This is a genomic window from Sphingomonas sp. 2R-10, from assembly GCF_030062225.1.
In the GTDB taxonomy this organism is placed as follows: Bacteria; Pseudomonadota; Alphaproteobacteria; order Sphingomonadales; family Sphingomonadaceae; genus Sphingomonas.
In genome coordinates this window covers 1-55,230 of record NZ_JASCXF010000009.1, presented here as the reverse complement: position 1 = coordinate 55,230, position 55,230 = coordinate 1, and the positions used below count along the sequence as shown (strand labels likewise).

Sequence of the window (55,230 nt, the reverse complement as noted above, 5' to 3'; positions counted from 1 at the left end):
AACCGGGCTTGCCGTCGAGGCGCGGGCGGCTCCAGCGGATGGTATTGCCGGCGATCACCGGATCGACCGCGACCTCCTTCGGAAAGCGGCCGACCGACTGATAGTCGCGCAGGAAGCGGATGCTGGACAGCACCGCCTGCCTGATGCGCAGTTCGGGCGCGTCGATGCTGGCGATGGTGACGATCGACGGCTGCGGTCCGGCGATACCGGGCGCGGTGGTCGGACGCGGCGGCTGTTCCAGCCGCCACGTGGCGGCGCGCGTCAGGGGTGCGAACCACAGCCCGACGCCGCTATTGCCCGCCGGGAACGCGACGAGGATGCGCGGATCGGTGCCGTTGCGCAGCAGCAGGTGCGCGGCGACCGGCCCTTCGCGGACGAAGGCGTTGAGGTTCTGTCCCTCGGTCAGCTGATAGGCCAGTTCGGGGGCCTTTGCCGGGCGCTGCGCCACCGCCAGTCCCGTTCCCGCCAGCATCGCGCCCGCCAGCATCCACCGCACCACGGTCTTCATGCGCCACCTCGTCACGAAAAAGCCAGGGTGTCGCGGGTTCGCCGCGACACCCCGATGGTCAGAAGCGGAACGTCAGCGTCCCGCCATAGGTCGGGCCGACGATCCCGCGGGCATAGAAGAAGCCGTCGGTGATCGCCTGCGTCTGACCCTGTCGCGGGTTGCCCTCGGTCAGGCCGACGACGTCGAACACGTTGTCGGCGTTCAGGTTCAGCTGGACCCGCTGGCTGAGGTTCAGGTTAACGCCGATCCCGGTCACGCCGTAGCTGGGCAGCGCGATGCCGTTGCCGTTGTCGGCGAAGATCTTGCCGACGAACTTGTAGCGGGCATAGATGTCGCCGACCCCATTGGGCAGCGTCAGCGTGGGCAGGATGGTGAACAGCTGCGCCGGGGTGCGCTCGGGGCGATTGCCCTCGAACCCCGCGCCCTGATCGACGCCGTCGAGTTCGAGGTTGAGCAGCTGCGGATCCTGGAACACGCCCTGGAAATCGACCGAGAACCACGTCGTCGGCCGCACCACGAAGTCGATCTCGACGCCCTTGGTCCGCAGGTCGGCGTTCAGATTCTGCTGCTGCGATGGGTTGGTCGGGTTGGCGAAGTTGTAGTTCTGGTTGTCGAAATTGGTGCGGAAGACGGTCGCCGAGCCCGAGAACCACCGGCCATATTGATAGCGCACGCCCGCTTCGTAGAGCTCGATCGTGGTGATCGGATCGACATTGTTGGTCTGGAACCCGTTGGCATAGCGGGCATAGACCGAGAAGTTGGGGGTCAGCAGATAGTTCGCGCCGACCGTCCACGACGCCTTGCGCTGGGTCCGCTGGCGCACCGCATAGGTCCCGTCGAAGCTGGACCCGACATTGCGCACCACGCCGCCGACGCCCGCTGGCACCGGCTGGTTCACGGCCAGCGTATTGCCGTCGCGCGCGGTCGCATCGTCGCTTTCCCAGCGCACGCCGCCGTCGATGCGCAGGTCGCCGATCGCGACCTCGTCGTTGACGTAGAGCGACACCGCCGAATCCTTGCGGTCGCGGATGCCCGCGCCCCAGTCGCCATAGGAGACGAGGCCGTTGTCCGACAGCGTGCCGATCACGTTGTTGCCGGCATCGAGCGCGACGATGTCGTAGATGTCGCTGTTGGTCTGCACGCCGTTGACGACGCTGGCGGTCGCCGACTGGTCCTGCGACCGCTTGACGTTGTAGTACATCACGCCCGCGGTCAGCGAGTTCTTGAAGCTGCCGGTATCGACTTCCCAGCGCCCGCCGACATTCGCGCCGAAGTCGCGCCCGTCGATATAGTCGTGGTTGAGCACGGTGCGCTGGAGGAAGCCGTTGCCGTTCAGCGCGCCCAGCTCCGCGGTCTGGTTCTGGCCGAGGACCACGCCGGTGCGCAGGTTCTTGATCCCGAAGCGCACCGTGTTGGGGAAGGCCCGCGCGCCCAGCGTCAGCAGGTCGTTGATCGGCGAACTGGCACCGGGCGTCAGATAGTTCTGCGCGGTGGTCAGCCCGGCGTTACCCGTGCCCGAACCGGGGAACAGGCCGTTGAAGTCGTAGGAATATTTCAGGTAGCGGGCATGCGCGAACAGGTCGATCGAGTCGCTGAGCGGCTTTTCGATGTCGAAACGGACCTGCGCGATCTTCGCCTTGATCCCGTCGCGATAGCGGAATTCGCGGAAGCCGCCGGGATGGGCGAAGGTCGATACCGGCACCGCGATGTTGGCGAAGGCGTCGCCGCCGACATTGCCGTCCTGCGTGTCGAGGCCGGGAATGCCGCGCACCTTTCCACCGTCGAAGCGGTACGGCATCGTCGCGTAATACGCGTTCTCGACATCGCCGCCCTTGGCCGACAGCCGCGCATAGCCGCCGTCGTCGAAGCGATATTCCAGCATCCCCTTCAACCGCCAGCCGGCATAGTCGAACGGGTTTTCACGCACGCCCGGGCTCGACTGGATATAACCGCCGACGTTGAAGGCGAGGTTTTCGCTCAGCGGCTGCGAATAATAGAATTCGCCGCGCTTCATGCCGTAATTGTAGGCGCTGACGCGCGCGGCCCCTTCGGCTTCCTTGAAGTTCGGGCGGCGGGAGATGAAGTTGATCGTCGCGCCTGCGCCGTTGACGGTCAGCACGCCCGACGAACCGCCCTTGACCGCTTCGAGGCGATCGATGGTCAGGTCCTGGTCGAAGAAGAAGTCGGCGCCGCCGCCGCCGTACAGGATCGGCATGCCGTCCTCTTCCAGCTGGACGAAGCGCTGGCCGCCGCCCTGAAGCCCACGGACCGAATAGTTGTTCGACACCTGTCCTGCGGTCGCCTCGACGAAGATGCCGGGCACCAGTTCGAGCATGTCGGCGGTCGAACGCGGCGCGCGGCGATCGATGTCGGCGCGGTCGGCCAGCGTGATGTCGGCCGATGCGGTGATGAGCGGGCGATCGCGCGTCGTCGTGCCGGTGACGACGATCACGTCCTGCGCATCGTCGTCGGCCGTCGCGGGCGCGGCGTCGGCCGCCGGCGGGGGCGCAGCCGGTGCAGTCTGTGCCGAAGCGGCGACCGGCAGCAACGCGGCGCCGGCCAGCAACGCCGCACGCGCGCCGCGGCGGTTGAATGTCAGCATGATCCTCTCCACTCCATGATCGTCGCCCCGGTATGCCGGGAACAGGTTACAGCTAGACCCCGGGCTATGTTGCTGCAATCATGGTATACAGGTCGATGACGTATCGTGCCGGCATGTGGCGATCGGGCAACATGCGGCGTTCGGGAGCGTCCGCGAGGAGAGGCTTGTGTGCGATGACCGGCAGGCCGATCCGCGGCACCTTAGCGAGATCGATCGACCCGCGACGCGTCGTCACGCCGGCCCCGTTCCGGGATCGGCCGTGCAGCGCAGTCCGTCGCCCAGGGCTTCGTCCGCATCGCTTGCCGCGCCGTGGATTCGGGAACGGGTCCGGGATGACGAAAGGCGCGCCCGGGACCGGCGGAACTGCGGCGCGGGCGTCAGCCGTCGGGAGATGCTGGTCGGCGCCCTGCTGGCCGGCACCGCCACGCTGCTGCCGCCAGTGGCGCGCGCGGCATCGGCACGGGTCGAGTCGCTGATCGCGCGCATGACGCTGGCGGAGAAGGCGGGGCAGCTCAGCTGCTTCAACGACGAGATCCGCCCGGTCGGCGCGGTGTTCAATCCGGTGGTCGATCCGCGCGGGGCCGAGGCGATGCTGGCCGATATCCGCGCCGGCCGGATCGGCATGCTCTTCAACGGGTACGGCGTGGCGGGTGCCCGGCGGGCGCAGGCGGCGGCGCTGGAAAGCCGGCTGCGCATCCCGCTGGCCTTCGCCGCCGACGTGCTGCACGGCTGTCGCACGATCTTTCCGATCCCGCTGGCCGAGGCGGCGGCGTTCGACCCCGACCTGAGCACCCGCGCGGCGCGCGCGGTGGCGCGCGAGACGAGCGCGGGCGGCATCCACTGGACGTTCGCGCCGATGGTCGACGTCGCGCGCGACCAGCGCTGGGGCCGGGTGGCGGAGGGCGCCGGCGAGGACGTGCTGCTCAACCGCCTGCTGGCCGCAGCGCGGGTAAGGGGGTTTCAGGGGGCGGACCTGACGCGGCCCGACGCGTTGCTTGCGACGCCGAAGCATTTCGTCGGCTACGGTGCGGTGCGCGGCGGCATGGAATATGCCGCGGTCGACATGAGCGCGGCCGAACTGCGCGAGACGTTCCTGCCGCCGTTCGTCGATGCCTTCGCCGCCGGGGCCGGCGCGACCATGGCGTCGTTCACCGATTTCGGCGGCGTGCCGGTCAGCGCCAACCGGCCGCTGCTGACCGACCTGCTGCGCGGTGAACTGGGGTTCGACGGGGTGTGCGTGTCGGATTACGATGCGGACCGCGAACTGATCGCGCACGGTATCGCCGCCGACGAGGCCGATGCCGCGCGCCTCGCCCTCCTTGCCGGGATCGACATGTCGATGCAGAGCGGGCTGTTCGTCCGGCACCTCCCCGCGCTGGTCGAAAGCGGCCGGGTGCCGATCGCGGCGGTGGATCAGGCGGTGCGGCGGGTGCTGACGCTCAAGGAGCGGCTGGGGCTGTTCGACGATCCGTACCGCTCGCTCGACCCGCGGGCCGAGCGGCGCGAGACGGGCAGCGCGGACATCCGGCGGATGGCGCGCGAGGTCGCGACCCGGTCGATCGTGCTGTTGCGCAACGACGGCGACCTGCTGCCCCTGCCCCGTGCCGGCAGGCGCATCGCGCTGATCGGACCGTTCGGGGCGGACAAGGCCCATCTGAACGGGCCGTGGTCGTTCGCGGGCGATGCGAAGGACGGGATCGACGTGGCGAGCGGACTGCGCACGGCGATGGCCGACCCGGCGCTGCTGGTCGTCGAACCCGGCAGCGGCGTGACCGACGCGCTGCCCGGCGGGATCGACCGCGCCGTCGCCGCAGCCCGCGCGGCCGATGTGGTGCTGCTGGCGATCGGCGAGGGCGGCGACATGTCGGGCGAGGGCAACAGCCGGACCGAGATCGTCGTGCCCGCCGTGCAGCAGGCGCTGGCCAATGCGGTGGCGACGACGGGCAAGCCGGTCGTCGTGCTGCTGCGCCATGGCCGGGCGCTGGCGCTGCGCGGCGCGGTGCGCGACGCCCCGGCGTTGCTGGCGACGTGGTTCCTCGGGCAGCAGACCGGGCCGGCGGTCGCCGACATCCTGTTCGGGATGGTCGAGCCGACCGGGCGGCTGCCGGTCAGCTTTCCCCTGGCGAGCGGGCAGCAGCCCTGGTCGTACGACCGGCGCAGTACCGGACGACCCGCGCCCGACGCCGAGCCGATGGCGCCGGGGCGCAGCCGATGGCGCGACGTCCCCGACCGCGCGCTGTACCCGTTCGGGTCGGGCATGGGCTATACCCGCTTCGCGCTGTCCGACCTGTCGACGCCGGCGGTGGTGGCGATCGGGGCGGACGTGCCGGTGTCGGTGCTGGTCCGCAACACCGGCAGGCGGGCGGGGACGGCGCTGGTGCGGATCGACCTGCACGACCGCGTCGCCAGCCGCACGCGGCCGATACGCCAGATGAAGGCGTTCGCGCGGGTGACGCTGGCGGCAGGCGAGGAACGCCGGATCGAGCTGCGGATCGCGGCCCGGGAGCTGGCGCTGATTGCGGGCGACGGACGCTGGCGGGTCGAGCCGGGCGCGTTCGACCTGTGGGCGGTGGCGGGCGACGGCGTGGAGGTGCGGGGCGGTTTCGAGGTACGGTGACCCCCGGCAGCTTCCGGCCATCCGATGTCGCCGCGGCGTATCACGCCGGCTCATCGAAAAATGGCGCACCCGAAGGGATTCGAACCCCTGGCCTCTGCCTTCGGAGGGCAGCGCTCTATCCAGCTGAGCTACGGGTGCTTGGCCGTGAAGGCACGCGCCTAGCAAAGGTCGCGCGGCATTGCCAGCCGTTTCAGTCTGCGGACACGGCCTTTTGCTTAGGGGGCGGCGTTTTGGGGCGAAAGGCGCACAGGTCGGCGACCGGGCAGCGCCAGCATTCGGGGCGGCGCGCCTTGCAGGTGTAGCGGCCGTGCAGGATCAGCCAGTGGTGCGCGTGCAGGCGGAACGGGCGGGGGACGACGCGTTCCAGCACCGCCTCGACCGCGTTCGGGGTCTTGCCGCGCGCAAGGCCGGTGCGGTTCCCGACGCGAAAGATATGGGTGTCGACCGCGAAGGTCTCCGCGCCGAATGCGACGTTCATCACCACGTTGGCGGTCTTGCGTCCGACGCCCGGCAGCTTCTCCAGCGCGGCGCGGTCGGCCGGCACCTGTCCGCCGTGATCGGCGATCAGCGCCTCGCTGAGGGCGATGACGTTCTTCGCCTTGGTGTTGAACAGGCCGATGGTGCGGATATGGTGTTTCAGGCCGTCGAGGCCGAGCGCGACCATCCTTTCGGGCGTGTCGACGGTGGCGAACAGCGCGCGTGTCGCCTTGTTCACGCCGGCGTCGGTCGCCTGCGCCGACAGCACGACCGCGACGAGCAGGGTATAGTCGTTGACCGATTCGAGTTCGGTTTCGGGGTGCGGATTGTCCTCCGCCAGCCGCCGGAAGAATTCGAAGACGTCCGCCTTCTTCAAACGCCGAGCACCGCGTCCATCGTGTAGCGGCCCGCCGGCGCGCTCGCCAGCCACAGCGCGGCACGCACCGCGCCGCGGGCGAACAGCGCACGGCCGTCGGCGCGGTGGCCCAGTTCGATCCGCTCGCCCTCGCCCGCGAACACGACCTGATGGTCGCCGACGACGGTGCCGCCGCGCAGCGAGGCGAACCCGATCGTGCCGGCGGCGCGCGCACCGACCAGCCCGGCGCGCCCGATCACGCCGCTGTCGGACAAGGTCGTCCCCAGCCCTTGGGCCGCGGCATCGCCCAGCATCAGCGCGGTGCCCGACGGCGCGTCGACCTTCAGCCGATGGTGGCTCTCGACGATCTCGATATCCCAGTCGGGGCCGAGCCGACGCGCGGCATCGCGTACCAGCCGCGACAGCAGCGCGATGCCGAGCGAGGTATTGCCGGTCTGCAGCACCGCGACGTCGGCGGCCGCCGCATCGATCATCGCATGGTGACGGTCGCTCAATCCGGTCGTGCCGATGACGATCGGCGTCGTGGCGGCGCGCGCGGCGGCGAGATTGCCCTCCAGCGCGGCAGGCGACGAAAAGTCGACGAGAACGTCGGCGCGCGCGGCCAGATCGGCCAGATCGCCGCCCTGGTCGACGCCGCCGGCCAGCGTTTCCCCGATCCGTTCGATCTCGAGCTCGATCGCGCGTCCCATGCGGCCCTGCCAGCCGACGATACCGATGCTGGTCACTGATCCTCGCCCGATTTTCCGGACCGCCCGACGCGCCCCCGGCTCGTCCCGGTCCATGGCCCCGGCGACGGGGATGTGCAAGCGATTGTGGGGTACGATCCGCCCGGGATCAGCGCTCCACCGACGCGACCGGCGCCTCGGCATATTTCGGGTCGACCGGATCGAATTCGACCTGCGGGACGAAGGTACGCGAAGTCAATGCGACGTTGCCGAGGCCGGCAAGCTTGAACGTGCCGATCTTGAACAGCTTGGGCGCGCTGCCCGCGCGTTCGACCGTCACCGCATCGACATGCAGGTCGCCATGCCTGGTCCACAGCATGTGCGGGGCGAGGATCATGTCCATGTTGTTGTAGCGCACCGACAGGCAGATGCGCTGCATCAGTGCGAAGCGGATGATATCGCTCAGCGACGCGCGCTGCTGTTCCGCTTCGGCATCGGTCGCAGGTTCGGGCGGGGGGGCGGCGTCGTTGTGCATCGCAACATAGTAACGATCGCAACCCTCCGCAGCAAGGGGTCCGGCATCATCCGAAAGCCCATATCGCCATCAGCCGCCCCGGCGCGAAGGCGAACAGTCCCGGCACCACCATCGCCCCCAGGAACATGCCCACCAGCCGCCGCCGGTGCTGCGCGATCCGGCCGGAACGGGCCGAGGCGATCGCCGCCCATGCGGACACCAGCGTCAGCGGCACAAAGATGTGGATCCACGAAAAGCCGCCATGGTTGATATGGCGGATGAACAGCGCGCTGAGCGCCGTCGACACCATCAACCCCATCCAGATGCGACCGAGCAGCCGGTGGCGCGCCCCGCCCTTGCGGGTCAGCAGGATATACAGGCCGAGCGGCACGGCGGGCAGCACGCTGGCGAGATGGACGACGACCGCAACGTCGCGCGCGACCGGTGCCGCCGGCGCGAACCCGGTCGCGGCGCGCAACAGGGCGAGCAGGCTGAGCAGTCCCAGCGTCCCGCCGCCCGCGATCATCAGGCCGCGCAGGGCTGGCGAGACGTCGTGGGCCAGGCGGGCGGCGGGCATGGCGGCGGGTGCGGACATCATGGGCTTCCTGTAGCTGTGCAGCTGGTATCGCCGCCACCGCTGGACGACGCCCGCCCGCCGGCAAGCGATACTGCGCGGAACGGGCGCGGCGCATCGCCAATCGCGCAGCCGGCCCGTTCACGATGCGTGAATCGGCAGCGGGGTCTTTGGCAACCGGCCGTGTTCGCGCTATCCGGGACACTCCTGTCGTTCCCCGAGCCGCCAATGCCCGATGCCCGCCGATTGCTGATCGACCTGACGATCATGACCCTGGTCGGATCGCTGCTGGCGGTGCTCGGCCCGTTCGGCACCTTCGCGGTGCCGTTCGCGCTGCGGCTGGCCTATTGGGTGGGGATCGTGCTGGCCGGCTATGCGCTGTACCTGCCGGCGGCGGTGGTCGCGACCCGGCTGGCCCGGCGCATGGCGTTGCCCGAAGCGGCGCTGTGGGTGGCGGCGTGCATCGCGGCGACCGTACCGATGACGATCGTGACATGGGCGGTCGGCGGACTGTGGCATCCGCTGCACCCGCCGTCGGCGGAAGGGTGGCTCGGCAGCTATGCCCATGTCCTGGTCCTCGGATCGGCGATCACCTCGATCTTCTGGTTCCGGTGCCGGCGGGAGGGTGAGGCAACCGCCGTCCCGCCCGCCGGAACTGCCGCCGTCGCGCCGGCGATAGCCGCCCCGCCGACCCTGCCCGCGTTCCTCGACCGGTTGCCACCGCATCTGGGCCGCGACCTGATCGCGCTGGAGATGGAGGACCATTATGTCCGGGCGCATACCGCGGCAGGATCGACGCTGATCCTGATGCGGATGCGCGACGCGGTGGCCGAACTGGCCGCGGTCGACGGACGGCTGGTGCATCGCAGCTGGTGGGTGGCGCGCGCCCATGTCGCCGGCACCGCGCGCGACGGGCGCAACGTCCGCCTGATCCTGACCGGTGGGATCGAGGCGCCGGTGGCGCGCGGTCAGGCCGAGGCGTTGCAGGCTGCCGGGTGGCTGCAACGAACGGCGACGGTTTCATCGCGCGCCGCAATCGGCTAGGCGACAGGCGATCATGGGAAATCTATTCATCGTCATGGCTGGCGGCGCTGTCGGCGCTGGCCTGCGCCATCTGTTCGGGCGCTGGACGCTCGCGGTCTTCGGCCCCGGCTATCCGTGGGGGACGCTGGGCGTCAACCTGCTCGGCGGGCTGGCGATGGGGGTGCTGGTCGGCGTGCTGGCGCGCAGCGGCGGCGGCGAAGCGCTGCGCCTCTCGCTAGGCGTCGGCGTGCTGGGCGGGTTCACGACCTTTTCGGCGTTCTCGCTCGACATGGTGACGATGGTCGAACGCGGCGCAGTGGCGGGCGCGATCGGCTATGCACTGGTATCGGTGATCGGCGCGGCCGCGGCGCTGTTCGTCGGGCTGCAACTGACGCGGGGGGCGGCATGAGCGACAACGACGTTCGGCAATTCACGGTCGGGGCCGACGACGACGGCATCCGGCTGGACCGCTGGTTCAAGCGGCATCTGCCCGACACCAGCTTCAACATCGTCTCGCGCTGGGCCCGCACCGGGCAGCTGCGCATCGACGGCGGCCGGGCGCAGCCGGGCGCGCGCCTGTCGGCCGGACAGGTGCTGCGCGTGCCGCCGCCCGAATCGGCGGTCGTCGCACAGCCAAAGCCCAAGGCGGAGCGGGCGCCGCTGTCGGCCGAACAGACCGAGTTCGCGCAGAGCCTGGTCATCCACCGCGACAGGCAGGCGATCGTGCTGAACAAGCCGCCGGGCCTGGCGACGCAGGGCGGGACCAAGACCCACGACCATGTCGACGGGCTGCTCGACGCGTTGCAGTTCGACGGCGAAAGCCGGCCGAAGCTGGTCCACCGGCTGGACAAGGACACGTCGGGCGCGCTGCTGATCGCGCGGACGGCGCGCGCCGCGGCGTTCTTCGCCAAGTCGTTCTCGGGCCGCACCGCCAAGAAGGTCTATTGGGCGCTGGTCGTGGGCATCCCCGACATTTCGGACGGGATCGTCGACCTGCCGATCGCCAAGCAGCCGGGCACCGGCGGCGAGAAGATGCATGTCGACGAGGCGGAGGGCCAGCCGGCCCGGTCGCGCTACCGCGTGATCGAGCGCGTCGGCAACCGCGCGGCGTGGGTCGAATTGCAACCCTTTACCGGACGCACCCACCAGTTGCGCGTGCACATGTCGGCGATCGGCCATCCGATCGTCGGCGACGGCAAATATGGCGGACAGGCGGCGTTCCTGACCGGCGGGGTCAGCCGCAAGATGCACCTGCACGCGCGCCGCATCCGCATCGACCATCCCGATGGCGGACAGGTCGACGTGATCGCCGAGCTGCCGCCGCATTTCGCCGAGAGCATCGACCTGCTGGGTTTCGACCTGACGCTGGGCAACGCTATGATCGACGACGCGCCGCCGCCGGTGACGCGCGCCGACCTGAAGGCCAAGGCCAAGGCGCATGCCAAGACCTATCGCAAGGAGCGCCGCGGCGAACGGCGGTCGCGGGGCAGCCGCGACTGATGCACCCCGATGCAGCGTTTCGGATGACGGAGGATGCGGCGCGGGCGTTGGCGGCGATGCTGGACCCGATCGCCGGGTTCGAACTGATCCCGACCGCGTGGCGGGGCACCGCCAAGCTGAACCGGAACAAGCCCGCCGCGGTACGCGCGCGGGTGGCCGGGCGACTGGGCGATCATCCGCTGGCTGCATGGATGCGGATGTCATGACCCGGCTGGCGGTGTTCGATTGCGACGGGACGCTGGCCGACGGGCAGGCGAATATCTGCCTCGCCATGGCGCTGGCCTTTGCCGATGCCGGCCTGAGCGAACCCGATCCGCGCGACGTGCGGCGGATCGTGGGATTGAGCCTGCCGCAGGCGGTGGCGGCGCTGGTGCCCGGTAGCACGACGGCGCTGCACGAGACGGTGGCCGAGGGGTATAAGCGCCATTTCCGCGCGATGCGCAGCGACGGGCGGCTGGCCGAGGAACCGCTGTTCCCCGGCATCGTCGATGCGTTGACCGCGTTGTTGGACGGCGGATGGCGGCTGGGGGTCGCGACCGGCAAGTCCGATCGCGGGCTGTCATTGTTGCTGATCCATCACCGGCTGACGCAGCATTTCGTGACGTTGCAGACCGCGGACCGGCATCCGTCCAAGCCGCATCCGGCGATGCTGTTCGCGGCGATGGCCGAGGCGGGGGCACGGGCCGAGGAAACGGTGATGATCGGCGATACCGGGTTCGACATGGCGATGGCGGTCGCCGCGGACGCGCGGGCGATCGGCGTCACCTGGGGCTATCACGGGCCCGACGAACTGGTCGCCGCCGGTGCCGCGCGGCTCTGCGACGATGCCGCCACCCTCCCCGCCCTGCTGGAGCAGCCATGACCGAAGACGCGCTTGCCCGGAACCGCTGGCTGATCCTGGTCGCGATCCGCATCGCCACCGCCTGTGGCGCGGTGTTCGGCGTGGTGATGCTGGCACGTGCGCCCGATACCGGGATGCGGGTGCTGGGCGTCGCGATCGTGCTGTCGGCGCTGTACGCCATGGCGGTCGTGCCGCGCGGCCTGCTGACGAAGTGGCGCAGCCGGTGAAGCGGTTCTGGCGCGAGGTCGCGGTGACGGCCGGGGGTGGTATCGCGCTCGACGGGCGGCCGGTGCGCACCCCAGGGCGACTGCCGCTGGTGGTGCCGTTCGCGGCGCTGGCCGACGCCATCGCCGACGAATGGCGGGCGGTGGAGGAGAATGTCGACCCGCGCGCGATGCCGCTGACCGGCCTTGCCAATGCCGCGATCGAGCGGATCGCGCCCGATGTGGACGCCTTTGCCGCGGGGCTGGCCGTATATGGCGGCAGCGACCTGCTGTGCTACCGCGACGGAGCGGGGCCGCTCGCCGACCGGCAGGTGGCGGCGTGGGACCCGGTGCTGGACTGGGCGCGCGCGCGCCATGCCGTCGATTTCGTCGTGACCGACGGGGTGATGCCGGTCGAACAGCCGCCGCGCACGCTGGCACGATTGCGCGAGGCGGCAGTCGCGCTGTCGCCTTGGGAACTGGCGCCGCTGTCGCCGGTCGTCGGGATTACGGGATCGCTGCTGCTGGGGCTGGCGGTGGTCGAGCGCGCGATCGATGCCGATGCGGCGTGGGCGGCGGCGCATGTCGACGAGGACTGGCAGATCGAGCAATGGGGCGAGGATGCGCTGGCCGCCGCGACGCGCGCGGTCCGCGCGGCGGACTATGGCGCGGCGGTGCGGTTCCTGGCGCTTATCCGCGGCTAGGCGGGGCGCAGGACTCGCCGATCGACAGCGTCAGCGTCGCGGCGAGCGGGGCGTCGTTCGCCACGCGCTCGATCCGGTCGATCAGCCGGGTGGTGATCGTCGCGGCCATCGCGGCGATCGGGCGGTGGACGGTGGTGAGCGCCGGGGTCAGCATCCGCGCGAGGATACTGCCGTCGAACCCGATGACCGACAGGTCGCGCGGCACGTCGAGCGCATGGGCGACCGCGACCTTCAGCACCGCCGCCGCCATCACGTCGTTGGCGGCGAAGATCGCGGTCGGGCGTGGGGCGATCGACAACAGCGCGCGCGCCGCCGCGACGCCGCTGTCGAAGCCGTAATCGCCCTCGGCCTCGCCGGTCAGCGTCAGCCCGTGGCTGGCGAGGCCGGCGACGAACCCCGCGCGCCGCTCGCACGCCGAATGCGCCGATGCGGGGCCGGAGAGCAGCGCGATCCGGTCATGGCCGAGGACCACGAGATGCCCGGCAACGGCGCGTGCGGCGCCGCGTTCGTCGGACACCAGCACCGCCTCATAGCCCGACAGCGCGACCGGGGAGAGCGCGACCGCCGGCACGCCCGCCGCCGACAGCGCGTCGGCGACGCCCGGTGCGCCCGACACCGGCGGCACTACGACGATGCCGTCGACCCGCGACCGGCCGGCGAAGTCGAGCACGTCCGCCACCGGATCGCCCTGCCCCGCCGCGACCGGATGCACCACCAGTTCGTAGCCCCGCGCCGCCGCCGCGCCGACGATCCCGCGTTGCAGGGGGTCGAGCACCAGCGCGTTGCGATCGTTATGCACCAGCCCGAGCAGGAACGACCGACCGGTCGCGAGGCCGCGGGCGCGGGCGCTGGGACGGAAGGCGAGCGCGGCGATCGCCCCCTCGACCTGTTCGCGGGTCGCGGCGTTGACCAGCGGCGAGCGGTTGAGCACGCGCGACACGGTGCGGATCGACACCCCGGCGCGCGCGGCCACGTCGGCGATGGTGGTCGTCACGCCGTCCCCTGCGCCGCATGGGCGAGCCCACGCTCCAGCCCGCGCAGTTCGGCCAGCCCGCGCATCCGCCCCAGCAGCGAATAGCCCGGGTTGGTCCGGCGATCGAGGTCGTCGAGCATCTGGTGACCATGGTCGGGCCGCATCGGGATGCTGCGCCGCTCGGCCCGCGAGAGGGCATGGACCGCGGCGACCACCGCCGCCATGCCGGCATCGCCGTCCAGATGCGCCGCTTCGTGGAACGCCGCCGTCCCGCCTTCGCGGTCGACCGAGCGCAAATGGAGGAAGCCGATCCGCGATCCCAGCCGCCGGACCATGCCGGGCAGGTCGTTGTCGGCGCGCGCGCCGAACGATCCGGTGCACAGGCACAGCCCGTTCGACGGGTTGGGTACCGCGTCGAACAGCGCCGCGACATCGGCTTCGGTACTGACGACGCGCGGCAGGCCGAAGATCGGGAAGGGCGGGTCGTCGGGATGCACCACCAGCCGGATGCCGAGATCATCGGCATGGGGACATACGGCGGCGAGGAACGCGATCAGGTTCGCACGCAGCGTCGCCGCGTCGATCCCCGCATAGCCGGCGATGGCATCCCGGAACGCATCCGACGTGAAGCTCTCTTCCGCGCCGGGCAGGCCGGCGAGGATCGTCGCCTCCAGCGTTCGGCGGGCGTCGTCGTCCATCGCGGCGAAGCGGCGGGCGGCCGCTTCGACCAGCGCCGGCGGATAGTCGCGCGCGGCATCGGGGCGGCGCAACAGATGGATGTCGTAGGCGGCGACCGCTTCCCATTCGAACCGCAGCGCCAGCGCGCCATCGGGCAGGGCATAAGCCAGGTCGGTCCGCGTCCAGTCGAGCAGCGGCATGAAGTTATAGGTGACGACGCCGATACCCTCCGCCGCCAGATTCGTCAGGCTCTGGCGATACGCATCGAGCAGCGCGTCGCGGTGCGGGCCGCCGCGCTTGATCTCGTCATGGACCGGGAGGCTTTCGACCACATGCCAGCCGAGGCCAGCGGCGGCGATCGTCGCCTTGCGGTCGGCGATCGCCGCGCGCGGCCAGACCGCGCCATTGGGCAGTTCGTGCAAGGCGGTGACCACCTCGGTCGCCCCCGCCTGTCGAATCGCGGTCAGGGATACGGGGTCGGCCGGACCGAACCACCGCATCGTCTGGGTCATCAGCACCGGCATCTCCTTCCTCGCTTCGCGCAAGGCATAGGCGATGCCGGCCGCCAATGTCGAACGGTCACGCGAGCGTCAGCCCGACATCGACATTGCCGCGCGTCGCGTTCGAATAGGGGCAGATGCCATGCGCGGTATCAACCAGCGCCTGCGCATCGGCCGGCGCGACGCCGGGGAGCGAGACCTGCAGATCGGCGGTGATGCCGAATCCGCCCAGCGCGCGCGGGCCGATGCCGACCGTCGCAGTCACCGCGACATCGGCGGGAACCCTGGTCCCCAGCTGCTGGCCGGCGACCTTCAGCGCGCCGATGAAGCAGGCGGCATAGCCCGCCGCGAACAGCTGTTCGGGGTTGCTGCCGTCACCGCCTGCGCCGCCCAGTTCGCGCGGGGTCGACAGCTTGACGTCGAACCGGCCGTCCTCGCTGCGCGCATGGCCTTCGCGACCGCCGGTGGCGGTGGCAGTGGTGCTGTACTTGACGTCGACCGACATGGGATGCTCCATTTGTTTATCGCGATAACTATTTAGGACGGCGGCTCGGTACTGTCCAGCATTATTTATCGCGAAAATATTTCATGCTATGCGCGCACCATGACCCAGCCCCTGCCCCTCGACGACCAGCTCTGCTTCTCGCTTTATGCGGCGACGATCGCGATCAACCGGACGTACAAGCCGATGCTCGACCGGATGGGAATCACCTATCCGCAGTTTCTCGTGCTGATGACGTTGAGCGAGACCGAGGACGGCATGGGCGTAGGGGCGATCGCCGAGCGGCTGGCGCTGGAACCGAGCACCATCACTCCGCTTGCCAAGCGGATGGAGGCGGCGGGGCTGGTGACGCGGGTGCGCAGTCCGGAGGACGAGCGGCAGGTACGGGTGCGCCTTACCGATGCGGGCCGTGCGCGGTGGGCGGAGAGCGGGTGCCTCGCCCCGACCGTCGTCGCACGCAGCGGCATGGCGCCCGAACGGCTGGTCGCGCTGAATGCCGAGGTGACTGCACTGCGCAAGGCATTGGCAGCGGCGCTCGACTGATTACCCCTTGGCCGGCAACCCCTTAGAACATATATCGAACGTATGGCGCAACTCGACACCCGGCAGAAACTGGCGATCCTGGCCGATGCCGCCAAATACGACGCGTCGTGCGCCTCGTCGGGGACCGCCAAGCGCAATTCGCGCGACGGCAAGGGGATCGGATCGACCGAAGGCATGGGCATCTGCCACGCCTATGCGCCCGATGGCCGCTGCATCTCGCTGTTGAAGATCCTGCTGACCAACAGCTGCATCTTCGACTGTCATTACTGCATCAACCGCAAGTCGTCGAACGTCCGGCGTGCGCGCTTCACCGCGCAGGAGGTCGTGAACCTGACGCTCAGCTTTTACCGGCGCAACTATATCGAGGGGCTGTTCCTGTCGTCGGGGATCATCGGGTCGTCCAACTATACGATGGAGCAGATCGTCGAGGTCGCGCGCAGCCTGCGCGAGGATCATGATTTCCGCGGCTATATCCACCTAAAGACCATTCCCGACGCCGATCCCGAGCTGGTGCATCAGGCCGGGGTTCATGCCGATCGCGTGTCGATCAACGTCGAGCTGCCGACGGTCGGCGGGCTGAAGCGGCTGGCGCCCGAAAAGTCCGCGCCGCAGATCGAGGGGGCGATGAAGGATGTCGCCCACGCGATCGCGGACGGTCGCGATGCGCGCAAACGGTACAAGTCCGCGCCGAAGTTCGCGCCTGCCGGACAGTCGACGCAGATGATCGTTGGCGCCGATGCCGCGACCGACAGCGATATCGTCGGCAAGGCGGCGACGCTGTACGACCGGTTCGGCCTGCGCCGGGTCTATTATTCGGCGTTCAGCCCGATCCCGGAGGCGTCGGCGGTGCTGCCGCTGCAACGCCCGCCGCTGATGCGCGAGCACCGGCTGTACCAGTCGGACTGGCTGATGCGCTTCTACGACTATCGTCCCGACGAGGTGCGGGCGGCCGCGGACGACGCGACGGGGATGCTGCCGCTCGATATCGACCCCAAGCTCGCGTGGGCGCTGAAGTTCCGCGGTCGCTTTCCGGTCGACGTGAACCGGGCGCCGCGCGAGATGCTGCTGCGCGTGCCGGGGCTGGGCGTGAAGGCGGTCAATTCGATCCTGACCGCGCGGCGGTGGCGGCGGCTGACGCTGGCCGATATCGGGCGGCTGACGGTATCGATCGCAAAGATGCGGCCATTCATCGTTGCCGACGACTGGCGGCCGGTGGTGCTGGCGGACCGTGCCGAGCTGCGACCGATCGTGGCGCCCAAGAAGGCGGACCAGATGGAGCTGTTCGGGTGAATGCATCCGTCATTCCGGCGGAAGCCGGGATGACGTTCCGGTGAAAATCCCTCGCAAGAGAAACCTCCGTCGTCCGCCGCCGTTGCTGGATGGAACCCGTTGCAAAGGAACACCGCCATGGCCGACGCCCGCATCTATGCCGACCTGAAGGCCGATCACGACCGGCACCGCGACCTGCTCCAGCGGATCGACGCCGCCAGTGGCGACGAGCGCGCCGAACTGTTCGAGGCGTTCCGGGTCGAGGTATCGGCCCATGCCGCGGCCGAGGAAGAAGCGCTGTACGCGACGATGCTCGCCAATCCCGACCTGCGCGACGAGGCGCGGCATTCGGTGTCCGAGCACAAGGAGATCGACGACTATCTGGGTGAGATCGCCAAGCTGGACGCCGGCAGCAACGAGTGGAACGAACGCTTCGCCGAGATGCGCCACCGCTACGAGCATCATATCGACGAGGAGGAGGAAGAGATGTTCCCCGCCGCCGCCGAGGAACTGAGCGATGCCGAGGAATCGCGCATCGCCAAGGTGTTCGAGGAGCGCAAGCCCAGGGAACTTGCAATCGCCGAATCGTCGGAAGCAGGCGACGACCGCGACTGATGCGGGTCGCGGCGCTGGCGGCGGCGGATGATTTCGACGGGTGGCGCGATGCCGCCCGCAGCCTCGCCGCGCAGCGTGTCGCTCCGTCCGACGTGGTGTGGCAGGTCGGCGACCTGCCCACCGATCTGTTCGGCGACGAGGCCATCGTCGATGCGGGCGCCCCCGCCCCGCGCGTGCCGCGACCGTTCATCGATCTGGCGCGGACCGTGGCGATGCATGCCGATCCGCAGCGGTTCGCGCTGCTCTACGCCATGCTCACCCGCCTGATCGCCGAGCCGCGGCTGATCGACGACAAGGCCGACCCGGCGCTTCGGCGGCTGGAGGAGATGGCCAAGGGGGTCCGGCGCGACATCCACAAGATGCGGGCGTTCCTGCGCTTCCGCGAGGTCGAGGAGGATGGCGACGCCCGTTTCGTCGCGTGGTTCGAGCCGGAACATCACATCGTGCGACACAATGCGCGGTTCTTCGTCGACCGGTTCGCGGCGATGCGCTGGTCGATCCTGACGCCCGAACTGTCGGTCCATTGGGACGGCGAGACGCTGACCGAGGGGCCGGGCGCGAGCAAGGCCGATGCGCCCGACGGCGATCCGGTCGAGGAAGTCTGGAAGACCTATTACGCGTCGATCTTCAATCCCGCGCGGCTGAAGAAGGGTGCGATGTTGAAGGAGATGCCGCGCAAATACTGGAAGAACATGCCCGAAACCGCGCTGGTCCCGGCGCTGATCGCGGGCGCACAGGCACGGGAAGCGGCGATGATCGAGACGGCACGTGCGGCACCCGGCGGCAACAGCGAAACGGCGTGGACCGCCCTGCGCGACGAGGCGGCGGGGTGCCAGCGCTGCCCGCTGTGGAAACCGGCGACGCAGACGGTGTTCGGCGAGGGGCCGGTCGATGCGGCGATGATGGTCGTCGGCGAACAGCCGGGCGATCAGGAGGACTTGGCGGGGCGGCCGTTCGTCGGGCCGGCGGGGCAGGTGTTCGACCGGGCGATGGCCGAGGCGGGGATCGACCGATCACGGGTCTATGTCACCAACGCGGTCAAGCATTTCAAGTTCGAGCCGCGCGGCAAGCGGCGCATCCATGCGAAGCCCGGCGCGGGCGAGATCGATGCGTGCCGCTGGTGGATCGAGCAGGAACGCGGCATCCTGCGCCCGCGGATGACGGTGGCGCTGGGCGCGACGGCGGCGCGGTCGCTGACGGGCAAGACCGTGACGATCTCCCGCGAGCGCGGGCGGGTGCTGACGCTGACCGACGGCAGCGCGGCTTGGATCACGGTGCATCCGAGCTATCTGTTGCGGTTGCCGGATAAAAGCCAAGCGGATGAAGAGTTTGCGCGATTCGTCGAGGACTTGAAGGGCGCGCACGCGGCGATGGCCTGAGGCCAAAGGTCACGAAAGTCACACTTGCCACGTTTTCGCGGTGATCCTCCTTCCGGTTCGAACCGGACGTCATGCCAGCGGAGGCTGACATCTCCCGTTATAGCACGGGACAAGAGCCGATTGAGGCCCCGGCCTTCGCTGGGGCGACGTTTGGGGCTGACCGTAGAAAGATCGGTTTCACGCGGAGGCGCGGAGACGCGGAGAAGAAGATTATTTTCGCGCAGAGGCGCAGAGGACGCTGAGCGGTCGTGGATCAGGCGATCATAGCCTGTCTGGCAAAGCCCCTCTCCTTTTTTCGGCCTTTGCAAAGGAGAGCCGCTGTCGCGGCGGGCGCGTCATCTCTGCGCCCCCTGCGCCTCTGCGCGATCAAATCCTTTCTTCTTCTCCGCGCCTCCGCGTGAACCAGGTTCTGTGACGCTAACCCGACCCGCCCCTTGTAGGAAAATCATTCCTGCGGGGGGTGCCACCACGGTTCGGGACGCGGGAGAGTGATCGCGTCATGCTGTTCGGGGGCCTCGGCGATGGCACGGAGACGGTCGAGGTCTTCGGGGGTGTCGATGTCGATCAGTTCGGCCGGGGTGGTCACGACATGGCGACCGGCGCGGACGAGATCGCGGGCGCCGGCATCGCCTTCCAGCGACTCGAGAAAGTCGAAGCGGCCCGCGCCGAACACGGCGGGCGGGCAGGGCTTGGTCCCGTCGCTCGACGCTACGACCGCATCCGCGTCGTCGCGCGCGGTGTCGAGCAGGCGATAGACATGGGCGGCGGTGATGCGCGGCATGTCGGCCAGCGCGATCACCACGCCCCCTGCCCCGGCCGCGCGCGCGGCGCTCAGCCCGAGCTGGACCGAGCGCGACATGCCCGCCGCCGGATCCTCGTTGACGATCACGTCATAGCCGCGCGAGGCGAAATCCAGCTCGGTCCCGTCGATCACCGCGATGCGCGCGCGGAACGGCATCGCCTCCAGCGCAGTGACGACGTGATAGGCCACCGGCTTGTGCAGGAACAGCTGCGCCAGCTTGTCGGCGTCGCCGAACCGGCGCGAACGGCCGGCGGCGAGCAGGATCAGGACGGCATCCTCAGCGCGCATGGAAGCTCCGCGTCATCGCCGCCGCGATCGACAGCGCGATTTCGGACGGGCCGATCGCCCCGATGTCGAGCCCGACCGGCCCGTCGATCCGCTCCAGCCCGGTCGCGCCGGCGGCGGCCAGCCGTTCGAGCCGCGCGGCATGGCTGCGCCGCGATCCCAGCGCACCGATATAGGCGGCGGGGGTCTTCAGCGCCTCGATCAGCGCGGGGTCGTCGATCTTGATGTCGTGGCTGAGCGTCACGACGGCGGTGGCGGCATCGGGCTTCAACGCCTGCAACGCCTCGTCCGGCCAGCGATCGTCGAGGGTCACGCCGGGAAAGCGTTCCTCGGTCAGGAAGCGGGCGCGCGGGTCGATCAGCGTCGTGGCGATGCCCAGTTCGCGCGCCATGCCCGCCAGCCCCTGCGCGATCTGTACCGCGCCGACGATCAGCAGCCGGCGCGGCGGGTCGTAGCGATTGGCGAAGCCGTCCCCCTCCCCGACCCGGGTCCGGCCGGTGGCGAGATCGGTGGTAAGGGTGAGCGCCTGTCCGTCCGCGCGTGCCGTGTCGATCGCGTCGAACAGCGCGGGGTCGAACTGGTCGCCATCGACTCGCTGGACCATCACCTCGATCTCGCCGCCGCAGGGCAGGCCGACCTCCCATGCCGCCGCGTCGGCCACGCCGTAGCGTTTCACCGCGAAGGGGGCGCCGGCGATGACGTCGGCGGCGGTGGCGAGGATGTCGCTTTCGACGCAGCCGCCCGATACCGATCCTTCGAACCGGCCATCGGCATGGACCAGCATGTGGCTGCCGCGCGGGCGCGGCGCGGAGCCCCAGGTCGAGGTGACGGTGGCGAGCGCCAGCGGGGCACCTGCCCAGTCGCGCGCCGCGGTCAGAACGAAGTCGTTATCGGCCATGATGCTTTCGATGATGGGGATTTTCGCAGCGGTTGCCAGAGGTGTAGCAAGCCAACTCCGTTGATTGCTTACCAATCGTTCGTCCTGAGTAGCCATTGAGCCTGTCGAAATGGCGTATCGAAGGACCGCTTGTGGCGAGGTGCTTCGATACGGGCCTTCGACTTCGCTCAGTCCCTACTCAGCACGAACGGGTTTGGGCCAAGCCGGATATTTCAGATCACGTCCAGCACCAGCCCGCGCGCCTTGGCCTCGTCGGCGCCGATGTACCAGTTGGCCGGGGCCTTCTCGACCAGTTCCTCGAACGGAACCTGCGACCCGGTAACGATGTCGCGGAAACCCTCTTCCTCGATCTCGACCGACACTTCGATCTCGTGCAGCTTGGCCTTGAGCGTCGCGACCAGCATCTTGAGCGGGCCCGACAGTTCGAGCGTGCTCTTCATCTGGCGTTCGTGGAGCATCAGGCGGGTGCCCTTGGTCAGGAAACGCTTGTTCACCGGAAAGGCCGACATGAACGTCGAGCCGGCGGAATAGACGGCGACCTTGCCGAGGAACAGCGCCTCGCGGCCGGTATAGTCGCGCAGCAGGCGGATATCGTCGCCCATCGCCCGCGCCACTTCCGGATCGCCGCCCAGCGTCGAGATCGACACGACGAGCGGGCCGTCGGTGGGAGCGGCGAGGACCTGACTGCGGAAGCTGTCGTACATCGCATGGTCGACCGGGCCGGCGAGATGGACGTGCGGGCGGGCGAGCAGCGGATAGTCGTTGATGCTGGTGTCGGACATGGCGGGCGTTCCCTCTGACGTGGTCGGCGGCGGTAACCGGGGGCGGGCAGGTTCGGTTCCGGGTTTTTTCGGCAATTGATTCACGCGAAGGCGCGATGGCTGCGAAGAAAGGAAGTTCAGGGGTTCGCGCGGAGGCGCGGAGACGCGGAGGGGTTGCGATCTGGTCCCAGGGTGCGCGCCATCATGGGGGAAGCCGCGTGCGGGAGGCTGCGCAGGTCTTCCGGTCATAGACGTCACCCCGGCGAAGGCCGGGGTCTTTGTCGATCTGGCGGGGCAGGAGCCGCGGGAGACCCCAGCCTTCGCTGAGGTGACGTTTGTACGGATGGCCTGGAGCGGAGCGGTGCCGCTGGCGCTTCCCCTCCGCGTCTCCGCGTCTCCGCGTCTACGCGCGAACCACTCTTCTTCGTGCCTTCGCGCCTTCGCGTGAAAACAAAAAGGGCGACCGGCCTACCAAGCCGATCGCCCTTTCCGAACCAGAGATGGCGACCTCAGTACACCCGCTTCTTCGGCTTGATATACTCGATCTCGTCGGTGAGCGTGTAGTCGTGCACCGGGCGGTAATCGATCGCGGTCAGGCCGCCATTGCCGCCCCAGCCGTCGAAGGTCGCGATGGTGTGCTTCATCCAGTTGGCGTCGTCGCGATCGGGGAAATCCTCGTTCACGTGCGCGCCGCGGCTTTCCTTGCGGTTCTGTGCCGAGCGGATGGTGACCATCGCCTGCGCCAGCAGGTTGTCGAGTTCGAGCGTCTCGACGAGGTCGGTGTTCCAGATCAGCGACCGGTCGGTGACGTTCACGTCGGCGAACGACCGGTAGATGTCGTCCATCATCGTCACGCCTTCGTTCAGCAGCGCGTCGTCGCGGAACACGGCGCAGTGCTTCTGCATCGTCTTCTGCATGGCGAGGCGGATCTGCGCGGTCGGCGTGGCGCCCTTCGCATTGCGGAACTTGTCGAGCCGGGCGAGCGCCAGGTCCGCCGACCCTTCGGGCAGCGGCTTGTGCGGGGTGTTCGGCTTCAGCGTTTCCTTGAGGCGCAGGCCGGTGGCGCGGCCGAACACGACAAGGTCGATCAGCGAGTTGGAGCCGAGGCGATTGGCGCCGTGGACCGACACGCAGGCCGCTTCGCCGACCGCGAACAGGCCGGGGACGACCGTGTCGGGGTTGCCGTCGCGGTTGACGACGACTTCGCCGTGATAGTTACACGGGATGCCGCCCATGTTGTAGTGGACCGTCGGGGTGACCGGCAGCGGCTGGCGGGTCAGGTCGACGCCGGCGAAGATCTTGCCGGTTTCGGTGATGCCCGGCAGGCGTTCGGCCAGCACCTTCGGATCGATATGGTCGAGGTGCAGGAAGATATGGTCGCCGTCCTTGCCGACGCCGCGCCCTTCGCGCATCTCCATCGCCATCGACCGGCTGACGACGTCGCGCGAGGCGAGGTCCTTGGCCGAGGGGGCGTAGCGTTCCATGAACCGCTCGCCGTCCTTGTTGGTCAGATACCCGCCCTCGCCGCGCGCCCCCTCGGTAATCAGCACGCCCGCGCCGTAGATGCCGGTCGGGTGGAACTGCACGAACTCCATGTCCTGAAGCGGCAGGCCGGCGCGCAGCACCATGCCGCCGCCGTCGCCGGTGCAGCTGTGCGCCGAGGTGGCGGAGAAATAGCAGCGGCCATAGCCGCCGGTCGCCAGCACCACCGAATGGGCGCGGAAGCGGTGGATCGAGCCGTCTTCCATGCACAAGGCGATGACGCCGCGGCACACCTTCTCGCCATCGGGCCCGTCCTCCATGATGAGGTCGAGCGCGAAATATTCGACGAAGAAGTCGGCATCGTATTTCAGCGACTGCTGGTACAGCGCGTGAAGCATGGCGTGGCCGGTCCGGTCGGCGGCGGCGCAGGTGCGCTGGACCGGGGGGCCTTCGCCCATGTTCTGCATGTGGCCGCCGAACGGCCGCTGGTAGATCGTCCCGTCCTCGTTCCGGCTGAACGGCACGCCGGCATGTTCCAGCTCGATCACCGCCGCAGGGGCTTCGCGGACCATATATTCGATCGCGTCCTGGTCGCCGAGCCAGTCGGAGCCCTTGACGGTGTCGTACATGTGCCACGACCAGTGGTCGGGTGAATTGTTGCCCAGCGACGCGGCGATGCCGCCCTGTGCCGCGACGGTGTGCGACCGGGTCGGGAACACCTTGGTGATGCAGGCGGTCTTCAGGCCCGCCTCGGCGATGCCCATCGTCGCGCGCAGGCCCGAGCCGCCCGCGCCGACGACGACCGCGTCATAGGTGTGATCGATGATCTTGTAGGCGTCGGTGGCCATTATGCGGGCGTCCCGGTGAAAGCGATACGGAGGATCGAGAAGGCGGCGAACAGCCAGCCCGCGCCATAGACGAGGTTCAGCGCGATCAGCGCAACGACGCGCGTCTCGTCATGCTGGTAATCCTCGATCACGGTCTGCAGCCCCATCTTGGCATGGTAGAAGACCGAGGTGGCGAGCAGGATCAGCGGCACCGCGCCCCATGCCGACGACACCCATGCGAACATGGTATCGTAGTCGTAGCCGGGCAGCAGCGCGAGCGAGAACACCAGCCACAGCATCAGCACGAGGTTCGAGACCGCCGTCAGCCGTTGATGCCAGAAATGATGCGCGCCGGCCTTGGCCGATCCCAGGCCGCGGACGCGGCCGATGCTGGTTCCGTTACCCATCAGTGCTTCCCCACCAGCAGCCAGGCCCACAGCGCGGCAGTCGCGCAGGCGGCGAACACGATCGTCGCGATCGCGCTCTGCCGGTTGCCCTTCAGTTCGAAATTGGCGCCGATATCCATGAAGAAATGGCGGATGCCGTTGCCGATATGCTGGAACAGCGCGAAGCTGAGCCCGATGCCGACGACGTAGCCGACAACCGCGAACGGCCCGGTGAACCACGACAGGAACCGCGCATAGCTGTCCTCGCCGCCGGCCAGCGCCGCCAGCCACCACACGAACAGCGCGAGGCCGACGGTGCCCATGGCGACGCCGGTGGCGCGGTGCAGGATCGACACCAGCATGTTCGGCCCCCAGCGCCAGACCTGAAGGTGGGGCGATACGGGACGGGATTTGGGGCGGACCATGGCCAAGTCGGACATTCCTCAAGCAGCGCATGCACCATGCCGGGCGGGTGCGGATTTCCAGCGATTGTGGCCTATCTACGCACCCGCCCCGCCGATGCAAGTGCGCTTGCGCGAAAGGGCGGCGCGGCACGCTGCGTGGTCAACCGACTATTAACACCTTCCCCCCTACCTTGCGACACGGACGAGACGACGAACGGACCAGCGCGGTCCGGCCGCCGAATCGACATTGGGGGATACCGGTGAACACGAAACAGCTTCCTGCGGCCGAAAGCGTCAGCCCGACCATCGATCTGGCGATGCGGTTGCGGATGTTCGATTTCTCCGAACGCGAGATTGCCGAGGTGCGCGAGTGCTGGACGGTGATCGAACCGCATGCGCGCGAGATCGCGGCGACGATCCTGCCCCGGTCCGAACGGGCCGGCGGGCGCGGCGCCGTGGCGAGCGACGCCGAACGCATCATCGAGCTGGGCGCCGCCTATCTGCGCAACCAGTTCACCAACCTGACCGGCATCGCGTGGGTCCAGTCGGTGGAACGGACGGTCGCGCGGGCGTTCTCGACCGGGTCGTCGCTGACCGCGGTGCTGGCGATCGTCGATGCCTATGGCCGCAAGACGATGGAAGTGTTGCAACGCGAGCTGGCGGGCGACGAATCCGGCCTGCGCAAGTACACGATGCTGCTGCTGCGGACCCGTGCGCTGGAGAACGACGTCTATGTCGCGCTCTACAGTGCGTATCTGGCCTACGACATGCAGACGGCACGCGACGCGCTGGCGCACGAGTTCCGCGACAATATCGGCGCGACGGTCGAGCGGGCGAGCCGCGAGAGCGATACGCTGCGCGTTCATGCGAACCGCAGCTCGGCCAATGTCCGCGGCATGCTGGGCAAGGCATCCGAGGTCGCCGCCGCCGCCGAACAATCGGCGGTCGCGATGCGCGAGGCCGCCGCGACGTCGGCCGGACTGATCCGCGCGATCGAGGACGCCCGCATGGAGGTCGAGGCCGCCGCCGAGATCGCGACCCGCGCGTCGGAACAGGCCGGGACCGCCGTCGGCATGTCGGAGGCGCTGTCGGACCATGCCAAGTCGATCGAATCGATCCTGGGGCTGATCCGCGACATCGCCGGGCAGACCAACCTGCTGGCGCTGAACGCCACGATCGAGGCGGCGCGCGCGGGCGATGCCGGCCGCGGCTTCGCGGTGGTGGCGCAGGAGGTCAAGAGCCTCGCCAGCCAGACCGCACGCGCGACCGACGACATCGCCGCCAAGATCGCCGCGATCCAGGCCGCGACGCGATCGACCGTCGATACCAACGCATCGATCCGCTCGACCGTCACCGAGGTGCAGGAGAGCGCGAACCGCATCCGCAGCGCGATGGAGGTGCAGGCCCAGACCGTCACCGCGATCACCGCCGCGGTCGACGAAACCGCGCTGGCCGCCGATTCGATGTCGTCGACCATCGCCGCGATCCGCGAGGACACCGAAATGGTGGCGTCGGAGATCGACCGGGTCGGCAACGGCTTCACCCAGCTCGACGGCGAGCTGGGCGCGCTGAAGAACAGTGCGGTGGATTTCGTGGGGAAGGTCGCGGCGTAGATTCGCGGCGGGCGAAGGCCGGCCCGATGCGTCACCCCGGCGCAGGCTGGGGTCTTTCGCAATGGCGTGGTGCGTAAGCCCCGGGAGATCCCAGCCTTCGCTGGGATGACGTGGGTGGCTGGGGTGTTCGGTCGCCCCGTTGCCCGCACCCGCGCCGCCGCCTACACGCGGCCATGGCCCATATTCTCCTGACCGGGGGATCGCGCGGGATCGGGGCGGCGATTGCCGACCGGTTGCGTGGACCCCATGCCGTTGCCGTACAGGCGACGCGCGGCGACCTTGCCGCCGACTTCGCCGATCCCGGTGCGCCGACGGACCTCTGGGCGCGGGCGCTCGACCGGCTGGACGGGCGGATCGACGTGCTCATCAACAATGCCGGCGTGTTCGAGGCGCACGACCTGTCGCTGCCCCATGACCAGTGGGTCGCGGGGTGGGAGCGGACGATGCGGATCAACCTGACCGCCGCGGCCGAACTCAGCCGGCTGGCGGTGCTGCACTGGCAGGCGACCGGGCGGCCGGGGCGAATCGTCAACATCGCCAGCCGCGCGGCGCATCGCGGCGACAGTCCGGCACACTGGCATTATGCCGCGTCGAAGGCGGGGATGGTCGCGATGACCAAGACCATCGCCCGCGCCCATGCCGCCGAGGGCATATTGGCGTTCGCAATCTGTCCGGGGTTCGTCGCGACGGCGATGGCCGACACCGCCGGTCCGGCGACCGCGCAGGCCGATATTCCGCTGGGCCGGGTGGCGGCGGTCGACGAGGTGGCGACGGTGGCCGCCTTCTGTGCCACGGAGGCGCCCGAATCGATGACCGGCGCGGTGCTGGACATCAATGGCGCGAGTTACGTGCGATGAGCTGGAAACTGACCCTCCCCTGCACCCGGGCCGAGGCCGAGGCGATCGATGCCGCCGAGGATTTCGGGATCGATCCCGCGCCGGTGCTGATGACGACCGAAACGGTCGAGGACGATACCGAGACGTGGCGGCTCGACGCCTATTTCGAGGCCGAGCCCGATGCGCACGCCGTGGCCGCGATCGCCGCGCTGGTGCCGAGCGCCGCGGGTAAGGCCGCTGGAATCGAGGCGCTGGGCGACGAGGACTGGGTGACGATGAGCCAGGCGGGGCTGGCGCCGCTGCATGTCGGGCGCTTCTATGTCCATGTCGGCGCGCTGGACACCGCCCCGGCGGGGACGCGGGCGTTCCGCATCGATGCGGGGCGCGCGTTCGGGACCGGGCATCACGAGACGACCAGCGGGTGCCTGGCCATGCTCGACCGGTTGGCGGACGCGGGCTTCGCCAATGTCATCGACCTCGGCACCGGGACCGGGTTGCTGGCGTTCGCGGCGCGCGAATTGTGGCCGGCGGCGCGGGTGATCGCGACCGATATCGATCCGGTGGCGATCGACGTGACGGCGCAGAATGCGACGACGAACGCGGTCGGCCGGGTCGAACTGGTGGTGGCCGATGGCGCGCTGTCGGACGCGATCACGACGGCGGCGCCCTATGACCTGCTGATCGCCAACATCCTTGCCGGGCCACTGATGTCGATGGCGCCCGAGGTGGCGGCGATCGCTGCGCCGGCGGCGACGATCGTGCTGGCGGGGTTGCTGGAGACGCAGCGGGCGGACGTGGTCGCGGCCTATGCGGCGTGCGGGTGTTCGCTGGAGGAGGTCGACCGGCGGGGCGACTGGAGCGTGTTGCGGCTGGTGGCGGGGGCGGACCGCTTCGTGCCGACCGCGCCGATCGATCCGAAGGGAAGGGACGGCTGGGCGCTGGACCTCTGAAATCCTCCCCGGCACGGGGAGGATTTCAGCGCTTCGACTTCGCGTATTCCTGCGTGCCTTCGGTCAGCACCACATCCTCGGGCAACACCGCATCCACCGCGATCTCGCGCTGTCCCCGGATCGCGTCGTAGACCGGCGCGAAGTCGGTCTCGACGGTCAGGCGCAGCAGGTCGTCGAAGCCGGGGATGACGAAATAGGTCTGCTGGAAATCGTCGATCCGGTAATCGGTACGCATGACCCGGGCGAGGTCGAGCATGATCCGGTTCGGGCTGGGATCGTCGAGCGAGAAGCGGGTTTCCGAGGCACTCGACACGATGCCCGCGCCATAGATGCGCAGGCCGTCGGCTTCCTGCACCAGCCCGAATTCGACGGTGTACCAGTAGAGCCGGGCAAGCTGCTTGAGCGAACCCAGTTCGAGCGCGCGCAGGCCGCCGCGGCCATAGGCGGCGAGATAGTCGGCGAATACCGGGTCGGCGAGCATCGGCACATGGCCGAACACGTCGTGGAAGACGTCGGGTTCCTGCAGGTAATCGAGCTGGTCGGGGCGGCGGATGAAGTTGCCGGCGACGAAGCGGCGATTGGCCATGTGGGTGAAGAACACGTCGTCGGGCACCAGCCCCGGCACCGCCACGACACGCCAGCCGGTCAGCGCCTCCAGCCGGTCCGACAGTTCCTCGAAATCGGGGATGCCCGATTCGGACAGCTTCAGCGCATCGAGCCCGCGCAGGAACGCGTCCGACGCGCGGCCGGGCAGCAGCTTCATCTGCCGCGCATACAGCGTGTCCCATGTCGCATGGTCCTGTGCCCCATAGGCGTCCCAGCCCTGCGGGATCGTCCAGTCGGCATTGGCGCCCTCGGGCGGGCGGTCGAGCACATGGGTTTCGCTTGCCATCGCGCGATAGTAGCATGGGAAACGATGCGACGGAAATGGCTGCGCCGAATTGCGGGGATGCTGGGGGCGGTGGCGCTCGTCGTGCTGACATATCTGTTCGCCGGGCTGGTCGGCGGGGCGATCCCGGCGGGCGGACAGGCGCCGTCGGCGACCGGTGGCATCCGCATCTATGTCGAGGATAACGGCATCCATACCGGCATCGTCCTGCCCAAGCACGCCGCCGGCATGGCGTTCGACGATCTGGTGCGGGCGCAGGATATCGCCGATCCGCGCCATGCCGGCCATGGCTGGCTGTCGATCGGCTGGGGCGACCGCGCCTTCTATGTCGGCACGCCGACCTGGGGAGATGTGAAGCCCGCCACCATCGCCGCGGCCGCGATCGGCAGCGATGCGGTGGTGCTGCATGTCGGGCATCTGCCCGAGCCGGCCGGCGAGCCGGGGGTGTATCCGGTGATGCTCAGCCCCGACCAGTATCGCCGGCTGGTCACCGCGATCCGGGCGAGCTTTGCGCAAGGGACACCGGTGCATGGCTATGGCGCGTCCGATGCCTTTTACGTCGCGCGCGGACGGTATAGTGCGGTGGAGACATGCAACAGCTGGACCGGACGGATGCTGCGGATCGCGGGCGTGCCGATGGGGCGGTGGACGCCGTTTCCGGTGACGGTGACGTCGTGGCTGTGAACCCCCTCCCCCCGCCGCCGCTGGGCCGGTTCGTGATCGAGACGCCGCGCGCCGCACTGGCGCTGGCGGGGGTGCCGTTCGGCTGGCGCGCGGCGCTGGAGCATGCGCCACGTGCCGCGGGCGAGCCGGTGCTGCTGCTGCCCGGACTGTTCAACAGCGACCGGTCGAACGCGATCATGGCGCGCTACCTACGCGCGCTGGGCCATGATGCGCGCGGCTGGGAACTGGGGCGCAATTTCGGGCAGCGCAGCATCGGGCCGGACGGCGAGCTGCTGTTCGCGCGGATCGATGCGGTCGCGCAGGCGACCGGGCGGCCGGTGGCGCTGGTCGGGGTCAGCCTGGGCGGAATCATGGCGCGCCTCGCCGCGCACCGCCGCCCCGCGCTGGTCGAACAGGTGGTGAGCGTCGCCAGCCCCTATGCCGGGCCGGCGCGCTCGACGCGGGTGTGGCGGCTGTACGAATGGATCAGCGGCGAATCGGTCGACGATCCCGCCGTGCTGGCGCTGGCCGACGAAGTGCGCCGCCCCCTGCCCGTCCCCGCCACCGCGATCTGGAGCGCCAGCGACGGGCTGGTCAACGGCCTTGGCTGCCATGTGGCGGGCGAGCCGGGCTGCCGGTCGGTCGAGGTGGTGAGCAGCCATTACGGAGTGCAGACCCGGCTGGTCGTGCTGCGCGCGGTGGCGGAGGCGCTGGCGGGGAACCGAACTGCGACCTCCGTTCGTCCTGAGTAGCCACTGAGCCTGTCGAAGGGGCGTATCGAAGGACCGCCAAGGGTGCTTCTATACGGGTCTTCGACTTTGCTCAGCCCCTACTCAGCACGAACGGATGGTCTGCAGTCCTCAATCGTCGTCGCGTCGCGCCTCGCGCCGTCGCCGCGCTTCTTCCTTGCGCATCTCGCGACCTTCGCGCGCTTCCTTCTTGCGCATCTTGCGGCCGTAGTTGCGGTCGGCTTCCGACTGGCTGGTGGTGGTCCAGTCGACGACCTGCGCCCCGGCGCGGACCGGGGCGGTGGCCACGTTCCAGACGGTGCTGACACAGCCGCCGGTCAGCGGCGCCATCGCCAATATCGCCCACGCCAGTCGCATCTCGTTGTCCTCAATAGGGTTTGTCGCGTATCTGCGCCCCGATTAGCGGGAAATCGGTGAAGAAACCATCGACGCCGGCGGTGACGGCATCGGCAATCTCCTGCCCCACGCGGCCATGCGCCGCCGGACCGCCGGCTACCTTGTATCGCTCGGGCAGAAAGATGTTTTCGGCGCGATAGGTCCAGGGGTGGACGCGCAGGCCGGCGGCATGGGCGTCGCGGACCAGCGGCGTGGTCGCCGACACCAGCGCCTTGTTCGGGCCGATGCCCCAGGCATAGGTCGCCACGGCCCTCAGCCCGGCGGGCGTCGCCATCGTCGCGTAGCTGTCGACCGCGCGGTCGGCCGGGGCGCCGGCGGCGTCCATCAGCTGGATCAGGCGGATGCCGGTCAGCTTCTTCAGCGCCTTCAGGTTGTTCACCTCGAACGACTGGATGAAGACCGGGGCGGTCGCGCCGTCCCATCCCGCCTTGCGCAATTCGCCGACCAGCCGCGCCTCCATCGGGTGGCCGATCGACGCGAACCATGTCGGGTGTTTGGTTTCGGGATAGATGCCGATGGTGCGCCCGGTCGCGGCGGTCGCCCGCTTGGCCAGCGCGATCACCTCGGCCAGCGTCGGGATCGGCTGCTGCCCGTCATACGCCGCGTTGGCCGGGCGCAGTTGCGGCAGGCGCTCCTTCGCGCGCAGCGTGCGCAGTTCGGCCAGCGTGAAATCCTCGGTGAACCAGCCGGTCACCTGCTGCCCGTCGATCGTCTTCGTCGTGCGCCGCGCGGCGAATTCGGGATGCGCCGCGACGTCGGTCGTGCCCGAAATCTCGTTCTCGTGCCGCGCCACGAACACGTCGTCCTTCGTCAGGACGAGGTCGGGTTCGATGAAGTCGGCACCCTGTTCGATCGCGAGTGCATAGGCCGCGAGGGTATGTTCGGGGCGCGATCCGCTGGCGCCGCGATGCGCGATCACGATCGGCACGGGATCGATCGGTCGTTCCTCCACCATCGCCCCGTTCCCCAGCATCGCCGCCACCAACGTACCCAACATCTGCGATCCCTTCGCAAGAGGAAACCCTTTGATGCGCGATCGTTAGCCGACACGACCAACGGAGCGCGCCCCATGCAATTCACCATCAACGGACAGCCGTATCAGGCGGAGGCGGACATCCGCACCTCGCTGCTCGACCTACTGCGCGAACATCTCTCGCTCACCGGCAGCAAGAAGGGCTGCGACCATGGCCAATGCGGGGCGTGCACCGTGCTGGTGAACGGCCGCCGCATCAATTCGTGCCTCACCCTCGCCGTGATGCATCAGGATGACGACATCGTGACGATCGAGGGGCTGGGCACGCCGGACAAGCTGCATCCGTTGCAGGCGGCGTTCGTCAGGCACGACGGGTTCCAGTGCGGCTATTGCACGCCGGGGCAGATCTGTTCGGCGGTCGGCATGCTCGACGAGGTCGAGAAGGGCTGGCCAAGCCATGTCAGCGACACGCTGAACGATCCCGCCTTCACCGACGACGAGATTCGCGAGCGGATGAGCGGCAATATCTGTCGCTGTTCGGCCTATCCCAACATCGTCGATGCGATCCGCGAAGTCGCCGACGCGCGCCAGCCGGTCCGGGAGGCAGCGGAATGAAACTGTTCGACTATGCCAGGGCCGACAGCGCCGAAACCGCGGTACGCGAAGGCGCGGTCCGCGACACCAAGTTCATCGCCGGCGGGACCAACCTGCTCGACCTGATGAAATTGCAGATCGAGACGCCCGCGCGGCTGGTCGACATCAGCCGCCTGCCGCTCGACCGGATCGAGGAGATCGACGGCGGCGGGGTGCGGATCGGCGCGCTGGTGCCCAATTCCGACCTCGCCGCGTCGCCGATCATCCGCGATCGCTACGAGGTGCTCAGCCGCGCGCTGCTGGCCGGCGCGTCGGGGCAGTTGCGCAACAAGGCGTCGACCGGCGGCAACCTGCTGCAACGCACGCGCTGCTATTATTTCTACGAACCGGCGGCGCGCTGCAACAAGCGGGTGCCGGGGTCGGGCTGCGACGCGCAGCAGGGCTTCAACCGCATCCTCGCCGTGCTCGGCACCAGCGAGCATTGCATCGCGACGCATCCCAGCGACATGGCGGTCGCGATGCGCGCGCTGGACGCGACGATCGTGACGCTGGGCAGCGATGGCGAGAAGCGGCGGATCGCGATCGGCGACTTCTATCGCCTGCCGGGTGACACGCCCGACGTGGAGACCGTGCTGCGGCCCGGCGAGCTCATCACCCATGTCGAACTGCCGGCGGCGCCCGCGGGTCGCCAGACCTATCGCAAGGTGCGCGACCGCGCATCCTATGCGTTCGCGCTGGTGTCGGTCGCCGGGATCGTCGGGCAGGACGGGGGCAGGATCGCCTCGGCCCGCCTCGCCTTCGGCGGGCTGGGACCGATGCCGTGGCGCGATGCCGCGGTCGAGAACGTGCTCGTCGGGCAGGCCCCTTCGGATGCGCTGTTCGCAGAGGCCGCCGACCTGTTGCTGCGCGATGCCAGAGGTTTCGGCAGCAACGATTTCAAGATTCCGCTGGCGCGCCGGACGCTGATCGCGACGCTGAGGGAGCTGACCGCATGACCACCAACGCGCTGCGCATGGACAAGCCCGTCGAGACCAGCCTGCTCGACACCGGGGTACAGGGGATCATCGGCAAGGGGATCGAACGGGTCGACGGCCCGCTGAAGGTGGCCGGACAGGCGACCTATTCGGCGGAATACGACTTCCCCGACATGGCCTATGGCTTCCTCGTCCGCGCGCCGTTCGCGGCGGGGACGATCACCGCGATCGATGCCGAGGGGGCAAAGGCGCTGCCGGGCGTGGTCGATGTCGTCGTCGATCTGAAGACCTTCATCCGCAACCCGCAACAGGGCGGCGAGACCGGCGCGCCGACCCAGGGCGTCAAGGACGTGGCCTATTTCGGCGAGCCGGTGGCGATCGTCGTCGCCGAGAGCTTCGAGGTGGCGCGCGACGCTGCGCAGCTGGTGGCGATCCGGTACAAGCCGACCGAGGGCGTGTTCACGTTCGACGACCATGTCGACGACGCGATCAAGCCGCCGCCGGGATCGATGCCGCCCTATCACGAACAGGGTGATCTCGACCGGGCGATGGCCGGGGCGGCGTTCACCATCGACGATGTGTGGCGCACCCCGTCGCAGAATTCGGCGGCGATGGAGCCGCATGCGTCGATCGCGGTGTGGTACGATGCCGGGCTGACGCTGTACGGATCGCTCCAGATGCCGTCGTCGGACAAGCAGCAGCTGGCCAAGGCGCTGGGCGAGCGGGCGTCGAAGGTGCGCGTCGTCGCCCGCTATATCGGCGGCGGATTCGGATCGAAGCTGGGCATCTCGCCCGACACGGTCGCCACGGCGATCGCGGCGAAGGCGGTCGGGCGGCCGGTCAAGACGGTGATGACCCGCCAGCAGGTGTTCGACGCGACGGTACGCCGGTCGAACACGCAGCAGCGCTTTCGCCTTGCCGCCGATGCCGATGGCAGGCTGACGGGAATCGGGCACGAGACGCTGTGTTCCAACCTGCCGGGCGAGGGCTATTTCGAGCCGGCGGGACAGGCGACGCAGTTCCTGTACGGCGGCGCGAACCGGATCATCAAGCACGATCTGGTCGAGCTGAACCGCACCCTGTCGGGGTCGATGCGCGCGCCGGGCGAGGCGGTCGGGCTGCTGGCGCAGGAAAATGCGATGGACGAGCTGGCGGAAAAGATCGGGATAGACCCGGTCGAGCTGCGCCGGCGCAACGATCCGGCGAAGGACCCGCAAAAGGACGTGCCCTTTTCGACGCGGTCGCTGACCCGCTGCCTCGACGCCGGAGCCACGGCGTTCGGCTGGGACCGGCGCAACATGGTGCCCGGCGGCCAGCGCGAGGGCGACTGGCTGATCGGGCACGGCATGGCGGCGACCACGCGCACCAACATGCTGCAACCGAGCGAGGCGCAGGTGTCGATCGGCCCCGACGGCCGTGCGCTGGTCGAAACCGACATGACCGATATCGGCACCGGCACCTATACCATCCTCGCCCAGATCGCGGGCGAGATCCTCGGCCTGCCGGTCGAGCGGGTGGCGGTGCACCTGGGCGATACCAACACGCCGCCGGGTGCGGGATCGGGCGGGTCGTGGGGTGCGGGCAGCAGCGGGTCGTCGGTGTATCTGGCGGCGCAGGCGCTGCGCGACAAGCTGGCGAAGGCGATGGGCGTCGATGCCGACGACATGACGCTGAAGGACGGCCATGCCATCGCCGGCAACCGTCGGGTCGCGATCGGCGAACTGGTCGGCGACGGGATCACCGCCACCGGATCGATCGAGCCGGGCAAGCAGGAGAAGGAAACCACACAGGCGAGCTATGGCGCGCATTTCTGCGAGGTGAAGGTCCATGCGGTGACCGGCGAGGTCCGCGTGACGCGCTGGCATGCGACGTTCGAGGCCGGACGCATCCTGAACCGGCAGACCGCGCGGTCGCAGTGCATCGGCGGCATCGTGTTCGGCATCGGCACCGCGCTGACCGAGGAACTGGTGCATGACGACCGCGACGGGCGCATCGTCAACCACGACCTCGCCGAATATCACGTGCCGGCGCACGCCGACATTCCGGCGATGGACATCGTGTTCCTCGACGAACGCGACCCCCATGCCAACCCGTTGCAGGCAAAGGGGATCGGCGAGCTGGGGATCGGCGGGGCCGGCGCGGCGGTGACCAACGCGATCTACAACGCGACCGGCGTGCGCGTGCGCGATTATCCGGCGACGCTCGACAAGCTGCTGGAAGGGTTGCCCGCGGTCTGAAATCCGCCCCGGCACGGGGAGGGGGACCAGCGAAGCTGGTGGAGGGGGGTGGCCCCGCAACGCAACCGTGGCGGATGCAGCGCTCCCCCTCCACGATGCTGCGCATGGTCCCCCTCCCCGTGCCGGGGCGGATCGGTCGAAAAAGGCTTGTTCGCGTTTGCGGCATCCCCACCTGTCATGTATCTGACCCGCAAACCCGGGCGCGTTCCCGCCCCAAGCCGAACCGAGCGAGCACCATGGCCGAATTCCGTTTGCCCAAGAACAGCGTCGTCAAGAAGGGCACGACCCACAAGTCGCCGACCGCGGGCCGGATCAAGAAATTCAAGGTCTATCGCTACGACCCGGATTCAGGCCAGAACCCGCGCTACGACGATTTCGAGATCGATCTGGACGAATGCGGGCCGATGGTGCTCGACGCGCTCATCAAGATGAAGTCGGAGCAAGACCCCTCGCTCACCTTCCGCCGTTCGTGCCGCGAGGGGATTTGCGGGTCGTGCTCGATGAACATCGACGGCCGCAATGGCCTCGCCTGCACCACCGCGATCGAGGATATCAAGGGCGACATCCGGATCACGCCGCTGCCGCACATGGACGTCATCAAGGACCTGGTGCCGGACTTCACGCACTTCTACGCGCAATATTCGTCGATCAAGCCGTGGCTGCAGACCGTCACCCCGACGCCCGCGGGCAAGGAACGGCTCCAGTCGCCCGACGAACGCGCGAAGCTCGACGGGCTGTACGAATGCATCCTGTGCGCGTGCTGCTCGACATCGTGCCCGAGCTACTGGTGGAACAGCGACAAGTTCCTGGGTCCGGCTATCCTGTTGCAGGCCTATCGCTGGCTGGCCGACAGCCGCGACGAGATGACCGGCGAACGGCTCGACGAGCTGGAAGACCCGTTCCGGCTGTATCGCTGCCACACGATCATGAACTGCGCGAACGTGTGCCCCAAGGGGCTGAACCCCGCCAAGGCGATCGCCGAGATCAAGAAGATGGAAGTCGAGCGGATCATCTGATCCGTTCGGCAATATCCGTTCGTCCTGAGTAGCGACTGAGCTTGTCGAAGGCGCATATCGAAGGACCGTTTCCGTTGGCGACGATCCTTCGATACGCCATTCGACAAGCTCAATGGCTACTCAGGACAAGCGGAGGGGTCATTCAGGGGGAGTAATCCTGCCATGACCGTCCTCACCCGCTACGACGGCCTCGTCGCCGCCGGCGAACTCCGCCCCGATCCCGAACAGCGTGCCGCTGCGCAGCGGCTGTCGCGCCTTGCCGCCGAAATCGACTCGCCACCTCGGCGCGGGCTGTTCGCGCGCCTGACCGGCAAGGACGCCCCGGTCCCGCGCGGCGTGTATCTGTGGGGCGGCGTCGGGCGCGGCAAGTCGATGCTGATGGACCTGTTCTACGACTGCGTCGTCGATCCGGCGAAGCGCCGCGTCCATTTCCACGCCTTCATGATCGAGGTCCATGCCCGCCTCGCCACCGAACGCGCCAGGGAAGCCGGCAACCCCGTGCCGCCGGTCGCCGAGGCGCTGGCGAAGGACCTGAAGCTGCTCGCCTTCGACGAGATGGTCATCAACAACACTGCCGACGCGATGGTGCTGTCGCGGCTGTTCACCGAGATGATGACCCACGGCGTGACGATCGTCGCGACGTCGAACCGCCCGCCGGTCGACCTGTACAAGGATGGGTTGCAGCGCGACAGCTTCCTGCCGTTCATCGCGCTGCTCGAATCGAACCTCGACGTGCTGCCGCTCAACGGGCCGACCGATTACCGCCGCGACCGGCTGGGACAGGTCGATACTTGGCTGGTGCCCAACGGCGCGGCGGCGACCGAGGCGTTATCAGCGGCATTCTTCCGCCTGACCGATTACCCGGTCGAGGATGCGGCGAACGTGCCGTCGTGCGACCTCGATATCGGCGGGCGGACGCTGCACGTGCCCAGGGCGCTGAAGGGCGTGGCGGTGTTCAGCTTCAAGCGACTGTGCGGCGAGGCACGCGGCGCGCCCGATTACCTCGCGGTGGCGCGCGCGTTCCACACGGTGATCCTCGTCGGGATACCGATCCTCGGCCCGGAGAACCGCAACGAGGCAGCGCGGTTCGTGACGCTGATCGATGCGCTATACGAATATCGGGTGAAGCTGCTGGCGGCGGCGGATGCGCAACCGGGCGAGTTGTATCCGACCGGCGACGGACGGTTCGAATTCGACCGGACGATCAGCCGGCTGGAGGAGATGCGGTCGGAGGAATATCTGGCGAAGGGGCATGGCGAGGGGTGAGGTAATGCCGGCCAGACTCCACCGTTTGTCCTGAGTAGCCATTGAGCTTGTCGAAATGGCGTATCAAAGGACCGCTTGGGGCAGATGCTTCGATACGGGCCTTCGACAAGCTCAGTCCCTACTCAGCACGAACGGTTGGGGCGGTGCAGGTCAATCCCGCCGCGTATCCGCCTTCTTCGTCCGGAGTGTCGCCGATGCCGCCGCCGGATCGTCGGGCCACGGATGCCGTGGATAGCGGCCGCGCATTTCCTTCGACACGTCGCGCCATGATCCCGCCCAGAAGCCGGGCAGGTCGCGCGTCGTCTGGATCGGGCGGCCGGCGGGCGAGGTCAGGCTGAGCGTCAGCGGTTGCCCGGCGACCATCGGATGGGTGGCGAGGCCGAACAACGCCTGCACCCGCAGTTCGACGCGCGGCCCCCCTTCGGCGGCATAGTCGATCGCGTGGCTCGACCCGGCCGGGCTTTCGAACCGCGCGGGCGCAAGGCGCCGCAGCTGCTGCATCCAGTCCCACCCGGCAAGCTGTTCGAGCGCGTCGTGCAGCCCGGTTACCGCCTCCAGCCGGCGCTTGCCCGCCAGCAGCGGCGTCAACCATTCGTCGATCGCGGCGGTCAGCGCGGCGTCGCCCAGCGGATCGTCACGCCCCAGCATCGCCGCGACATAGGCCGATCGGCGGCGCAGCGTCTCCGCCCCCTCCCACGGCAGCAGCGACAGGTCGCGGCGCACGCCCTCGGTCAGCGCGGCGACGATCTCCTGCGGGGACGCGGCGGCATCGGGGCCGGACGACAGGCGGACCGCACCGAGCCGGCGTTCGCGCAGGGCGATAACGCCGCGTGTGGTTGGATCGAAGGTGACGCTGCGCCGCGTTTCGATCCGATCGCCGAACAGCTGTTCGACCGTCGCCTGATCGATCGCGACGGCGGACAGGATGCGTGCGCCCGCCGCCTGTCCCTGGGTCTCGGCGACCGCCAGCCATTCGGCCGTGCCGAGCGCCGCCGCATCGAGGGTGAAGCCGCGCCCGCCGACCGATGCCCAGCGTTCGCCGCCCGCATCGCGACGTTTGGCGATGCGATCGGGAAAGGCGAGCGCGACGCTGCGGGCGAGGGCATCGGCGGGAGGATCGTCGGTCCCCTTCACGAGCCGCCGCCAGCGGTCGGCGAGGCGGCGCGACGCATCGGCGCGCTGGCCGCGTTCAGTGCGCCAGCGGCGACGGCGCTGGTCGAGATCGGTGTCGGAGCCGCCCAGCCCGCGCTCGCCCAGCAGCACCGCGACCTCCGCTGCCGTACCGGCAAAGCCCTGTTCGCCGGCACGGATCAGCATGTGGCCGAGGCGCGGGTTGAGCGGCAGCGCGGCGATGGCGAGGCCGTGTGCCGTCGGGCGGCCGTCGCCGTCGATCGCACCCAGCGTCGCCAGCCGCGCGCGGGCCTCGCCCACCGCGGCGGCGGGCGGCGGGTCGAGCCAGCGCAGGCTGGTCGGGTCGGTCACCCCCCATTTGCCGCATTCGAGCACCAGCGCCGACAGGTCGGCCTCGAGGATTTCGGCCGGATCGAAGCGTGGCAGTCCGGCGGTCGCAGCGGCCTCCCACAGGCGATAGGCGATGCCCGGCCCCTGCCGCGCGGCACGCCCCGCGCGTTGGGTCACGGCGGCCTGGCTCGCGCGTTCGGTGGTCAGGCGGGTCATGCCCGCCGCGCGGTCGTAGCGCGGGCGACGGGCGAGGCCGGAATCGACGACAATGCGGATGCCATCCAGCGTCAGCGAGGTTTCGGCGATGCTGGTCGCCAGCACGATCTTGCGCCGCCCGTCCGGATCGGGCGCGATCGCGGCGCGCTGTTCGGCGGGGAGCAGCGTGCCGTGCAGGCGGTGGAGCACCGCGCCATCGGGCACCGCGATGCGCTCGGCCGTGCGCTCGATCTCGGCGACGCCGGGCAGGAAGGCGAGGATGCCGCCCTCGGCTTCGGTCAGCGCGCGGCGGATCGCGGCGGCGACCGAGTCCTCGATGCGCGCTTCGGCATTGCGGCCGATATGGCGCAGGTCGAGCGGCCACGAGCGGCCCTCGCTTTCGAGCACGGGCGCGTCGTCCATCAGCGCGGCGAAGCGCTCGCCATCGAGCGTCGCCGACATGGCGAGGATGCGCAGGTCGGGGCGCAGCGCCGCCTGTGCATCGAGCGCGAGGGCGAGGCCGAAATCGCTGTCGAGGCTGCGTTCGTGGACCTCGTCGAACAGCACCGCCGATACGCCGCTCAGCTCGGGATCGACCTGGATGCGGGCGACGAAGATGCCCTCGGTCATCACCGTCACCCGCGTCGCCGCCGAGCGCTTGCTGTCCATGCGGGTCGCGTAGCCGAAAGTCTGGCCGACGGGTTCGCCGGCGGTCGCGGCCATGCGCTCGGCGGCGGCGCGGGCGGCGATGCGCCGGGGGGACAGCAGCAGGATTTCGCCGGTGACCCACGGCTCGGCCAGCAGCGCAGGGGCGACGGCGGTGGTCTTGCCCGCGCCCGGCGGCGCGACGAGGACGGCGCAAGTGCGGTCGCGCAGCGTCCGGAGCAGGTCGGGCAGGACGGCGTGGATGGGGAGCATGGCGATCCCTAACAAATCCTCCCCGGCACGGGGAGGGGGACCAGCGCAGCTGGTGGAGGGAGTTCGCCTCGCAACGCAACGGTCCCGACTGTGGACACCCCCTCCACCATGCTTCGCATGGTCCCCCTCCCCGTGCCGGGGAGGATTTCAGAGGGTGTCGGGGTCCGGCCCCAGACGACCGTCTTCGCGGTCCATCGCGTCGAGCTTCGCGATCTGGTCGGGGGACAGTTGCACCGCCTGCGCGGCAAGGTTCTCCGCGATCCGCGCGCGCGACGACGCTTTCGGGATCACGCCCAGCCCGGCCCGCAGGTGCCACGCGAGGATCACCTGCGCCGGGGTCGCGCTGGCCTCGCGCGCGATCGCGGCGATCGTCGGGTCGGTCAGCAGCGTGCCCTGCCCGAGCGGCGACCAGCTTTGTGTCACGATGCCGAGGCGTTCGTGCGCGGCGCGCGCCTTGCGCTGCTGGAAGGTCGGATGCAGCTCGATCTGGTTGAGCGCGGGCACCACGCCGGTCGCATCGACGATCCGGTCGAGATGGTCGGGCGAGAAGTTCGACACGCCGATCGACGCGACCCGCCCTTCCTCGCGCAGGCGCACCAGCGCCTGCCACGTCTCGACATAGCGGTCGTGCGACGGCATCGGCCAGTGGATCAGGAACAGGTCGATGCGCGGCAGCTTCGCGGCGCTGGCATCGAACGCGCGCAGCGCCGCGTCATGACCCATGTCGTCGCGCCACAGCTTGGTGGTGACGAACGCGTCGGTGCCCGCGGTCGCCTCACCCACGCCGGCCTCGTTGCCGTAAAAGGCAGCGGTGTCGATCAGACGATAGCCGGCATCGAGCGCGTCGCGCGACAGGCGCGCGGCGTCTTCCGCCGGTACCTTGTAGGTGCCGAAGCCGATCGCGGGGATGGTGCGGCCGTCGTTGAGGGTCAGGTCGGTCATGGGGCGTCCGTGCGGTTGGGGCTGGGAGTGAAGTGATGGGGAGGCGCTGGTGTTCCATGCTTGGCCGTGCCCAGCAAACCGTTCGTGCTGAGTAGGGGCTGAGCGAAGTCGAAGACCCGTATCGAAGCACTTGGCCGCGAACGGTCCTTCGATACGCCCTTTCGACAAGCTCAATGGCTACTCAGGACGAACGGAGGGATTTTGGGCCACCGCCCCCAACCCGTTCGGTTCGAGCGGCTTCGAGCTTGTCGAGAAGCGTCGGTCGAGAACCCGCCCGTTTGGGGCACCGCCTTCTCGACTACGGTTCTCGACAGGCTCGAACCTGCGCTCGAAGCAAACGGGGCGGAAATGGGCAGAAAACCTACCCCGTCGGCCGCCCGTCCGCATCCATCAGCACCTCGCGCCGGCCGACATGGTCCGGTCGCGACACCAGCCCTTCCTTCTCCATCCGCTCGATCAGCCGCGCCGCCGAGTTGTAGCCGACGCGCAGCTGGCGCTGGAGCCAGCTGGTCGACGCCTTCTGGCTCTCGGCCACCAGCTGGCACGCCTGGCGGAAGGTCTGTTCCTCCGGCGAATCGTCACCGGTGGGTGCACCGTCGAGGCTGAAGCCGGCATCGCCCTCGGGCTCGTTGACCACGGCGTCGATATAGTCAGGCGCGCCCTGCGACCGCCAGAAATCCGACACCGCCTGCACCTCCTCGTCGCTGACGAAGGGGCCATGGACGCGGGCCAGTGCCTTGCCGCCGGGCATATAGAGCATGTCGCCGCGCCCCAGCAGCTGCTCGGCGCCCTGTTCGCCCAGAATGGTGCGCGAATCGATCTTGCTGGTCACATGGAAGCTGATGCGCGTCGGCAGGTTGGCCTTGATGACGCCGGTGATGACGTCGACCGACGGGCGCTGCGTCGCCATGATGAGGTGGATGCCCGCCGCGCGCGCCTTTTGCGCCAGCCGCTGGATCAGGAATTCGACTTCCTTGCCCGCGGTCATCATCAGGTCGGCGAGTTCGTCGACGATCACCACGATCTGCGGCAACGGTGACAGGTCGAGCGTCTCTTCCTCGTAGATCGGCGTACCGGTATCGGCGTCGTAGCCGGTCTGCACCTTGCGGCCGAGCTTCTGCCCCTTCGCCATCGCGGCGCGGACCTTGTCGTTGAAGCTGGCGAGGGAGCGGACGTTGATCGACGCCATCATGCGATAGCGGTCCTCCATCTGCTCGACCGCCCATTTGAGCGCGCGCACCGCCTTGGGCGGGTCGGTCACGACATCGGCCAGCAGGTGCGGGATGCCACGATACATGCTGAGTTCGAGCATCTTGGGATCGATCATGATCATGCGGCACTGGTCCGGGGTCAGCCGGTAGAGCAGCGACAGGATCATGCAGTTCAGCCCGACCGACTTGCCCGATCCGGTCGTGCCCGCGACCAGCAGGTGCGGCATCGGCGCGAGATCGGCGACGACCGGATCGCCCGCGATGTTCTTGCCCAGCACGATGGGCAGCTGCGCATTCTGGTCGGCGAACGCCTGGCTCGCCATCAGTTCGTGCAGGGATACCGTCTCGCGCCGCTGGTTGGGCAGTTCGATGCCGATGACCGTGCGGCCGGGGATCGTCGCGACGCGCGCGGAGATCGCCGACATGTTGCGCGCGATATCGTCGGCCAGCTGGATCACGCGGCTGGCGCGGATGCCGGGTTCGGGCTCCAGTTCGTACATGGTCACGACCGGGCCGGGGGCGACCTTCACCACCTGCCCCTTGACGTTGAAATCGTCGAGCACGCTTTCGAGCAGGCGCGAATTGCGCTCCAGCGCCGCCTTGTCGATGCCGGGGCCGGTCGATTCGGGCGGCGGGGTGAGCAGGTCGATCGACGGCAGCTGGAAATTGTCGCGGCCCTCGCTGCTCGCCGGGCGCGGCGCGCTGGCGAGCGCGGGCGAGGCGGCGCGATCGGCGATGACCGGCGGGGCGCGATCGTCGGCCTTGGCCACGCGGCGCGGCTGCGGCCGGGCGGGCGCGTCGTCGTCCTCGTCGGGATCGGCATCGGCCAGCAACGGCGCGCGCGGTGCGGGATCGAACGGCAGCTCGTCGTCATAGCCGTCCGCATCGTCGCCCTCGGCACGGACGCGGCGTTCGAACCTGGGCAGGCGGAACGTGCCGTCGGGAATCTCGATCGTCAGCCCCTTGGCCCAGCGCCACACCCCGAACAGCCCGGTGGCGAGCGCGACGACGCGGATCGTCCACAGCTCGGCGACCGGCACGCCGATCAGGTGGATCAGCCCCTGCACCGCCGCTGCGACGCTCCACCCGATCACCCCGCCATAGCCGGCGGGCAGCGTCAGGATCGCCTCCCCCGACACGAACGCCAGCGTGGTGCCCATCGCGAGCACGCCGATCAGGCAGTCGCGCACCATCCGCGGCCACGGACCGACGGGCACGTCGCGCCACAGCCGGACGCTGACGATCAGCCCCAGCGGCAACAGCATCGCCACCGCCACGCCGAACACGGTCAGCAGCGCATCGGCCAGCAGCGCGCCCGGCGCGCCCAGCTTGTTGACGACGGGACCACCCGCGGCGGTGCTGAACGACGGATCGGCCGGCGAATAGCTCAGCAGCGCGACCGCGATCACGACGATGGCCAGGAACAGGACCGTCGCGCCGATCATCGCGCCGCTACGTTTCGCACCCGCCTTCATCGCGTCGCGCCACAACATCGGCTGCGCGTTGCTCGCCATTCGTTCCACCTTACATTCAAGAATATCTTGATTTGCGCCGCACGATGCTCTGCCGTCAAGCTGGCGTTGCGGCGGGATGCGCGAGAGCCTAGATCGTAGGAGCATCCGGACGACCCGTTCGTCCTGAGTAGCCATTGAGCTTGTCGAAAGGGCGTATCGAAGGACCGCTTGCGGCCAGATGCTTCGATACGGGTCTTCGACTGCGCTCAGCCCCTACTCAGCACGAACGGCGTTGGTACATGGTAGCGGTCCCGACCGGTGGGCATGACGATAGGACAGGTTTTATGGCACAGGCGGACCTCATCATCCTGGGCGGCGGGCTGGTCGGCAGCACGCTGGGCGTGGCGCTGGGGGTGCATGGGCTGACCTCGATCATCCTCGATCCGGCCGATCCGGCGGTGACGCTGGCGCCCGGCTTCGACGGCCGCGCCTCGGCGATCGCCAGCGCGACGCACCGCATGTTCGACGCGATCGGCATCGCGCCGGGCCTGGGCGACGAAGGCTGCCCGATCGCCGCGATCCGCGCGACCGACGGGCTGGAACCGGGCAAGCTCGACTTCGTCCCCGATGCCGCCGACGATCCGGTCGGCGTGATGTACGAGAACAAGCGGCTGCGGCAGGCGATCTACGACGCCGCCATCGCCTCGCCGCATATCGACCTGCGGTACAAGGACCGCGCGATCGACGTGCGGCGCGACGCGCAGGGCGTGACGGTGACGACGGCGGGCGGCGATACGCTGACCGCGCCGCTGCTGATCGCCGCCGAGGGGCGCAATTCGCCGACGCGCGAGGCGGCGGGCATCCGCGTCGCGCGCTGGAGCTACGACCATGCCGCGATCATCACCACGCTGGGCCATGCCGAACCGCACGAAAACATCGCCTACGAGATCTTCTATCCCGCGGGACCCTTCGCGATCCTGCCGCTGAACGACGACGCGCACGGCCATCGCTCGGCGATCGTGTGGACGGTCGATGCGAAGGACCGGCCGGCGATGCTGAAACTGTCCGACCGCGCGTTCCTCGCCGAAGCATCGAAGAAGATGGGCGGGTTCCTGGGGGAGCTGTCCAACCTGTCGGCGCGGTCGAGCTATCCGCTGGGCTTCCACCATGCCGCGCGGATCACCGCCGACCGGCTGGTGCTGGTCGGCGACGCCGCGCACGGCATCCACCCGATCGCCGGCCAGGGGCTGAACCTGGGCCTGCGCGACGTCGCGGCGCTGACCGAGGTGCTGGTCGAGGGCAAGCGCACCGGGCTGGACCTCGGCGATCCCTATCTGCTGGAACGGTATCAGCGGTGGCGCGGGCTCGACACCTTCGCGGTGGCACTGGCGACCGACGGCCTCACCCGGCTGTTCGGCATTCCGGGCAAGGCGGCGAGCGCGGTGCGGCGCTTCGGGCTGTCGGCGGTCGATTCGATCCCGCCGCTGAAAGCCGCGTTCATGGCCGAAGCGCGCGGCGAAACGGGCAAGCTGCCGAAGCTGCTGCAGGGGGTTACGGCTTAACCTGGACGCCGCAGCAGCAGCACCGTCCCGTCGTTCCAGTTCATGACCAGCCGGTTGCCGCCGACTGGAAAGAACGCCGAACCCGCTGCCGGTTCGGCGGGGCCGAAGATCGAATCGGCGTCGCCGCATTCCCAGACGTGCATTGCCCCCACCCGGTCCGCGGGCAGCGCGAACTTCGGCCATCCCACCGCGAACGCGGGGGCGAAGTTGCGCAAATGCGCCGGATCGATGACGACGTGATAAAAGGGATCGGGGCAGCCCGCCTCGACCTTTCCGTCCGCGCCGACCCAGCCGAGCGCCGTATCGGTGAACGACAGCGTCCGCCCGATCATTGCCCGGCCGCTCGCCGGTCCCGCCGCATCGATCACCTGCCACCGCCCCTCGACCTGCGCAGCCGGCGCTTCCTCGCCCGGCGTCCGCGTGGAAGGGGGTGCGCCCGTGGCGTTGTCGGGCATCGCCACCGGTGACGCAGGCGCCGGTTCGACCGGATCGATGGTGGCGACGGACGGAACTACGGCAGCGGTGTTTTCCGCACGCGGTTCGCCCGCCGATCCGCACCCGGCCAGTCCCAGCGCCAAAGCGGCGGCAACCAGCCACGGGGACAAACGGGCTTCAACGGCGGGCAAGGACATAGCTGAACTCCGGTTGAGAACTGATCGAGATGGCGGAAAGGAACGAGGGATACTGGCTGGGCTTGATCGTCTGGCATGCAGCAGAACCGGTGAAGGTTTCCGAACCGCCGCGATGGATCAGCACCGATCGTTGCGCGCCCCTGGTGTCGATCCGGTTGGGATCGCGATCGTCGAAATTTCCGTCCTGATTCGTATCGCGTTCCACCGTCTGGGTCCGTGTGGCCCTGAACGCCACCGCGTTCATGAAATTTCCTTCGCGCTTGCGATAGCGATAGCTGCCCGGCCGCAACCGGCCGAGATCCATCTTGCCGTCGCCGTTCATGTCGGTGGTCGATCCCCGGGCCGCCCGTCGCTTGCCATGGGCATAGGCACCCGCCGGCTCGGTACAGCCATCGAACGTCCGGATCTGCACCGTGCCGTCGACCAGCTTGCGCAGGACCGCGACCTTGTCGTCATATTTCCCGTTGGGATTGTCCTGATGATTGGTCGGCACGCGCAGTGCCACGACCACGCGCTTGCCGGCATCGAAGTCCGCCTTCGCCTGACGGTCGCCGAACTCCATCAGCCTGGCAAGGAACAGGGTGGTACTGCCTTCGCGCCCCGGCGCGGGCCTCGGTGACGGGGTGGCGGGGCGGTCGTCAGCGCCTTTCGGTCCGGCCGACGCGGCTCCTTTGCGACCAGGCACATGCAACCGCTGCCCGATCCGGATCATATCGGCATCGCGCATCCGGTTGGCGGCAGCCAGATCCCGCCAGCTCGTTCCGTATCGCGCGGCGATGCCACCCAGCGCCTCTCCCCTCGCAACGACATGTTCCGGCATGGTCCGTACCTCCCTGGTTCCTTCCGGGTTGCGGCTGGCGGCCCGTCCTCGGCGTTGTGCCGAAATTCGTACGGACACACTGCAATGTTACGGAAACTGCCCAATGGATGCGGAAGCAAGAACTGGCAAAGCGACCATTCGGTGGAAAAGGACGGCAGATTGGTCCTGCTGCTTTCCGGCGATCAATCCTCCGGCGCTTCCCTTGCCCTCTCCGTCGCATGTTCCATAGCCGGAATGGCCGTCGCCGGACGGATCATCAGGAAACTGCCCGACCACATGCCGGGAATGTCCCAGCGTCCGCTGATCTCGCACCCGTCGTCGCTCAGCATCCCGGCATAGACGACCATGTCGCCATAGCCTTCGCTATCGTCGTAGAACTTGCTGAACGTCACCTTCGCGCCGTCGCGATGGCCGTCGATCGCCGCGGCGATCAGCGCGCCGGGCGGGACCGAATACAGGTCGGGTTCGTGGATCGTGCCGACGATCGACCCGCCCAGATCGGCGATATCCGCCTCGAACGCGGTCGGCGGGTTGGTGTGGGGATAGTTGAAGATCCCGCTCCACTTGCCGCTGAGGTCGCGGCTCACAACGGGCGCGCCGCGTCGACCAGCAGCACCGGCACGCCGCGGCGGATCGGAAAGGCGAGGCCGGCGGCCTCCGAGATCAGTTCGTCGGCCGCAGCGTCATGGACGAGCGGGGTCCGCGTTACCGGGCATACCAGGATCGACAACAGCCACGGGTCGATCGTCTCGCCGGTCGTCTCGCCTCGCTCGCCCGTCATTGCAGCGTCGCCTCTTCGTCATCGCCATGTCGCCCGAAGAATTGCATGAGTTGCACGATCAGTTCCGCACGCGCCGACAGTTCGTCGACTTCGAGCAGCGCCTGCTTGGCCGCGACGTCGAACGGCGCGATCTGCGCGATGCCGTTGACGAGGCTCTCGTCATCCAGCCGCGCGACCGATTCCCAGTCGACCGCATAGCCCAGCCGGTCGGCGAAGCGGCGCGATTCGATCTCCAGCGACGCCCGCTCGGCCAGCGCCAGCGTGGCGTCGCCGACCACCGGCAGCATCTCCGCCTCGACCTGCCGGAACGCGGTCGTCACCTCCAGTTCGCGCAGCACGCGGAACCGCTGAAACCCGCGCAGCACGATCTCGTAGCGGCCATCGGCATGCGCCTCGACATCGACGATCTGCCCGATGCAGCCGATGTCGAACAGCGGCGGATGGTCGCCGTCGCCATCGCCCCCCGCCGGGCGCGGCTGGATCATGCCGATGCGGCGGTCGCGTGCCAGCGCGTCGGACACCATCGCGCGGTACCGCGGCTCGAAGATGTGCAGCGGCAGATGCATGTTCGGAAACAGCAGCGCCCCCGCCAGCGGGAAGACGGAGACGCGCGCGCTCATCCGAACAGGATCGCGGACAGCTTGCGGCGCTGCTGCGACACCCACGGGTCTTCCAGCCCGACCGCCTCGAACACCTTGAGCAGCTGCTGGCGCGCCGCATCGTCGTTCCACGCGCGATCGGCGGCGACGATCTTGAGCAGCGATTCGGCCGCACCATCGCGGTCGCCCGCCGCCATCTGCCCGCCGGCAAGACGGAAGCGCGCATCGTGATCGTCGGGGTTCGCCTCGACCTCGGCCTTCAGCCCCGCCAGATCGTCGACCGGCTGCACATCGCGCGCCAGCGCCAGCGCCGCGCGGACCTGATCGATGCCGGGCTGCTTCGCCGCATCGTCGGACAGCGCGTCGAGCGCCGCCTGCGCCGCGTCGTGCTCGCCCAGCGCCAGCAGCGCACGGACCCGGCCCGCCGCCACCGCCGCATCGTCGGGCACCATCTCGGCGATCTGGTCGAAGATCGACAGCGCGCGCGCCGCGTCCCCCCCGGCCAGCGCTTCCTCGCCCATCGCGATCAGCGGTTCGATGTCGGGACCGGAAGGTTCGCCCGCCGCGACCGGCAACTGGCGCAGCAGCTGGTCGAGCATCTGCTTCAACTGGCTTTCGGTGCGGGCCTGGGTCAGGTCGGCGACGAGCTGCCCCTGGAACATCGCATAGACGGTCGGGATCGAACGGATCTGGAATTGCGACGCGATGAACTGGTTCTTGTCGGTATCGACCTTGGCCAGCACCACGCCCTTGTCGGCATAGGCCTCCGCCACCTTTTCGAGGATCGGGGTCAGCGCCTTGCACGGCCCGCACCATTCCGCCCAGAAATCGATGATGACGAGTTTCGTCATCGACGGTTCGACGACATCGCGGCGGAACGCCTCCACGGCATCCTTTTCCGGGGCGGTCAGTCCTAGCGTGGCCAAGCGGCGATTCCTTATCCTGTGACAGCCGCCCCTATGTGGGCATCGCGGCGGTTTCAGAAAAGAGTAGTTTTAGGGGTTGCGCCCCCCGAAACCCCCGGCTAATAGCCCGCCTCACCCCAGCCGGTTCGCCGGTTCGGAACGCCAGAGCGGGCGTAGCTCAGGGGTAGAGCACAACCTTGCCAAGGTTGGGGTCGAGGGTTCGAATCCCTTCGCCCGCTCCAGTTTTTCCAATCATTATCATGAAGTTATTGCGGTCCTTCGGGGCCGTTTTTTTGTTTCCCCGACTCGTCCCGTTTCAGTGGGGAAGCATGGGGGAAGCAGCGCATGGCGCATTCTGGCGATATTTCGGCGGCTTTCGGCTGTGGTGAAGCCTTCTACCGCTTTCAGACATAGCACGAAGCGGTTGCGACCTTAACTGCACAGCGTCGATGTAGCGTGTCGCCTGCTTCCCCGTCGATTCATCCATCGACGCAACGCATCCCGGCTAACTTTTTCCATCATTTCTATGCTCATTTTCAGTACCGTCCTATCTGCGGCTCGCGTCGCAGCCTATCGGTTTTGAGAAGAGACGCGCTCTGACGCTTTGAGCGACGAATGGCGACTGGAGGGTCAGCGCCGATCGCTCCCAGCCATCGCGACGATTAGACGAAGCAACTCGTCCTTGGCTTGCTTGGGCGTAATCTCGTCGGTGACGGCAGCCTTCGACAGCGCCTCCGCCGCACCGAGCATTGCCCAGAGGCTGGCAGTCGAGAGCGTGCGATTAATCACGAAGGGAGCGAGCGCCTGCCGGCACTTCTCCATGAAGGCCGCCAGATAGGTGCGCTTCGTCGCCTCTAGTTCCGGCGAGCCAGCGAGCGCCGCTAGCACGTCAGGGATTTCGCGCCCTTGCGTGAGCACGCAATCGACATAGGAGGAGGCGATCACGCCGGCCTTCTCGTCGAGAGTCGGCCCACTTCCGGCCAACGATTCGTCTATGATAGTCGTCTGGCGTCGGTCGAAAGCCTCGTAGAGCGCGACCAGCAAGCCATTCCGTGTGCCGAAGTGGTCGTACACCACCGGTTTGGTCACACCGGCCTCCTCCGCGAGATGCCCGAGGGTCAAGGCATCGGTGCCTTTCTCACGGATAATGCGCCACGACACATCGAGGAGTTGTTGCAAGCGATCTTCCCGCGTGAGGCGGAGACGGCGCGGTGACGCAGGCGCGATTGACATATCTATATACCGATCGTAACTTACATTCAGTATATAGTGACAAACGCCGCGCCGCAACCCGCTGGAGCGATCCGCGCGGCATAGGCGGTTTTGCGCCTGCCGCCCGGAGAAATCTCACCATGACTGATGTCGCCATCCCATCGTCTCGCCGGAGGTCGTGGCTTGGCCTTCTCACCGTGCTCAGCCTCGTGCTTCTCGTCGCGATGGACGGGTCGGTGCTCTACCTGGCGATGCCGCGCATCGTCTTCCTCATCAACGTACCAGTCGTCCTGCTCTTCCTAATCGCGGCACCCGTGTTCCTGCGAGAGGTGCGGGTGACCGGTAGTGGCCGGATCGACCTCGCCAGCCTGTTGCTCTCTTTCGTCGGACTGCTGCTCTTCGTCTGGTCGGTGAAGACGGCCGCTGCCTACGGGATCGGAGCCTCTCAAGCGATAGTCGGCATCACCGGCCTTGGTGCGCTGGTACTGTTCGTCGACCGTCAGAGGCGGATCGATGAACCGCTGTTGGACCTCGCCCTGTTCCGCGATCCTGTGTTCTCCATCGCGATTCTCACCGGATTGTTGTCGCTCGTCGTCTGGTCGGCCACCGGCTACCTGTCGGGCATCTACCTGCAATCGGTGCTCGGCCATCCGGTGCTCGGCGCTGCGTTGCTGACGCTAAGCCTCCCACGACGGATCATAGGACGGGGCGGGCGAAGCGGCTGGGTCGGACATGGAAAGGTCTCCGGGAGAGCGGAAGGGAGGACCGGAGGGCGCTCTCTCTCGACCGCACCGGCTTGTCTCCCGTCCGGCCGACCCCTCCCTCTTCTGGCTCCGGCTGACCTGATCGGTCTAGCCGAAGCGGCAACCATCGGTGGTGAAGCAGTAGTCGTTGGCGACGATCGCGGCATCGACCTCGCCGTCCGAGGCCAGATGCTCGTACTCGGCTTCCAGCCGGCGGTAGAGCCAGCGCGCGAGATCGCGCAACGCCTCGGCGACGGCCTCGTCGGCTCCGGCCGTCATTTCCTGTCCGGTCGGACTATCGCGTTCGACCGCGATCGTCATGCTGTGCTCGAAATAGTAACGGCCATAGTGCCGAATGTCGGCGCGGAGCTGATAGAAGTTGCGCCGCTGTGCCGCCTGGAGCGCGCAGGCGACGGCATGGAGGTCCGTGTCCAGCGGCGCATGGGCGCGAATGGTGGCGAGAGCGGTCGGCGCGTAGGCATAGCGACCTTCGAAGCACGCGCCGTCGCCCTGGCTCCAGAAGCCGGAGAAGTAGATGCAGGGCTTCGCTCGCGTGCCGCCGCCGAACAGGCGGAGGGGCGTGGTCTGCAGTTCGATGCCGAGGATCGCGCAGACCCGCGCGAAGTCGTCGACGACGAACTCGTGCCAGTCGTGGTCAAAGCCGATGCGGCGGAACCAGGCGCGGGCGGTTTCGCGGGCCACCTCGTCCAACTCGTCCAGGCGGAACACGATGGTCTCGATCACCTCAGGCATTGGGAGCGCCTCCACCCAGCACGGCGGCGAGGCAGACGTTCTTATAGGTCCCGGCGACAAACTCGCCGGTCGTGGGATCGAGGGCGCGGGCGGCGTGCTCCGGCGTGCCCGCGTCGAGTGCGCAGGAGAATGGGGTCGAATCGTCGGCCATGACGGGATCCAGACATGAAAACGGCCCGGCGGATGAGGCCGGGCCGAAAGGGGGACGGCGGGGCGCGGCGCTGCACCGCTCCCCGCAGGCGGGGTCATTCGGCGGCGAGCAGCGCCGGTTCGTCGTCCTCGACGGGATCGTCCTCGCCATCCTCGGCGAGGAAGGCCGGCAGATCGGCGTCGCCGTCCGTGCCGTTCTCGTCGGCGGGCGCCGCGTCGAGTTCGGCCAGGCGGAGCGGCTCGGGCAGCCAGCCGCTGTCGGCGAGGAGCCGTTCGGCTTCCCGCGCCATGTCACCCTTCTTGAGGTGGCCGATCAGTTCGGCGGCACGCTCGCCGGCTCCTTCACGCACCGCTTCGAGGATGCGCGTCTTCGTCACGCGACCGAGATAGTTGGTCGCGGTCGGCCGCCAGCCTGCCTCCACCATGTCGAGCCCGGTCGCCCTTGCCAGCCGGTCGGCCTGAGCCAGGCGCACCCGCAGCCCGTGCTCGGAGACGCCGTTGCCGCCGAAGGGATTGGGCTTCTCGTAGAGCGCGTTGACCCCGAACGACACGCAGTGCGCCAGCAGCGCCATCCGGCTCGCCTCGTCGAGCGTCGCAAGCCGGTCCCACAGCGCATCATCGTCCTGCGGCAGGTCCGCCCCCCAGGTCTGATGCCGCTCGTCCATCGACCGGGCCGACGCGCTGTCACCGAGATCGTCGGCCTGCGCGGACATGTGGACGCGACGTACGCTCGCTTCCATCACGCCCGTCCCCGAGCGGTGCCCGAAGCCGTCCGTCACCAGCTTGTGCAGAAGGGCGGTCATCGCGACGTGCGGGTTGCCCGCCACCGCATCTCGCAGCGCCAGCGTGCGATGCGCGGTCAACTCGGACCAGAGCCGGTCGGGCAGCGGACGGATGGTGTCGTCCTCGTCCGGGTCGGGTTCCGACGGTGCCCCGCCGATGGTGATGACGGCGCGCTGGACCGTAGGCTCCAAGCCTGAGTTAGCTTGGGAGCCAGCGGCTGGCTCCGCTTTGTCGTCCGGCTCCACCGCAACCGACGCCTCATCCTCGGCACGAACGTAGCCGCGATCAATCAGCAGCCGGCCGTCGTTGCCGATCGACACGAACACGCCCGCGATGGCGATATCGGCGAGGTCGTAGCGCACCGGGCGTTCGTCGAAGGCTGACAGCGCGGCCTCAATCTCGCCGAGCCGCTCGTCCACCGCGTCGGGCAGTTCGTCCGCATCCTCGTACTCGGCAACGAGGCGGTCGTTCTCCTCGGTGAGGGCCGCGATCGTCGCTTCCTCCTCCGCCGTCAGGTCGAGCGGCGTGCCGGCGAGCGCACGCAGTCCGCTCGCGACGCCGTAGGGCAGGCTCACCGACGCCTTGATCCACTTCCAGCCTTCGCCCGCGATCTCGTCCGCGACCGTCTTCAGCTTCTCCGCGGCGATCCGATCGAGCAAGGCCGCGTCTTGCAACCAGCCACCATCATCCGACTGGAACAGATCGCGCAGCACGATACCGCCCGCCGCTTCATAGGCTTCGATGCCGACGAACAGCGCCCGCTTGTCGGAGGCGCGAACGGTGGACTCGGTCAGCATCCGCCGGATCTGCCACGGCTCCTTCTGCCACGACGCGCGGATCGCCTCCCACACCTGCTCCTGCCGCGCATGATCCTCGGTGACGGTGAAGGCCATCAGCATGTCGAGCGTCATGCCGTCCTCGGCATAGACGTCGAGCAGCACCGGCGATGCGGAGGCCAGGCGCAGCCGCTGCTTCACGACGTTGACGCCGACGAGGAAGGCGGCGGCGATGGCCTCCTCGGTCATGCCCTTGTCCCGCATCGCCTGGAACGCACCATACTGGTCGAGCGGGTGGAGCGGCGCGCGCTCCTCGTTCTCCGCGAGCGAGATCTCCTCGACCAGGATGCCGCTCGCCGCGTCCGACACCACGCATGGCACGGCTGCGGTCTTGTTGAGCCGCTTCTGCTTCACAAGCAGTTCCAAGGCGCGGTAGCGCCGCCCGCCCGCCGGCACCTCGAACATGCCGGTTTCCGCGCCCTCGGCGTCGACCACCGCCCGGACGTGTAGCGACTGGATCAGGCCGCGTCGCGCGATCGAGATGGCCAGTTCCTCGATCGAGACGCCGGCCTTGACGCGCCGGACGTTGGACTGGCTCAGTACCAGCTTGTTGAAGGGGATATCGCGCGCGGATGCGAGCGTGATCTTCTGAACGGCTGTCGCCATCAGGGTTACTCCGCGACGGGCGTCGGGAGCCTCTCTCTCGAACCTGACCCGTCACGGAACCGGGCGCAGCCCTCTCACTTTTTTCGGCCGTGACGCACCTACCAAGAAAGATCAGACGGAATGCCGACCGATATAACCAACCTTGACGAAGGGAGCTAATGAAGCTGTCGCAAAGTATATCCGCGCGCACATATCCGGAGACACGCCCTCCGATGGTTTCGCGTGAAATTCACATTCAACGCTTTCGCCGTTAATCATACGCAAACGGAAGCGCTTGCCTTCCTTACTGGCCTTCGTCGTTTCCGAATCTACGCTGCACTCAACCCCCCGCTCGCGAAGCCAGATCGGAATCGACCGACCAAGCGCCCCTGACGCCAGTACGTCCGCCAATTCACCCAAGGTGCGAAGGTATCGAAGGATCTTGTCGGGAGGTCCGGCTGCTGGATTGAGATCGGCGATGTCGGCATCGGTCTCTGAGAGCCCGACTCATAATTCGAGCTTTGCGATACGGCGGGTCATTCGCCTGATGGATGCGATGATGAGCCATGCTTCTGACGAGGCGATGGAAGCCTCCCAGTCCTTGGCGAGGCGTCGGCATCGGTT

Annotated in this window: 56 protein-coding genes, 2 tRNA genes and 1 pseudogene (1 of these 59 only partly in view); 24 read left to right on the top strand and 35 right to left on the bottom strand. The window is 68.5% G+C overall.

Going from position 1 to position 55,230, the window contains the following annotated elements:
- The 3 genes from QLH51_RS06145 to QLH51_RS06135 all read right to left on the bottom strand — a co-directional run.
- On the bottom strand, positions 1-508 hold the start of the coding sequence (locus QLH51_RS06145; protein ID WP_125656054.1) for a hypothetical protein. Its footprint begins 1,538 nt before the window's first position; the window shows 508 of its 2,046 coding nt (coding positions 1-508); it begins with the start codon at positions 506-508; the stop codon falls past the left edge of the window.
- Positions 509-566: 58 nt separating this feature from the next.
- Positions 567-3,110, bottom strand: a complete 2,544-nt coding sequence (locus QLH51_RS06140) for a TonB-dependent receptor domain-containing protein (RefSeq protein ID WP_125656057.1) — start codon at positions 3,108-3,110, stop codon at positions 567-569.
- A 64-nt stretch (positions 3,111-3,174) separates the two neighbouring features.
- Positions 3,175-3,345 carry a hypothetical protein gene (locus QLH51_RS06135; RefSeq protein ID WP_164516095.1) on the bottom strand — a complete coding sequence of 57 codons (171 nt, stop codon included), beginning with the start codon at positions 3,343-3,345 and terminating at the stop codon, positions 3,175-3,177.
- 156 nt (positions 3,346-3,501) lie between these two features.
- Here QLH51_RS06135 and QLH51_RS06130 point away from each other — a divergent pair, with 156 nt between their 5' ends.
- Positions 3,502-5,727: a glycoside hydrolase family 3 N-terminal domain-containing protein gene (locus QLH51_RS06130; protein ID WP_125656060.1), complete on the top strand. Its 2,226-nt coding sequence runs from the start codon at positions 3,502-3,504 to the stop codon at positions 5,725-5,727.
- Positions 5,728-5,788: 61 nt separating this feature from the next.
- On the opposite strand, the gene QLH51_RS06125 is transcribed toward QLH51_RS06130, so the two are convergent.
- From QLH51_RS06125 to QLH51_RS06105, 5 genes are all read right to left on the bottom strand, one after another.
- Positions 5,789-5,865, bottom strand: a tRNA-Arg gene (locus QLH51_RS06125).
- Positions 5,866-5,917: 52 nt separating this feature from the next.
- Positions 5,918-6,580 carry an endonuclease III gene (gene nth / locus QLH51_RS06120; RefSeq protein WP_125656063.1) on the bottom strand — a complete coding sequence of 221 codons (663 nt, stop codon included), beginning with the start codon at positions 6,578-6,580 and terminating at the stop codon, positions 5,918-5,920.
- A complete protein-coding gene (gene dapB, locus QLH51_RS06115) occupies positions 6,577-7,305 on the bottom strand; it encodes a 4-hydroxy-tetrahydrodipicolinate reductase (protein ID WP_125656065.1) in 729 nt (242 codons plus the stop codon). The genes nth and dapB overlap by 4 nt, the downstream gene beginning before the upstream one ends.
- Before the next feature lie 109 nt (positions 7,306-7,414).
- Entirely contained in the window at positions 7,415-7,780 is a 366-nt protein-coding gene (locus tag QLH51_RS06110; RefSeq protein ID WP_206428914.1) for a hypothetical protein, read from the bottom strand.
- A gap of 46 nt (positions 7,781-7,826) precedes the next feature.
- The gene (locus tag QLH51_RS06105; protein ID WP_125656068.1) at positions 7,827-8,357 is read right to left on the bottom strand and encodes a DUF2306 domain-containing protein; all 531 of its coding nucleotides are present in this window, start codon (positions 8,355-8,357) and stop codon (positions 7,827-7,829) included.
- A 204-nt stretch (positions 8,358-8,561) separates the two neighbouring features.
- On the opposite strand from QLH51_RS06105, the gene QLH51_RS06100 reads away from it, so the two are divergent.
- From QLH51_RS06100 to QLH51_RS06070, 7 genes are read left to right on the top strand one after another with little or no spacing between them, the layout of a single operon-like run.
- The gene (locus tag QLH51_RS06100) at positions 8,562-9,377 is read left to right on the top strand and encodes a LytTR family DNA-binding domain-containing protein (protein WP_125656071.1); all 816 of its coding nucleotides are present in this window, start codon (positions 8,562-8,564) and stop codon (positions 9,375-9,377) included.
- A 13-nt stretch (positions 9,378-9,390) separates the two neighbouring features.
- On the top strand, positions 9,391-9,765 hold the full coding sequence (locus QLH51_RS06095) for a CrcB family protein (RefSeq protein ID WP_164516097.1): 375 nt from the start codon (positions 9,391-9,393) through the stop codon (positions 9,763-9,765).
- Positions 9,762-10,856 carry an RluA family pseudouridine synthase gene (locus QLH51_RS06090; protein WP_125656074.1) on the top strand — a complete coding sequence of 365 codons (1,095 nt, stop codon included), beginning with the start codon at positions 9,762-9,764 and terminating at the stop codon, positions 10,854-10,856. The genes QLH51_RS06095 and QLH51_RS06090 overlap by 4 nt, the downstream gene beginning before the upstream one ends.
- Entirely contained in the window at positions 10,856-11,062 is a 207-nt protein-coding gene (locus QLH51_RS06085; RefSeq protein WP_164516098.1) for a hypothetical protein, read from the top strand. The genes QLH51_RS06090 and QLH51_RS06085 overlap by 1 nt, the downstream gene beginning before the upstream one ends.
- Positions 11,059-11,718, top strand: coding sequence for an HAD-IA family hydrolase (locus tag QLH51_RS06080; protein ID WP_125656080.1), 660 nt, complete (start codon positions 11,059-11,061; stop codon positions 11,716-11,718). The genes QLH51_RS06085 and QLH51_RS06080 overlap by 4 nt, the downstream gene beginning before the upstream one ends.
- On the top strand, positions 11,715-11,924 hold the full coding sequence (locus QLH51_RS06075; protein ID WP_125656083.1) for a hypothetical protein: 210 nt from the start codon (positions 11,715-11,717) through the stop codon (positions 11,922-11,924). The genes QLH51_RS06080 and QLH51_RS06075 overlap by 4 nt, the downstream gene beginning before the upstream one ends.
- Positions 11,921-12,604 carry an ATP12 family chaperone protein gene (locus QLH51_RS06070; protein WP_125656086.1) on the top strand — a complete coding sequence of 228 codons (684 nt, stop codon included), beginning with the start codon at positions 11,921-11,923 and terminating at the stop codon, positions 12,602-12,604. The genes QLH51_RS06075 and QLH51_RS06070 overlap by 4 nt, the downstream gene beginning before the upstream one ends.
- On the opposite strand, the gene QLH51_RS06065 is transcribed toward QLH51_RS06070, so the two are convergent.
- Genes QLH51_RS06065 through QLH51_RS06055 form a run of 3 tightly spaced genes read right to left on the bottom strand, consistent with a single transcriptional unit; the run spans position 12,591 to position 15,260 of the window.
- Entirely contained in the window at positions 12,591-13,598 is a 1,008-nt protein-coding gene (locus QLH51_RS06065) for a LacI family DNA-binding transcriptional regulator (protein WP_125656089.1), read from the bottom strand. The genes QLH51_RS06070 and QLH51_RS06065 overlap by 14 nt on opposite strands.
- Complete coding sequence (uxuA, locus tag QLH51_RS06060) at positions 13,595-14,824, bottom strand: mannonate dehydratase (RefSeq protein ID WP_206428915.1); 1,230 nt, start codon at positions 14,822-14,824, stop codon at positions 13,595-13,597. Before uxuA ends, QLH51_RS06065 begins: the two co-directional genes overlap by 4 nt.
- 10 nt (positions 14,825-14,834) lie before the next feature.
- Positions 14,835-15,260 (bottom strand): organic hydroperoxide resistance protein, encoded by a 426-nt coding sequence (locus QLH51_RS06055; RefSeq protein ID WP_125656092.1) that lies wholly within the window; start codon positions 15,258-15,260, stop codon positions 14,835-14,837.
- A 99-nt stretch (positions 15,261-15,359) separates the two neighbouring features.
- Between QLH51_RS06055 and QLH51_RS06050 the strand changes: the two genes are divergently transcribed.
- The 4 genes from QLH51_RS06050 to QLH51_RS06035 all read left to right on the top strand — a co-directional run bounded on the left by QLH51_RS06050 (position 15,360) and on the right by QLH51_RS06035 (position 19,063).
- The gene (locus QLH51_RS06050; RefSeq protein WP_125656095.1) at positions 15,360-15,800 is read left to right on the top strand and encodes a MarR family winged helix-turn-helix transcriptional regulator; all 441 of its coding nucleotides are present in this window, start codon (positions 15,360-15,362) and stop codon (positions 15,798-15,800) included.
- 42 nt (positions 15,801-15,842) lie between these two features.
- Positions 15,843-17,090, top strand: a complete 1,248-nt coding sequence (locus QLH51_RS06045) for a putative DNA modification/repair radical SAM protein (RefSeq protein WP_125656098.1) — start codon at positions 15,843-15,845, stop codon at positions 17,088-17,090.
- Between the two features lie 117 nt (positions 17,091-17,207).
- Positions 17,208-17,684: a hemerythrin domain-containing protein gene (locus QLH51_RS06040; protein WP_125656101.1), complete on the top strand. Its 477-nt coding sequence runs from the start codon at positions 17,208-17,210 to the stop codon at positions 17,682-17,684.
- Positions 17,684-19,063: a UdgX family uracil-DNA binding protein gene (locus QLH51_RS06035; RefSeq protein ID WP_125656104.1), complete on the top strand. Its 1,380-nt coding sequence runs from the start codon at positions 17,684-17,686 to the stop codon at positions 19,061-19,063. Before QLH51_RS06040 ends, QLH51_RS06035 begins: the two co-directional genes overlap by 1 nt.
- A gap of 445 nt (positions 19,064-19,508) precedes the next feature.
- On the opposite strand, the gene QLH51_RS06030 is transcribed toward QLH51_RS06035, so the two are convergent.
- The 6 genes from QLH51_RS06030 to sdhC all read right to left on the bottom strand — a co-directional run bounded on the left by QLH51_RS06030 (position 19,509) and on the right by sdhC (position 24,929).
- A complete protein-coding gene (locus QLH51_RS06030; RefSeq protein ID WP_125656106.1) occupies positions 19,509-20,153 on the bottom strand; it encodes a nucleotidyltransferase family protein in 645 nt (214 codons plus the stop codon).
- Entirely contained in the window at positions 20,143-21,048 is a 906-nt protein-coding gene (locus tag QLH51_RS06025) for an XdhC family protein (protein ID WP_125656109.1), read from the bottom strand. The genes QLH51_RS06030 and QLH51_RS06025 overlap by 11 nt, the downstream gene beginning before the upstream one ends.
- Before the next feature lie 212 nt (positions 21,049-21,260).
- Positions 21,261-21,830 (bottom strand): ATP-dependent Clp protease proteolytic subunit, encoded by a 570-nt coding sequence (locus tag QLH51_RS06020; RefSeq protein ID WP_125656111.1) that lies wholly within the window; start codon positions 21,828-21,830, stop codon positions 21,261-21,263.
- Positions 21,831-22,318: 488 nt separating this feature from the next.
- Positions 22,319-24,139, bottom strand: coding sequence for a succinate dehydrogenase flavoprotein subunit (gene sdhA, locus QLH51_RS06015; protein WP_125656114.1), 1,821 nt, complete (start codon positions 24,137-24,139; stop codon positions 22,319-22,321).
- The gene (gene sdhD / locus QLH51_RS06010) at positions 24,139-24,525 is read right to left on the bottom strand and encodes a succinate dehydrogenase, hydrophobic membrane anchor protein (RefSeq protein ID WP_125656117.1); all 387 of its coding nucleotides are present in this window, start codon (positions 24,523-24,525) and stop codon (positions 24,139-24,141) included. The genes sdhA and sdhD overlap by 1 nt, the downstream gene beginning before the upstream one ends.
- Complete coding sequence (gene sdhC, locus QLH51_RS06005) at positions 24,525-24,929, bottom strand: succinate dehydrogenase, cytochrome b556 subunit (RefSeq protein ID WP_283514451.1); 405 nt, start codon at positions 24,927-24,929, stop codon at positions 24,525-24,527. Before sdhC ends, sdhD begins: the two co-directional genes overlap by 1 nt.
- A 239-nt stretch (positions 24,930-25,168) precedes the next feature.
- Here sdhC and QLH51_RS06000 point away from each other — a divergent pair, with 239 nt between their 5' ends.
- The 3 genes from QLH51_RS06000 (at position 25,169) to QLH51_RS05990 (ending at position 28,307) form a co-directional block, all read left to right on the top strand.
- Positions 25,169-26,521, top strand: a complete 1,353-nt coding sequence (locus QLH51_RS06000; protein ID WP_206428916.1) for a methyl-accepting chemotaxis protein — start codon at positions 25,169-25,171, stop codon at positions 26,519-26,521.
- Between the two features lie 173 nt (positions 26,522-26,694).
- Complete coding sequence (locus QLH51_RS05995; protein ID WP_125656123.1) at positions 26,695-27,378, top strand: SDR family NAD(P)-dependent oxidoreductase; 684 nt, start codon at positions 26,695-26,697, stop codon at positions 27,376-27,378.
- Positions 27,375-28,307 (top strand): 50S ribosomal protein L11 methyltransferase, encoded by a 933-nt coding sequence (locus tag QLH51_RS05990; protein ID WP_125656126.1) that lies wholly within the window; start codon positions 27,375-27,377, stop codon positions 28,305-28,307. Before QLH51_RS05995 ends, QLH51_RS05990 begins: the two co-directional genes overlap by 4 nt.
- 25 nt (positions 28,308-28,332) lie before the next feature.
- Here the strand turns inward: QLH51_RS05990 and phhA are convergent, their stop codons facing one another.
- Positions 28,333-29,199 (bottom strand): phenylalanine 4-monooxygenase, encoded by an 867-nt coding sequence (phhA, locus tag QLH51_RS05985; RefSeq protein ID WP_125656129.1) that lies wholly within the window; start codon positions 29,197-29,199, stop codon positions 28,333-28,335.
- Positions 29,200-29,223: 24 nt separating this feature from the next.
- On the opposite strand from phhA, the gene QLH51_RS05980 reads away from it, so the two are divergent.
- Positions 29,224-29,880: a TIGR02117 family protein gene (locus QLH51_RS05980; RefSeq protein WP_206428917.1), complete on the top strand. Its 657-nt coding sequence runs from the start codon at positions 29,224-29,226 to the stop codon at positions 29,878-29,880.
- Positions 29,871-30,611: an alpha/beta hydrolase gene (locus QLH51_RS05975; RefSeq protein ID WP_125656132.1), complete on the top strand. Its 741-nt coding sequence runs from the start codon at positions 29,871-29,873 to the stop codon at positions 30,609-30,611. The genes QLH51_RS05980 and QLH51_RS05975 overlap by 10 nt, the downstream gene beginning before the upstream one ends.
- Before the next feature lie 108 nt (positions 30,612-30,719).
- Here QLH51_RS05975 and QLH51_RS05970 read toward each other — a convergent pair whose 3' ends face one another.
- Both QLH51_RS05970 and QLH51_RS05965 read right to left on the bottom strand, forming a co-directional pair.
- Positions 30,720-30,965, bottom strand: a complete 246-nt coding sequence (locus QLH51_RS05970; protein ID WP_125656135.1) for a hypothetical protein — start codon at positions 30,963-30,965, stop codon at positions 30,720-30,722.
- 10 nt (positions 30,966-30,975) lie between these two features.
- Positions 30,976-32,001: a glycerophosphodiester phosphodiesterase gene (locus QLH51_RS05965; RefSeq protein ID WP_206428918.1), complete on the bottom strand. Its 1,026-nt coding sequence runs from the start codon at positions 31,999-32,001 to the stop codon at positions 30,976-30,978.
- 72 nt (positions 32,002-32,073) lie between these two features.
- Between QLH51_RS05965 and QLH51_RS05960 the strand changes: the two genes are divergently transcribed.
- From QLH51_RS05960 to zapE, 5 genes are all read left to right on the top strand, one after another.
- Positions 32,074-32,592: a 2Fe-2S iron-sulfur cluster-binding protein gene (locus tag QLH51_RS05960; RefSeq protein ID WP_125656138.1), complete on the top strand. Its 519-nt coding sequence runs from the start codon at positions 32,074-32,076 to the stop codon at positions 32,590-32,592.
- Positions 32,589-33,566 carry an FAD binding domain-containing protein gene (locus QLH51_RS05955; protein ID WP_125656141.1) on the top strand — a complete coding sequence of 326 codons (978 nt, stop codon included), beginning with the start codon at positions 32,589-32,591 and terminating at the stop codon, positions 33,564-33,566. Before QLH51_RS05960 ends, QLH51_RS05955 begins: the two co-directional genes overlap by 4 nt.
- The gene (locus QLH51_RS05950; protein WP_125656144.1) at positions 33,563-35,782 is read left to right on the top strand and encodes a xanthine dehydrogenase family protein molybdopterin-binding subunit; all 2,220 of its coding nucleotides are present in this window, start codon (positions 33,563-33,565) and stop codon (positions 35,780-35,782) included. Before QLH51_RS05955 ends, QLH51_RS05950 begins: the two co-directional genes overlap by 4 nt.
- 236 nt (positions 35,783-36,018) lie before the next feature.
- Entirely contained in the window at positions 36,019-36,798 is a 780-nt protein-coding gene (locus tag QLH51_RS05945) for a succinate dehydrogenase iron-sulfur subunit (protein WP_125656147.1), read from the top strand.
- Between the two features lie 162 nt (positions 36,799-36,960).
- Positions 36,961-38,064, top strand: a complete 1,104-nt coding sequence (zapE, locus tag QLH51_RS05940; RefSeq protein ID WP_125656150.1) for a cell division protein ZapE — start codon at positions 36,961-36,963, stop codon at positions 38,062-38,064.
- Positions 38,065-38,214: 150 nt separating this feature from the next.
- On the opposite strand, the gene hrpB is transcribed toward zapE, so the two are convergent.
- From hrpB to QLH51_RS05925, 3 genes are all read right to left on the bottom strand, one after another.
- Positions 38,215-40,638 (bottom strand): ATP-dependent helicase HrpB, encoded by a 2,424-nt coding sequence (gene hrpB / locus QLH51_RS05935; RefSeq protein WP_125656153.1) that lies wholly within the window; start codon positions 40,636-40,638, stop codon positions 38,215-38,217.
- A 147-nt stretch (positions 40,639-40,785) separates the two neighbouring features.
- Positions 40,786-41,580, bottom strand: coding sequence for an aldo/keto reductase (locus QLH51_RS05930; protein WP_125656156.1), 795 nt, complete (start codon positions 41,578-41,580; stop codon positions 40,786-40,788).
- A gap of 361 nt (positions 41,581-41,941) precedes the next feature.
- Positions 41,942-44,305, bottom strand: coding sequence for an FtsK/SpoIIIE family DNA translocase (locus QLH51_RS05925; RefSeq protein ID WP_125656159.1), 2,364 nt, complete (start codon positions 44,303-44,305; stop codon positions 41,942-41,944).
- 284 nt (positions 44,306-44,589) lie between these two features.
- On the opposite strand from QLH51_RS05925, the gene QLH51_RS05920 reads away from it, so the two are divergent.
- Positions 44,590-45,807 carry a UbiH/UbiF/VisC/COQ6 family ubiquinone biosynthesis hydroxylase gene (locus QLH51_RS05920; protein ID WP_125656162.1) on the top strand — a complete coding sequence of 406 codons (1,218 nt, stop codon included), beginning with the start codon at positions 44,590-44,592 and terminating at the stop codon, positions 45,805-45,807.
- Here QLH51_RS05920 and QLH51_RS05915 read toward each other — a convergent pair.
- The 6 genes from QLH51_RS05915 to QLH51_RS05890 form a co-directional block, all read right to left on the bottom strand.
- Entirely contained in the window at positions 45,804-46,439 is a 636-nt protein-coding gene (locus QLH51_RS05915; protein ID WP_283514429.1) for a hypothetical protein, read from the bottom strand. The genes QLH51_RS05920 and QLH51_RS05915 overlap by 4 nt on opposite strands.
- Positions 46,420-47,259 carry a LysM peptidoglycan-binding domain-containing protein gene (locus tag QLH51_RS05910; RefSeq protein WP_125656165.1) on the bottom strand — a complete coding sequence of 280 codons (840 nt, stop codon included), beginning with the start codon at positions 47,257-47,259 and terminating at the stop codon, positions 46,420-46,422. The genes QLH51_RS05915 and QLH51_RS05910 overlap by 20 nt, the downstream gene beginning before the upstream one ends.
- Positions 47,260-47,441: 182 nt before the next feature.
- Positions 47,442-47,846, bottom strand: coding sequence for a hypothetical protein (locus tag QLH51_RS05905; protein ID WP_125656168.1), 405 nt, complete (start codon positions 47,844-47,846; stop codon positions 47,442-47,444).
- A complete protein-coding gene (locus QLH51_RS05900) occupies positions 47,843-48,040 on the bottom strand; it encodes a Trm112 family protein (RefSeq protein ID WP_125656171.1) in 198 nt (65 codons plus the stop codon). Before QLH51_RS05900 ends, QLH51_RS05905 begins: the two co-directional genes overlap by 4 nt.
- A complete protein-coding gene (locus tag QLH51_RS05895; protein WP_125656174.1) occupies positions 48,037-48,660 on the bottom strand; it encodes an LON peptidase substrate-binding domain-containing protein in 624 nt (207 codons plus the stop codon). Before QLH51_RS05895 ends, QLH51_RS05900 begins: the two co-directional genes overlap by 4 nt.
- Positions 48,657-49,550, bottom strand: coding sequence for a tetratricopeptide repeat protein (locus QLH51_RS05890; protein ID WP_125656231.1), 894 nt, complete (start codon positions 49,548-49,550; stop codon positions 48,657-48,659). Before QLH51_RS05890 ends, QLH51_RS05895 begins: the two co-directional genes overlap by 4 nt.
- Before the next feature lie 161 nt (positions 49,551-49,711).
- Between QLH51_RS05890 and QLH51_RS05885 the strand changes: the two genes are divergently transcribed.
- Positions 49,712-49,786: transfer RNA gene (locus tag QLH51_RS05885), tRNA-Gly, on the top strand.
- Positions 49,787-50,174: 388 nt separating this feature from the next.
- Here the strand turns inward: QLH51_RS05885 and QLH51_RS05880 are convergent.
- The 6 genes and pseudogenes from QLH51_RS05880 to QLH51_RS05855 all read right to left on the bottom strand — a co-directional run.
- Positions 50,175-50,723: a TetR/AcrR family transcriptional regulator gene (locus tag QLH51_RS05880; RefSeq protein ID WP_206428921.1), complete on the bottom strand. Its 549-nt coding sequence runs from the start codon at positions 50,721-50,723 to the stop codon at positions 50,175-50,177.
- Positions 50,724-51,055: 332 nt separating this feature from the next.
- Complete coding sequence (locus QLH51_RS05875) at positions 51,056-51,406, bottom strand: hypothetical protein (protein WP_125656180.1); 351 nt, start codon at positions 51,404-51,406, stop codon at positions 51,056-51,058.
- A 201-nt stretch (positions 51,407-51,607) separates the two neighbouring features.
- A complete protein-coding gene (locus tag QLH51_RS05870) occupies positions 51,608-52,252 on the bottom strand; it encodes an antitoxin of toxin-antitoxin stability system (protein ID WP_125656183.1) in 645 nt (214 codons plus the stop codon).
- Positions 52,245-52,403 (bottom strand): hypothetical protein, encoded by a 159-nt coding sequence (locus QLH51_RS05865; RefSeq protein WP_164516099.1) that lies wholly within the window; start codon positions 52,401-52,403, stop codon positions 52,245-52,247. Before QLH51_RS05865 ends, QLH51_RS05870 begins: the two co-directional genes overlap by 8 nt.
- 94 nt (positions 52,404-52,497) lie before the next feature.
- On the bottom strand, positions 52,498-54,627 hold the full coding sequence (locus tag QLH51_RS05860) for a ParB/RepB/Spo0J family partition protein (RefSeq protein ID WP_125656186.1): 2,130 nt from the start codon (positions 54,625-54,627) through the stop codon (positions 52,498-52,500).
- Positions 54,628-55,113: 486 nt separating this feature from the next.
- Positions 55,114-55,230, bottom strand: a pseudogene (locus QLH51_RS05855) (IS5/IS1182 family transposase); the annotation flags it as partial.

Bases quoted from the DNA above. Each gene is read 5' to 3' on its own strand.
- QLH51_RS05860 (WP_125656186.1), bottom strand. From the start codon at position 54,627: ATGGCGACAGCCGTTCAGAAGATCACGCTCGCATCCGCGCGCGATATC.
- zapE (WP_125656150.1), top strand. From the start codon at position 36,961: ATGACCGTCCTCACCCGCTACGACGGCCTCGTCGCCGCCGGCGAACTC.
- QLH51_RS06055 (WP_125656092.1), bottom strand. From the start codon at position 15,260: ATGTCGGTCGACGTCAAGTACAGCACCACTGCCACCGCCACCGGCGGT.
- QLH51_RS06020 (WP_125656111.1), bottom strand. From the start codon at position 21,830: ATGTCCGACACCAGCATCAACGACTATCCGCTGCTCGCCCGCCCGCAC.
- QLH51_RS05930 (WP_125656156.1), bottom strand. From the start codon at position 41,580: ATGACCGACCTGACCCTCAACGACGGCCGCACCATCCCCGCGATCGGC.
- hrpB (WP_125656153.1), bottom strand. From the start codon at position 40,638: ATGCTCCCCATCCACGCCGTCCTGCCCGACCTGCTCCGGACGCTGCGC.
- QLH51_RS05965 (WP_206428918.1), bottom strand. From the start codon at position 32,001: ATGTTGGGTACGTTGGTGGCGGCGATGCTGGGGAACGGGGCGATGGTG.
- QLH51_RS06085 (WP_164516098.1), top strand. From the start codon at position 10,856: ATGCACCCCGATGCAGCGTTTCGGATGACGGAGGATGCGGCGCGGGCG.
- QLH51_RS06100 (WP_125656071.1), top strand. From the start codon at position 8,562: ATGCCCGATGCCCGCCGATTGCTGATCGACCTGACGATCATGACCCTG.
- QLH51_RS05995 (WP_125656123.1), top strand. From the start codon at position 26,695: ATGGCCCATATTCTCCTGACCGGGGGATCGCGCGGGATCGGGGCGGCG.
- QLH51_RS06130 (WP_125656060.1), top strand. From the start codon at position 3,502: ATGCTGGTCGGCGCCCTGCTGGCCGGCACCGCCACGCTGCTGCCGCCA.
- QLH51_RS05980 (WP_206428917.1), top strand. From the start codon at position 29,224: ATGCGACGGAAATGGCTGCGCCGAATTGCGGGGATGCTGGGGGCGGTG.
- QLH51_RS05865 (WP_164516099.1), bottom strand. From the start codon at position 52,403: ATGGCCGACGATTCGACCCCATTCTCCTGCGCACTCGACGCGGGCACG.
- QLH51_RS05925 (WP_125656159.1), bottom strand. From the start codon at position 44,305: ATGGCGAGCAACGCGCAGCCGATGTTGTGGCGCGACGCGATGAAGGCG.
- QLH51_RS05950 (WP_125656144.1), top strand. From the start codon at position 33,563: ATGACCACCAACGCGCTGCGCATGGACAAGCCCGTCGAGACCAGCCTG.
- QLH51_RS06140 (WP_125656057.1), bottom strand. From the start codon at position 3,110: ATGCTGACATTCAACCGCCGCGGCGCGCGTGCGGCGTTGCTGGCCGGC.
- QLH51_RS05960 (WP_125656138.1), top strand. From the start codon at position 32,074: ATGCAATTCACCATCAACGGACAGCCGTATCAGGCGGAGGCGGACATC.
- QLH51_RS05955 (WP_125656141.1), top strand. From the start codon at position 32,589: ATGAAACTGTTCGACTATGCCAGGGCCGACAGCGCCGAAACCGCGGTA.
- sdhD (WP_125656117.1), bottom strand. From the start codon at position 24,525: ATGGGTAACGGAACCAGCATCGGCCGCGTCCGCGGCCTGGGATCGGCC.
- QLH51_RS05920 (WP_125656162.1), top strand. From the start codon at position 44,590: ATGGCACAGGCGGACCTCATCATCCTGGGCGGCGGGCTGGTCGGCAGC.
- phhA (WP_125656129.1), bottom strand. From the start codon at position 29,199: ATGGCAAGCGAAACCCATGTGCTCGACCGCCCGCCCGAGGGCGCCAAT.
- QLH51_RS05895 (WP_125656174.1), bottom strand. From the start codon at position 48,660: ATGAGCGCGCGCGTCTCCGTCTTCCCGCTGGCGGGGGCGCTGCTGTTT.
- sdhA (WP_125656114.1), bottom strand. From the start codon at position 24,139: ATGGCCACCGACGCCTACAAGATCATCGATCACACCTATGACGCGGTC.
- QLH51_RS05945 (WP_125656147.1), top strand. From the start codon at position 36,019: ATGGCCGAATTCCGTTTGCCCAAGAACAGCGTCGTCAAGAAGGGCACG.
- QLH51_RS06045 (WP_125656098.1), top strand. From the start codon at position 15,843: ATGGCGCAACTCGACACCCGGCAGAAACTGGCGATCCTGGCCGATGCC.
- QLH51_RS05915 (WP_283514429.1), bottom strand. From the start codon at position 46,439: ATGTCCTTGCCCGCCGTTGAAGCCCGTTTGTCCCCGTGGCTGGTTGCC.
- QLH51_RS06025 (WP_125656109.1), bottom strand. From the start codon at position 21,048: ATGGCCGATAACGACTTCGTTCTGACCGCGGCGCGCGACTGGGCAGGT.
- QLH51_RS05875 (WP_125656180.1), bottom strand. From the start codon at position 51,406: ATGGCCGAGCACCGATTGCAGGTAGATGCCCGACAGGTAGCCGGTGGC.
- QLH51_RS06080 (WP_125656080.1), top strand. From the start codon at position 11,059: ATGACCCGGCTGGCGGTGTTCGATTGCGACGGGACGCTGGCCGACGGG.
- QLH51_RS06090 (WP_125656074.1), top strand. From the start codon at position 9,762: ATGAGCGACAACGACGTTCGGCAATTCACGGTCGGGGCCGACGACGAC.
- QLH51_RS05900 (WP_125656171.1), bottom strand. From the start codon at position 48,040: ATGACGGGCGAGCGAGGCGAGACGACCGGCGAGACGATCGACCCGTGG.
- QLH51_RS05910 (WP_125656165.1), bottom strand. From the start codon at position 47,259: ATGCCGGAACATGTCGTTGCGAGGGGAGAGGCGCTGGGTGGCATCGCC.
- QLH51_RS05990 (WP_125656126.1), top strand. From the start codon at position 27,375: ATGAGCTGGAAACTGACCCTCCCCTGCACCCGGGCCGAGGCCGAGGCG.
- QLH51_RS06050 (WP_125656095.1), top strand. From the start codon at position 15,360: ATGACCCAGCCCCTGCCCCTCGACGACCAGCTCTGCTTCTCGCTTTAT.
- QLH51_RS06030 (WP_125656106.1), bottom strand. From the start codon at position 20,153: ATGCGCGCTGAGGATGCCGTCCTGATCCTGCTCGCCGCCGGCCGTTCG.
- QLH51_RS06035 (WP_125656104.1), top strand. From the start codon at position 17,684: ATGCGGGTCGCGGCGCTGGCGGCGGCGGATGATTTCGACGGGTGGCGC.
- sdhC (WP_283514451.1), bottom strand. From the start codon at position 24,929: ATGGTCCGCCCCAAATCCCGTCCCGTATCGCCCCACCTTCAGGTCTGG.
- QLH51_RS05870 (WP_125656183.1), bottom strand. From the start codon at position 52,252: ATGCCTGAGGTGATCGAGACCATCGTGTTCCGCCTGGACGAGTTGGAC.
- QLH51_RS05970 (WP_125656135.1), bottom strand. From the start codon at position 30,965: ATGCGACTGGCGTGGGCGATATTGGCGATGGCGCCGCTGACCGGCGGC.
- QLH51_RS06095 (WP_164516097.1), top strand. From the start codon at position 9,391: ATGGGAAATCTATTCATCGTCATGGCTGGCGGCGCTGTCGGCGCTGGC.
- QLH51_RS06075 (WP_125656083.1), top strand. From the start codon at position 11,715: ATGACCGAAGACGCGCTTGCCCGGAACCGCTGGCTGATCCTGGTCGCG.
- QLH51_RS06110 (WP_206428914.1), bottom strand. From the start codon at position 7,780: ATGCACAACGACGCCGCCCCCCCGCCCGAACCTGCGACCGATGCCGAA.
- QLH51_RS06105 (WP_125656068.1), bottom strand. From the start codon at position 8,357: ATGATGTCCGCACCCGCCGCCATGCCCGCCGCCCGCCTGGCCCACGAC.
- QLH51_RS06040 (WP_125656101.1), top strand. From the start codon at position 17,208: ATGGCCGACGCCCGCATCTATGCCGACCTGAAGGCCGATCACGACCGG.